The sequence below is a fragment of the Erwinia sp. V90_4 genome (assembly GCF_029967685.1).
GTDB lineage: Bacteria > Pseudomonadota > Gammaproteobacteria > Enterobacterales > Enterobacteriaceae > Erwinia > Erwinia aphidicola.
In genome coordinates this window covers 57,672-99,702 of record NZ_JASCAQ010000035.1, presented here as the reverse complement: position 1 = coordinate 99,702, position 42,031 = coordinate 57,672, and the positions used below count along the sequence as shown (strand labels likewise).

The 42,031-nt window shown below is 54.9% G+C and carries 45 protein-coding genes and 1 pseudogene (1 of these 46 running past the window's edge); 23 read left to right on the top strand and 23 right to left on the bottom strand.

Going from position 1 to position 42,031, the window contains the following annotated elements:
* Positions 1-179: 179 nt before the first annotated feature.
* Positions 180-563: a hypothetical protein gene (locus QLG07_RS05030; protein ID WP_282468634.1), complete on the bottom strand. Its 384-nt coding sequence runs from the start codon at positions 561-563 to the stop codon at positions 180-182.
* A gap of 162 nt (positions 564-725) precedes the next feature.
* Positions 726-1,439 (bottom strand): YoaK family protein, encoded by a 714-nt coding sequence (locus QLG07_RS05025; protein ID WP_282468633.1) that lies wholly within the window; start codon positions 1,437-1,439, stop codon positions 726-728.
* A 170-nt stretch (positions 1,440-1,609) separates the two neighbouring features.
* On the opposite strand from QLG07_RS05025, the gene QLG07_RS05020 reads away from it, so the two are divergent.
* Complete coding sequence (locus QLG07_RS05020) at positions 1,610-2,101, top strand: SOS response-associated peptidase family protein (protein WP_282468632.1); 492 nt, start codon at positions 1,610-1,612, stop codon at positions 2,099-2,101.
* Between the two features lie 408 nt (positions 2,102-2,509).
* On the opposite strand, the gene QLG07_RS05015 is transcribed toward QLG07_RS05020, so the two are convergent.
* The gene (locus QLG07_RS05015) at positions 2,510-3,040 is read right to left on the bottom strand and encodes a hypothetical protein (RefSeq protein ID WP_282468631.1); all 531 of its coding nucleotides are present in this window, start codon (positions 3,038-3,040) and stop codon (positions 2,510-2,512) included.
* 378 nt (positions 3,041-3,418) lie between these two features.
* Between QLG07_RS05015 and QLG07_RS05010 the strand changes: the two genes are divergently transcribed.
* The gene (locus QLG07_RS05010) at positions 3,419-3,784 is read left to right on the top strand and encodes a hypothetical protein (protein WP_282468630.1); all 366 of its coding nucleotides are present in this window, start codon (positions 3,419-3,421) and stop codon (positions 3,782-3,784) included.
* Between the two features lie 1,196 nt (positions 3,785-4,980).
* On the opposite strand, the gene icd is transcribed toward QLG07_RS05010, so the two are convergent.
* Positions 4,981-6,231, bottom strand: a complete 1,251-nt coding sequence (gene icd / locus QLG07_RS05005; protein ID WP_048916323.1) for an NADP-dependent isocitrate dehydrogenase — start codon at positions 6,229-6,231, stop codon at positions 4,981-4,983.
* A gap of 102 nt (positions 6,232-6,333) precedes the next feature.
* On the opposite strand from icd, the gene rluE reads away from it, so the two are divergent.
* The 8 genes from rluE to QLG07_RS04965 all read left to right on the top strand — a co-directional run bounded on the left by rluE (position 6,334) and on the right by QLG07_RS04965 (position 14,352).
* Positions 6,334-6,990 (top strand): 23S rRNA pseudouridine(2457) synthase RluE, encoded by a 657-nt coding sequence (rluE, locus tag QLG07_RS05000; protein ID WP_282468629.1) that lies wholly within the window; start codon positions 6,334-6,336, stop codon positions 6,988-6,990.
* A gap of 48 nt (positions 6,991-7,038) precedes the next feature.
* Positions 7,039-7,512 carry an NUDIX domain-containing protein gene (locus tag QLG07_RS04995; protein WP_282468628.1) on the top strand — a complete coding sequence of 158 codons (474 nt, stop codon included), beginning with the start codon at positions 7,039-7,041 and terminating at the stop codon, positions 7,510-7,512.
* A gap of 67 nt (positions 7,513-7,579) precedes the next feature.
* Positions 7,580-8,698 carry a tRNA 2-thiouridine(34) synthase MnmA gene (gene mnmA / locus QLG07_RS04990; RefSeq protein WP_282468627.1) on the top strand — a complete coding sequence of 373 codons (1,119 nt, stop codon included), beginning with the start codon at positions 7,580-7,582 and terminating at the stop codon, positions 8,696-8,698.
* A gap of 24 nt (positions 8,699-8,722) precedes the next feature.
* Entirely contained in the window at positions 8,723-9,367 is a 645-nt protein-coding gene (gene hflD, locus QLG07_RS04985) for a high frequency lysogenization protein HflD (protein WP_282468626.1), read from the top strand.
* 29 nt (positions 9,368-9,396) lie between these two features.
* Positions 9,397-10,767 (top strand): adenylosuccinate lyase, encoded by a 1,371-nt coding sequence (purB, locus tag QLG07_RS04980; protein WP_048916328.1) that lies wholly within the window; start codon positions 9,397-9,399, stop codon positions 10,765-10,767.
* 121 nt (positions 10,768-10,888) lie between these two features.
* The gene (gene phoP / locus QLG07_RS04975; protein WP_048916329.1) at positions 10,889-11,557 is read left to right on the top strand and encodes a two-component system response regulator PhoP; all 669 of its coding nucleotides are present in this window, start codon (positions 10,889-10,891) and stop codon (positions 11,555-11,557) included.
* Positions 11,558-13,021 carry a two-component system sensor histidine kinase PhoQ gene (gene phoQ, locus QLG07_RS04970; RefSeq protein WP_048916330.1) on the top strand — a complete coding sequence of 488 codons (1,464 nt, stop codon included), beginning with the start codon at positions 11,558-11,560 and terminating at the stop codon, positions 13,019-13,021. It abuts the gene before it with no gap.
* Between the two features lie 203 nt (positions 13,022-13,224).
* Entirely contained in the window at positions 13,225-14,352 is a 1,128-nt protein-coding gene (locus QLG07_RS04965; RefSeq protein WP_282468625.1) for a cupin domain-containing protein, read from the top strand.
* A gap of 701 nt (positions 14,353-15,053) precedes the next feature.
* On the opposite strand, the gene pepT is transcribed toward QLG07_RS04965, so the two are convergent.
* Both pepT and QLG07_RS04955 read right to left on the bottom strand, forming a co-directional pair.
* Positions 15,054-16,301, bottom strand: coding sequence for a peptidase T (pepT, locus tag QLG07_RS04960; protein WP_282468624.1), 1,248 nt, complete (start codon positions 16,299-16,301; stop codon positions 15,054-15,056).
* 90 nt (positions 16,302-16,391) lie between these two features.
* Positions 16,392-16,955 carry an XRE family transcriptional regulator gene (locus tag QLG07_RS04955; RefSeq protein ID WP_133623396.1) on the bottom strand — a complete coding sequence of 188 codons (564 nt, stop codon included), beginning with the start codon at positions 16,953-16,955 and terminating at the stop codon, positions 16,392-16,394.
* Between the two features lie 100 nt (positions 16,956-17,055).
* Between QLG07_RS04955 and QLG07_RS04950 the strand changes: the two genes are divergently transcribed.
* Complete coding sequence (locus tag QLG07_RS04950) at positions 17,056-18,228, top strand: benzoate/H(+) symporter BenE family transporter (RefSeq protein WP_187498667.1); 1,173 nt, start codon at positions 17,056-17,058, stop codon at positions 18,226-18,228.
* Here the strand turns inward: QLG07_RS04950 and cobB are convergent.
* The 5 genes from cobB to lolC form a co-directional block, all read right to left on the bottom strand.
* Positions 18,178-19,089 (bottom strand): Sir2 family NAD+-dependent deacetylase, encoded by a 912-nt coding sequence (gene cobB, locus QLG07_RS04945; RefSeq protein ID WP_133623394.1) that lies wholly within the window; start codon positions 19,087-19,089, stop codon positions 18,178-18,180. The genes QLG07_RS04950 and cobB overlap by 51 nt on opposite strands.
* 91 nt (positions 19,090-19,180) lie before the next feature.
* On the bottom strand, positions 19,181-20,107 hold the full coding sequence (gene nagK / locus QLG07_RS04940; protein ID WP_048916337.1) for an N-acetylglucosamine kinase: 927 nt from the start codon (positions 20,105-20,107) through the stop codon (positions 19,181-19,183).
* 61 nt (positions 20,108-20,168) lie between these two features.
* The gene (gene lolE / locus QLG07_RS04935; RefSeq protein ID WP_099754440.1) at positions 20,169-21,413 is read right to left on the bottom strand and encodes a lipoprotein-releasing ABC transporter permease subunit LolE; all 1,245 of its coding nucleotides are present in this window, start codon (positions 21,411-21,413) and stop codon (positions 20,169-20,171) included.
* Complete coding sequence (lolD, locus tag QLG07_RS04930; RefSeq protein ID WP_048916339.1) at positions 21,413-22,117, bottom strand: lipoprotein-releasing ABC transporter ATP-binding protein LolD; 705 nt, start codon at positions 22,115-22,117, stop codon at positions 21,413-21,415. Before lolD ends, lolE begins: the two co-directional genes overlap by 1 nt.
* A complete protein-coding gene (gene lolC / locus QLG07_RS04925) occupies positions 22,110-23,309 on the bottom strand; it encodes a lipoprotein-releasing ABC transporter permease subunit LolC (protein ID WP_133623392.1) in 1,200 nt (399 codons plus the stop codon). Before lolC ends, lolD begins: the two co-directional genes overlap by 8 nt.
* Positions 23,310-23,767: 458 nt before the next feature.
* Between lolC and QLG07_RS04920 the strand changes: the two genes are divergently transcribed.
* On the top strand, positions 23,768-25,162 hold the full coding sequence (locus QLG07_RS04920) for a sensor domain-containing diguanylate cyclase (RefSeq protein ID WP_282468623.1): 1,395 nt from the start codon (positions 23,768-23,770) through the stop codon (positions 25,160-25,162).
* Between the two features lie 51 nt (positions 25,163-25,213).
* Here QLG07_RS04920 and QLG07_RS04915 read toward each other — a convergent pair whose 3' ends face one another.
* The 6 genes from QLG07_RS04915 to QLG07_RS04890 all read right to left on the bottom strand — a co-directional run bounded on the left by QLG07_RS04915 (position 25,214) and on the right by QLG07_RS04890 (position 29,336).
* Positions 25,214-25,477 carry a hypothetical protein gene (locus QLG07_RS04915; RefSeq protein ID WP_048916342.1) on the bottom strand — a complete coding sequence of 88 codons (264 nt, stop codon included), beginning with the start codon at positions 25,475-25,477 and terminating at the stop codon, positions 25,214-25,216.
* 133 nt (positions 25,478-25,610) lie between these two features.
* Positions 25,611-27,359, bottom strand: coding sequence for an amylovoran biosynthesis protein AmsF (locus QLG07_RS04910; protein ID WP_048916343.1), 1,749 nt, complete (start codon positions 27,357-27,359; stop codon positions 25,611-25,613).
* A gap of 267 nt (positions 27,360-27,626) precedes the next feature.
* On the bottom strand, positions 27,627-27,926 hold the full coding sequence (locus tag QLG07_RS04905; RefSeq protein ID WP_099754437.1) for a hypothetical protein: 300 nt from the start codon (positions 27,924-27,926) through the stop codon (positions 27,627-27,629).
* The gene (locus QLG07_RS04900) at positions 27,923-28,270 is read right to left on the bottom strand and encodes a hypothetical protein (RefSeq protein ID WP_048916345.1); all 348 of its coding nucleotides are present in this window, start codon (positions 28,268-28,270) and stop codon (positions 27,923-27,925) included. Before QLG07_RS04900 ends, QLG07_RS04905 begins: the two co-directional genes overlap by 4 nt.
* Entirely contained in the window at positions 28,267-28,734 is a 468-nt protein-coding gene (locus QLG07_RS04895; protein WP_191150091.1) for a glycoside hydrolase family protein, read from the bottom strand. Before QLG07_RS04895 ends, QLG07_RS04900 begins: the two co-directional genes overlap by 4 nt.
* A gap of 230 nt (positions 28,735-28,964) precedes the next feature.
* Entirely contained in the window at positions 28,965-29,336 is a 372-nt protein-coding gene (locus tag QLG07_RS04890) for an antiterminator Q family protein (protein WP_133623387.1), read from the bottom strand.
* Positions 29,337-29,427: 91 nt separating this feature from the next.
* On the opposite strand from QLG07_RS04890, the gene QLG07_RS04885 reads away from it, so the two are divergent.
* From QLG07_RS04885 to QLG07_RS04875, 3 genes are all read left to right on the top strand, one after another.
* Complete coding sequence (locus QLG07_RS04885; protein WP_187497472.1) at positions 29,428-29,712, top strand: hypothetical protein; 285 nt, start codon at positions 29,428-29,430, stop codon at positions 29,710-29,712.
* 134 nt (positions 29,713-29,846) lie between these two features.
* Entirely contained in the window at positions 29,847-30,416 is a 570-nt protein-coding gene (locus QLG07_RS04880) for a LexA family transcriptional regulator (protein WP_224750533.1), read from the top strand.
* A 392-nt stretch (positions 30,417-30,808) separates the two neighbouring features.
* Positions 30,809-31,081, top strand: coding sequence for a hypothetical protein (locus tag QLG07_RS04875; RefSeq protein WP_133623384.1), 273 nt, complete (start codon positions 30,809-30,811; stop codon positions 31,079-31,081).
* 44 nt (positions 31,082-31,125) lie between these two features.
* Here QLG07_RS04875 and QLG07_RS04870 read toward each other — a convergent pair whose 3' ends face one another.
* From QLG07_RS04870 to QLG07_RS04860, 3 genes are all read right to left on the bottom strand, one after another.
* Entirely contained in the window at positions 31,126-31,284 is a 159-nt protein-coding gene (locus QLG07_RS04870) for a hypothetical protein (RefSeq protein ID WP_166643173.1), read from the bottom strand.
* Between the two features lie 261 nt (positions 31,285-31,545).
* Positions 31,546-32,502 carry a chemotaxis protein gene (locus QLG07_RS04865; protein WP_048916349.1) on the bottom strand — a complete coding sequence of 319 codons (957 nt, stop codon included), beginning with the start codon at positions 32,500-32,502 and terminating at the stop codon, positions 31,546-31,548.
* A gap of 349 nt (positions 32,503-32,851) precedes the next feature.
* A complete protein-coding gene (locus tag QLG07_RS04860; protein WP_180276764.1) occupies positions 32,852-32,989 on the bottom strand; it encodes a hypothetical protein in 138 nt (45 codons plus the stop codon).
* Positions 32,990-33,395: 406 nt separating this feature from the next.
* Here QLG07_RS04860 and QLG07_RS04855 point away from each other — a divergent pair, with 406 nt between their 5' ends.
* Complete coding sequence (locus QLG07_RS04855; RefSeq protein WP_133623383.1) at positions 33,396-33,716, top strand: hypothetical protein; 321 nt, start codon at positions 33,396-33,398, stop codon at positions 33,714-33,716.
* A gap of 139 nt (positions 33,717-33,855) precedes the next feature.
* Here the strand turns inward: QLG07_RS04855 and QLG07_RS04850 are convergent, their stop codons facing one another.
* Both QLG07_RS04850 and QLG07_RS04845 read right to left on the bottom strand, forming a co-directional pair.
* A complete protein-coding gene (locus QLG07_RS04850) occupies positions 33,856-34,020 on the bottom strand; it encodes a hypothetical protein (protein WP_282468622.1) in 165 nt (54 codons plus the stop codon).
* Positions 34,021-34,835: 815 nt separating this feature from the next.
* Positions 34,836-34,982 carry a hypothetical protein gene (locus QLG07_RS04845; RefSeq protein ID WP_282468621.1) on the bottom strand — a complete coding sequence of 49 codons (147 nt, stop codon included), beginning with the start codon at positions 34,980-34,982 and terminating at the stop codon, positions 34,836-34,838.
* A gap of 643 nt (positions 34,983-35,625) precedes the next feature.
* On the opposite strand from QLG07_RS04845, the pseudogene QLG07_RS04840 reads away from it, so the two are divergent.
* A pseudogene (locus QLG07_RS04840) lies at positions 35,626-35,790 on the top strand (site-specific integrase); the annotation flags it as partial.
* A 35-nt stretch (positions 35,791-35,825) separates the two neighbouring features.
* Here the strand turns inward: QLG07_RS04840 and fliE are convergent.
* The gene (gene fliE, locus QLG07_RS04835; protein ID WP_282468620.1) at positions 35,826-36,137 is read right to left on the bottom strand and encodes a flagellar hook-basal body complex protein FliE; all 312 of its coding nucleotides are present in this window, start codon (positions 36,135-36,137) and stop codon (positions 35,826-35,828) included.
* A 241-nt stretch (positions 36,138-36,378) separates the two neighbouring features.
* On the opposite strand from fliE, the gene fliF reads away from it, so the two are divergent.
* The 6 genes in view from fliF to QLG07_RS04805 are tightly spaced (at most 20 nt apart) and all read left to right on the top strand, a layout consistent with a single transcriptional unit that may run on beyond the window.
* On the top strand, positions 36,379-38,112 hold the full coding sequence (fliF, locus tag QLG07_RS04830) for a flagellar basal-body MS-ring/collar protein FliF (protein WP_048916352.1): 1,734 nt from the start codon (positions 36,379-36,381) through the stop codon (positions 38,110-38,112).
* The gene (gene fliG, locus QLG07_RS04825) at positions 38,109-39,101 is read left to right on the top strand and encodes a flagellar motor switch protein FliG (protein ID WP_048916353.1); all 993 of its coding nucleotides are present in this window, start codon (positions 38,109-38,111) and stop codon (positions 39,099-39,101) included. Before fliF ends, fliG begins: the two co-directional genes overlap by 4 nt.
* Positions 39,094-39,783, top strand: a complete 690-nt coding sequence (gene fliH / locus QLG07_RS04820; RefSeq protein WP_133623380.1) for a flagellar assembly protein FliH — start codon at positions 39,094-39,096, stop codon at positions 39,781-39,783. Before fliG ends, fliH begins: the two co-directional genes overlap by 8 nt.
* Entirely contained in the window at positions 39,783-41,144 is a 1,362-nt protein-coding gene (fliI, locus tag QLG07_RS04815; RefSeq protein WP_048916355.1) for a flagellar protein export ATPase FliI, read from the top strand. Before fliH ends, fliI begins: the two co-directional genes overlap by 1 nt.
* A 20-nt stretch (positions 41,145-41,164) precedes the next feature.
* Entirely contained in the window at positions 41,165-41,611 is a 447-nt protein-coding gene (gene fliJ, locus QLG07_RS04810) for a flagellar export protein FliJ (protein WP_282468619.1), read from the top strand.
* On the top strand, positions 41,608-42,031 hold the 5' end (the start) of the coding sequence (locus tag QLG07_RS04805; RefSeq protein ID WP_282468618.1) for a flagellar hook-length control protein FliK. The gene runs 878 nt beyond the window's last position; the window shows 424 of its 1,302 coding nt (coding positions 1-424); the start codon lies at positions 41,608-41,610; its stop codon lies off the right edge, out of view. The genes fliJ and QLG07_RS04805 overlap by 4 nt, the downstream gene beginning before the upstream one ends.

Sequence of the window (42,031 nt, the reverse complement as noted above, 5' to 3'; positions counted from 1 at the left end):
ACCAGTTACCAGTTACCAGTTACCAGTTACCAGTTACCAGTTACCAGTTACCAGTGGCGATTTTTCGTGTCTTCAGGTATTGGATTCAAGGGTAAAGTTGCCCTGAAGGGGGTTGGTGCTCAGTCGAACGAAAACTCACGTTATAAAAAGCCCCTTTAGGGGCATGAGAGCCAAACGGTTCAAAGGTGAACGTTGATTGATTCCCCTTCAAGTTTTTGCCAATCTTCTTGGTGCAGAATGATGTTTACTACGCGGCCATTGGCAAGGGTAAGCCTGTATTCTCTTTGACCATATAGCAATTTGTTCTCTTCTACCCGCACAAATTCGGTGATAGCAACCATCTTGTATCCGCACCAGATCGTGTTGTCTATTATCTTTGCAAACATATATACCTCCAGGAACGTTTGGTTTTCGAGCTGCTTACTGTAATAGCTGGCGCGGGCTTTAACAGCTTCCAGCACCTGCTCAACAATCGTATATTGCTTTTCCTCTATAGCGCTCTGTATATCAGCCGCTTCATACATACGCCCGGCCAGCGGGTCGCGAGGAAGAAATGCTCCCACTCGCCCTGAGTTGCGCGCCGAACAGATGCTCCCTGATTTCCGGGGGTGTTTTGAGAGTGTTCAATACCGGTTTTCTGCAGGTGTGCGCTGAAGCCTTCAGCATGTTTGAGAGGCACGCAGCCGTGCCAGGTTCTGACGATCATGGGCTATTCCTTTTTTTCATCAATCCTTATTCTTATGCAGCATGTTGTGCACTGCCAGCACAATCACACATATCCCTACAAATATCAGAAACCCATATCCCAGCAGATGGAACAGCCAGATACCCGCCACACCACCCAAGAGAAAGGCCCCTAACGTCGAGGCGTGCAGCCTGAGTCTTTCAAGATATAGCGGGGCATCTTTAGGGGATTCTTTTCGTCTGACCACATCAAATAACATGGCCAACTCTATACCGATATCCGTTGACGTCCCTGAAATATGCGTTGTTCTGACTCGTGCGTTGGATATTCGCGTCACCACGGCATTCTGTAATCCCATCAGAAAACTCAGGCTCAGGATAAGTACGACGCCTGCTGAAACAGGTTTTAGCCAGATTTCAACCATCCCCAGTACGACAAGGCCAATCCCCTCACAAATGATGTTCATGGCATAAACCGCGCGCATGTTTCTTCTGCGACCCGCATTGATCATAAAGGTAGAGACTGCTGAGCCGGCGATGAAGATACAGACAATTTCGAAAAAGAAAATGCCGGGTGCCAGGTTGGCTTTAGCAAGGTGATCCGATAGAGAAGAGACGTTACCGGTCATGTTGGCAGAGAAAAAGCCCACAACTTCAAAGGCTGCTGTGTTCAGGGCTCCGGCAACCGCAGCTAGCGTGCAGGCAAGTTTGGTATCTGCACTGTTGCTACGTAGATTTTCAGTACTAATTAACATTGAAGCAGCCGCGTTCAACTGAGGTCATCCTATGTTCCGCTCATTTCAAATCAGGAACAAGACCACAAATTAAAAAAGGAAAACGCTCCGGTTACCCGGTGTCTGCAGCTTTATGCCAGCCTGATTGTCATAGAACACTAAATTGAGCCGTTAAAGCCGGTAGCTTCACCATGGCTAAACACATTGCACTGTCCGATCAGCAGCTTTTGGATAGACTGGAGAAAAGTCCACAGCTACGCTTGGCTACATCGTTTTACAGCCTCGAACAGGCCGAACCTTTTAACAGGAGGTCCCCACTGTGCGGACGATTCACGCATTATCGAGCCACAGAAGAATTTCTCAATAAACTCACAGGCCATCATGATCAGAACATCATTTATGACTCTAAGCCTATCGCCCGTTACAATGTTGCTCAAGGCACTTGCATTCTGCTTCTTAACCAGCGAGACAATAAGCCGCATCTTGATCCCGTTCACTGGGGCTATGCACCAGGCTGGTGGGATAAACAGCCACCCATAAATGCGTGCGTTAATACAGCAGCCACCAGCCGGATGTTAATGCCGTTGTGGAATCATGGCCATGTGATCATTATAGTTTATGGCGAGTACGGGTGGAAGAAGCTGGAGGGTTCGAGGGAATCAGCCCTACTACATCTTCCTTAAAAGAATTCTCCTCTGTTCTTTAGTACTATCAGAAAGCACTGTCTAACTCTGGTAACGAAAAAAAGGCTTCCTAATCGTTACGGCTGAAAGCGATAAATCTCTCGCAGACATTCACAACCGGGGGCCATTGATGTTAAACACTGATTTGTTAGAGGACTGACTCAACCCCTTCACGAGCCTGAGATATTGCTCACGCTTCGTCGTGCCAGCAGAAGATTTTACCTGCCTCGCAGTCAACAAGGTTGTTGAAGACAAGGAAAACCAGAACGCTAATCTCATTGAATAAATTTAATATTTCACAAAAAAACCTTGACATTAAAACCATAACTTTATAGCGCACAACCTACTTTTAAGACACAAGAAATTGTCGAAATTTCTGCCAATCAATTTAATTTAATTTAATTTAATTTACTTCATTAGACCCGAAACAGTCCCAATCAAACCAATAATAAGACCTATATATGTTGCCAAGCTTATTAATAAATCATTTCTTTTCTTTCTTTTCAGATGAATGGTTATTTTCTCAGACAAATCATCAATAATCTTTGGCTCAGATGATTTTGATTTTGCTTCCACCAAAGGTTCAACTAATCCAATGGGAAGCTCACTGAAAGGTTTGTTAGTATTAAATTCTTTTATTAATCCATCTAGTCGGGGCTTAATAACAGCACGCTTTTCATCAGCGCCAAAGTCCAAATTTGATTTCAAATTTAGCAAAGCAGAATGGACATGTCTATCGCTCAAATTCAAATTTGACTGTAAGTTTTTAAAGTCCGAAAAACTCAAATCGTCATGACACAATCCTATTTCTAGTTTCTTTTTCAGTGTTCTTTTTGAAAGAGTATTAACTATATCTATAGAAAGGTAAATTAAGAAAACTAAAATAGCAACGACTAAGAAAACCAAAAAAGTTATAATAATCCATTCAGGAATAGCCATGATCACCTCTGAGATAGCTCAAGGCGACCATGTTATTTTAAAAAAAAAGAAAATGCTAGTCTAATCGGGTACTTCTTATTGAGTCCACAACCGTTATCGTATTCAAATGTCTTTCCATCTGATAAATCACCGTCAGCAGCGGGTGAATCCATAAAAAGATTTGTAAGTAATAGCACGTCAGGGTGTGGGCTTCAGTGGCACAGACGATGTTGTCAGCTGTACCCATGAAATCATCAATCACTGGTGAGAGCGAGTCATAAGGGCATAATAGTTTTACCTATACCAAGTCTGGTAGAAATCTGAGAGGATAGGTGTCGGTCACGCTTTAGGACAACACTCTGTCATACTTATACTCAAGTTTTTTTCTGAGGAAAAATAATGGATCTAAATCTGAAAAAAGAAATTTTTATGGTATGCAAGGATGTAAGAGATTATTTTGAAAGCAATCCTAGAATCCTTTACGGTTACCACCCGTCCTCCTTTCCCAAAGGATGGTGCGGTAGCGCATGTGAGCACCTTAGAAAAAGGCTTAAACAAGAACTGAACATCGACTGCATATCGAGATCAGGAAATATGTACGATAGCGACGCGTCAACTCGCAACAATCACGCGTGGCTTGAGCATGAAGGGTTTTATATCGACATAACCGCTGACCAATTTAATTTTGATGGCTATGACAACCCTCCAATAATGGTTACTTCAGATTCATCATTTCATTCGCAATTCAGCTTTGATTTGAAATAAATGTTTTTTCTATCATCATCAGGAATAATCTGTAAAACCCTTGTGATGCTTACTACACGGTCATCATCGGGTTTTACAATTGCCAAGCAGGCAAACACTCAAGCCTGCTATGCATTCGCGTTCTAGCTAGAGAAAGCAAGCTAGGAGCAGCACCTGTCTCTTTAAGGTTTTCAGGAAGTTCAGAAGTGAATATTTACATCCTTCAACCGATTCATAAATTCGATATCACCAATCATTAGTTTGCGGTAAACTATTACGGTACTTACCTCCTCTGTTTTAGCTTCACTCATTAGTTATTTACCTTTTCGGATTTTTTGGATATCTCGGATGCCTGCCAACTGGCCGTTGGCGAACTCTATTGTGGTGAGTAAGTGGGTCAATCCACAACCGCCTGGCAGTAAGTCAGAGGCTTTGCGAAAGCGCTGCCAGGACTGGCATTGTCAGTGATGCTGGAAGCGGCGTACATTGCATCGGCACGTAAATGATGCTCTAAGCCCAGCAGCCCTGTTAACGATATCAGAAAGAAGAAATGGGGCGCAGATATGCTCCTTCTTAGAATTTTTCGGTACTCAATATCTTTATCCTAAACCTTCCCACTTAGTATGATGTATATTGCAGTCACTCAGCTGCAATGTTGTTGAAGCGACTGAATTGGAATTTGGTGGCATCAGTTAAAATAACATCAGATTCGAAAATATTGGGGTGTATTATAAACGGCGCAGGGATAAAAACTCATGAAATCACAAAAAAATGATTATGATTATGATTATGATTATGATTATGATTATGATTATGATTATGATTATGAAAAATACTTATAAATATCATTTTCAACTGCGCAAGGTTTTCAAGACCTGCATTTATATTTATCAAGTCATTCCTTAAAAATAAATTTCTTTACCGATTAATCCATTATCAATAATTTTTTTCGGTTACACTACATATGTCATCCCTCCCTCAAAATAATATTATTCATGTAATAACTTTTTTACTCATAGCATCGAGCATATTTTTAATGCTATGTCGATAATTTATCAAAATATGATTTAAGATGATTTTGGCAAAAATGCATCGAGTATCACGCGAACGATCTTCACAGGTGCGCAATTTTGATGATTTATTTAATAAATCCCCGCTCCTGAGAAATAAAAACGGGAACCCGCAGGTTCCCGTCAGCACATCATCAGCAAGGCTGATTACATGTGTTTGATCATCGCGTCGCCAAACTCTGAAGATTTCAGCAGCTTAGCGCCATCCATCAGGCGCTCAAAGTCATAGGTCACGGTTTTGGCAGCAATTGCGCCTTCCATGCCTTTAACGATCAGGTCTGCGGCTTCGAACCACTCCATATGGCGCAGCATCATCTCTGCGGACAGGATAACGGAACCTGGGTTCACTTTATCCTGGCCTGCATACTTAGGTGCGGTGCCGTGGGTGGCTTCGAACAGTGCACATTCGTCACCGATGTTAGCACCCGGAGCAATACCGATACCGCCAACCTGCGCCGCCAGGGCATCAGAAATGTAGTCACCGTTCAGGTTCATACAGGCGATAACGTCATACTCGGCCGGGCGCAGCAGGATCTGCTGCAGGAATGCATCGGCGATCACGTCTTTAACCACGATCTCTTTGCCGGTGTTCGGGTTCTTGATTTTCATCCATGGGCCGCCATCGATCAGTTCGCCGCCGAACTCTTCTTTCGCCAACTGGTAACCCCAGTCTTTGAAAGCGCCTTCGGTGAACTTCATGATGTTGCCTTTGTGAACCAGGGTAACGGAATCACGGTCGTTAGTGATAGCGTATTCGATGGCAGCGCGAACCAGGCGTTTGGTGCCTGCTTCAGAGCACGGCTTCACGCCGATACCACACTGCTCAGGGAAGCGAATTTTCTTCACGCCCATCTCATCACGCAGGAACTTGATGACTTTATCTGCTTCCGCGCTACCCGCTTTCCATTCGATACCTGCATAGATATCTTCGGAGTTCTCGCGGAAAATAACCATGTCGGTCTCTTCCGGGCGTTTAACCGGGCTTGGTGTGCCGGTGTAGTAACGGACAGGACGCAGGCAGATGTACAGATCCAGCTGCTGACGCAGGGCAACGTTCAGGGAACGAATACCGCCGCCGACCGGGGTGGTCAGTGGGCCTTTGATGGCTACGCGATATTCTTTAATCAGTTCGAGAGTTTCTTCTGGCAGCCAAACATCCTGGCCATAAAGCTCTACCGATTTCTCACCGGTATAAATTTCCATCCAGGAAATCTTACGCTCACCGTTGTAAGCCTTCTGCACAGCGGCATCGACAACTTTAATCATCACTGGAGACACGTCAACGCCAATGCCATCACCTTCGATAAACGGGATGATTGGATTGTTTGGTACGTTGAGTTTTCCCTGGACCAGGGTGATTTTCTGACCTTCCGCCGGAACAACTACTTTGCTTTCCATTAACCTCTCCTATCGAGCGCTTTTTTGTTAATGATTTGTAAGATGCGCGTCAATACTACTTGAATATTGACTCCGCGCCAATCTTCTCGGGTTTGCGGTATAATGCGCCTATTGTTACCAAGTGCAAAGACTATGCGAAAAACTCCCGTTACGAATCACCGCCTTAAACGTTTCAGCCAGCGTAAAGCCGCACCGATCGTGGACAAAGGCCCGCGTACCGTGGTGCTGTTTAATAAGCCTTTTGACGTGCTGCCGCAGTTCACGGATGAAGCCGGGCGCGCCACGCTGAAGGATTATGTTCCGCTGCCGGGTATCTACGCCGCCGGGCGTCTTGACCGCGACAGCGAGGGGCTGATGGTGCTGACCAACGATGGCGTACTGCAGGCGAAGCTTACGCAGCCGGGTAAACGCACCGGGAAAATTTATTATGTTCAGGTGGAAGGCGACCCGCAGGAGAGCGACATTCAGCCACTGCGCACTGGCGTAAATCTGAAAGATGGCCCTACTCTACCTGCACAGGTAGAAAAAGTGGCCGCTCCGGAGTGGTTGTGGGATCGTCAACCGCCCATTCGTGAACGCAAGGCCATCCCGACCTGCTGGCTGAAAATCACCCTGTTTGAAGGGCGCAACCGCCAGGTACGCAGGATGACCGCACATATTGGCTTCCCGACTTTGCGTCTGATCCGCTATTCAATGGGGGCACTGCAACTCAACGGGCTGGCCCCCGGCGAATGGCGCGATATCAGCAGTGAAATCTGACGACTTCGCGTGTGACAACCCATGCGCTTTAACCTAATGGAGAGCACCATGTTTAAACCGCACGTAACCGTAGCCACCGTGGTCCAGGCCGAAGGGCTGTTTCTGGTGGTGGAGGAGCGGGTGCGCGGGCGTGCCACGCTGAATCAGCCTGCCGGGCATCTGGAAGCCGATGAAACACTGCTGCAGGCCGCCGTTCGCGAACTGTCCGAGGAGACCGGTATTGATGCCGTACCGCAGGCTTTCTTACTCCTGCACCAGTGGATAGCGCCGGATAACACCCCGTTTTTACGCTTCCTGTTCGCACTCGACCTGCCAAAAGCTGTGGAAACTTATCCGCAGGACCGCGATATCGACCGCTGCTGGTGGCTGCCGCCGGAGGAGATTATCACTTCGCGCAAGCTGCGTTCGCCGCTGGTGGCGGAAAGCCTGCAGATTTACCTGAGCGCCCCGCGCTACCCGCTGGAGATCCTCAGCGCCTTCCAGTGGCCATTTAGCGAGAGTGCGCTGATCGCCGACGCATGATAGAATGCGCCGCAATTTTATCAGAGTCGCCTTTAACGACTCCTTAAAACTTAAAGTCGGGTAATTCATGTCAAACAGCTCTAATAGCCAAAAAAAAGTGATCGTCGGGATGTCCGGCGGTGTTGACTCCTCCGTTTCCGCCTGGCTGCTGATGCAGCAGGGCTATCAGGTTGAAGGCCTGTTTATGAAAAACTGGGAGGAGGACGATGGCGAAGAGTACTGCACGGCGGCGGAAGATTTAGCCGACGCGCAGGCAGTCTGTGACAAACTCGGGATTTATCTGCACACGGTCAACTTTGCCGCCGAATACTGGGACAACGTGTTCGAGCACTTCCTGGCGGAGTACAAAGCTGGCCGCACGCCAAATCCGGATATTCTCTGCAACAAAGAGATCAAGTTTAAAGCCTTCCTCGAATTTGCCGCCGAAGACCTGGGTGCCGACTATATCGCTACCGGTCACTACGTGCGCCGCGCGGATGTGGACGGCAAAAGCCGCCTGCTGCGCGGTCTTGACGGCAACAAAGACCAGAGTTACTTCCTCTACACCCTCGGCCATGAGCAGATTGCACAAAGTCTGTTCCCGGTGGGTGAATTAGAGAAACCCGAAGTGCGCCGCATTGCCGAGCAGCTGGAGCTGGTGACCGCGAAGAAGAAAGATTCAACCGGTATCTGCTTTATCGGCGAGCGCAAATTTACCGAGTTCCTCGGGCGCTATCTTCCCGCGCAGCCAGGGCCGATTGTTTCCACAGATGGCGATACCGTAGGCCAGCATCAGGGGCTGATGTATCATACGCTCGGCCAGCGTAAAGGGCTGGGCATCGGCGGCACTAAAGACGGCAATGAAGAGCCGTGGTACGTGGTCGATAAAGACGTCGCCGGCAATACGCTGGTGGTGGCGCAGGGCCACGATCACCCGCGCCTGATGTCGGTGGGCCTGATTGCCCAACAGCTGCACTGGGTTGACCGCGAAGTGCTGAGCGCCCCGCTGCGCTGCATGGTGAAAACCCGCTATCGCCAGGAAGATATCCCCTGCACCGTGACCCCGATTGATGCAGACCGCATTGAAGTGCGTTTTGACCAGCCGGTTGCCGCAGTGACGCCAGGCCAGTCAGCGGTATTTTATCTCGATGAAGTTTGCCTTGGTGGCGGCATTATCGAACAGCGCCTGCCGCTGGTAAACGCGTAATTCGGTCCGCATACAGGAGTAAACGTGGCGAAGAACTATTATGATATTACTCTGGCGCTGGCGGGCATCTGCCAGTCAGCTCACCTGGTGCAACAGCTGGCGCATCAGGGCCAGTGCCCGCCGGACGCGCTGAAAATCACGCTGAACAGCCTGCTGGACCTCAATCCGTCCTCCACGCTGGCGGTGTACGGTGACAATGAAGCCAATTTGCAGTTTGGCCTGGAAACCCTGATTGCGGTGCTGAACAGCAACAGCCGCCAGGGCCTGGGCGCCGAGCTGACGCGTTATACCCTGAGCATGATGGTGCTGGAGCGTAAGCTCAACGCCAGTAAAAGCGCGCTAAATGAGCTTTCAACCCGCATCGCCCAGCTCGATCGTCAGCTGGCGCACTACGGTCTGGAGTCCGATACCCTGCTGAGCGCCATGGCCGCAATTTATGTCGACGTAATCAGCCCGCTCGGCCCGCGCATTCAGGTCACCGGTTCTCCGGCGGTTCTGCAAAATGCCCAGGTGCAGAGTAAAGTTCGAGCCTCACTGCTGGCGGGTATCCGCGCAGCAGTGCTGTGGCAGCAGGTCGGCGGTGGCCGCCTGCAGCTGATGTTCTCCCGTAACCGCTTAGTCAACGAGGCGAAAGCGATTCTGGCCCGCATCAACGGGACCCCAACCTGATTTTATTAAACCGATCTGGAGCAGCAACAATGGAATTATCCTCTCTGACCGCCGTCTCACCTGTTGATGGTCGTTATGGCGACAAAGTCAGCCCACTGCGTAGTATTTTCAGCGAATTTGGCCTGCTGAAATTCCGCGTTGAGGTTGAAGTTCGCTGGTTACAGAAACTGGCCGAAACCGCTGTGATCAAGGAAGTTCCTGCATTTGACGCCGACGCAAACGCTTTCCTTGATGCCATTGTCAGCAATTTCAGCGAAGCTGACGCTGCGCGCATTAAAACCATCGAGCGCACCACCAATCACGATGTGAAAGCCGTCGAATACTTCCTGAAAGAGAAAGTTGAAGCCGTCCCTGCCCTGCACGCGGTATCTGAATTTATTCACTTCGCCTGTACCTCTGAAGATATCAATAACCTGTCGCACGCGCTGATGCTGGAAACCGCTCGCCGTGAGGTGATTGTGCCTTACTGGAACAAAATCATCGCCGCAGTGAAAGACCTGGCGGTGCAGTACCGGGATATTCCGCTGCTGTCACGTACCCACGGCCAGCCAGCCACCCCGTCCACGCTGGGCAAAGAGATGGCGAACGTCGCTTACCGCTTCGAACGCCAGCTGCGCCAGCTGGAACGCATCGAAATGCTGGGTAAAATTAACGGTGCTGTCGGTAACTATAACGCCCACATTGCGGCCTATCCGGAAGTGGACTGGCATCAGCTGAGCGAAGAGTTCGTCACTTCCCTGGGCATTACCTGGAACCCGTACACCACGCAGATCGAACCGCATGACTATATCGCCGAGCTGTTTGACTGCATGGCGCGCTTTAACACCATCCTGATCGATTTCGATCGCGACGTCTGGGGCTACATTGCGCTGAACCACTTCAAGCAGAAAACCATTGCCGGTGAAATCGGTTCTTCTACCATGCCGCACAAGGTTAACCCCATCGACTTCGAAAACTCAGAAGGTAACCTGGGCCTGGCGAACGCGGTGATGCAGCATCTGGCAAGCAAACTGCCGGTATCCCGCTGGCAGCGCGACCTGACCGACTCCACCGTGCTGCGCAACCTTGGCGTGGGCGTGGGCTATGCGCTGATTGCATACCAGGCAACGCTGAAAGGCATCTCTAAGCTGGAAGTGAACCGCGACCGCCTGCTGGACGAGCTGGACCACAACTGGGAAGTACTGGCCGAGCCAATCCAGACCGTCATGCGCCGTTACGGCATCGAGAAGCCTTATGAGAAGCTGAAAGAGCTGACCCGCGGCAAGCGTGTCGATGCGGAAGGCATGAAGGTGTTTATCGACGGTCTGGCGCTGCCGGAAGAAGAGAAAACCCGCCTGAAAGCGATGACGCCAGCGAACTACATTGGCCGTGCTGTGCAGATGGTTGACGACCTGAAGTAACCCCTCCCCACGCGGGCTGGCGCTAGTCAGCCCGTGTTAAGCTGCTGTTTATCTGCTTCCTCCTATACTCAAGGCAGTTTATGCTGTCGACTCCGGCAGTTCTTTGTTTAAGGATTAGATTATGCGTGTGTTAGTTGTGGAAGATAATCCACTGCTGCGTCATCATCTTGCGGTTCAGCTGCGTGAGATGGGTCATCAGGTGGACGCCGCCGAGGGCGCGAAAGAAGCTGACTATTTTCTCAATGAGCACACTCCGGATATCACGCTGGTCGACCTCGGCCTGCCTGATGAAGACGGCATGGCGATGATCCGCCGCTGGCGCAGCCAGGAAGTGCGTCAGCCGATTCTGGTGCTGACCGCGCGCGACGGCTGGCAGGCAAAGGTCGAAGCGCTGGAAGCCGGTGCCGATGACTACGTCACTAAACCGTTCCATATCGAAGAAGTGGTGGCGCGCATGCAGGCGCTGATGCGCCGCAATAGCGGGCTGGCCTCACAGATTATTACCCTGCACCCTTTCCAGGTGGATCTCTCGCGCCGCGAGCTGACCATCAACGACAACCACATTAAGCTGACCGCCTTTGAGTACACCATCATCGAAACCCTGATCCGCAATGCCGGAAAAGTGGTGAGTAAAGATTCGCTGATGCTGCAGCTCTACCCCGATGCTGAACTGCGCGAAAGCCACACCATCGACGTACTGATGGGGCGCCTGCGCAAAAAAATGCAGGCGGAGCATCCGCTGGAAGTGATCACCACGGTGCGCGGTCAGGGCTACCGCTTCGACCTGTAAATGCGCTTTAGCTGGCGCCGAAGAAAACCGCTCTCGCTGCGGGTCCGTTTCCTGCTTGCTACCGCTGCGGTAGTGTTAACCATGTCTCTCTCCTACGGCATGGTTGCCGTGGTGGGCTATGTCGTTAGCTTTGATAAGAATACCTACCGCGTTCTGCGCAGCGAAAGTAACCTGTTTTTTACCCTTGCTCAGTGGCAGGACAATAAGCTCAGTATCGTGCAGCCGGAGCGGATGAGCCTCAATTTTCCGGCGCTGGTGTTTATCTATGACGATCGCGGCAACCTGCTGTGGCAGCAGCGCGACGTGCCGGATATCCGCAGCAAAATCCGCCGTGAATGGCTGAATAAATCTGACTTTTACGAAATCGATACCAATAACCACACAAGCCGCGAAGTGCTCGGCAATGACCGTGATGCGCAGAATAAGCTGACCGCCTATGACGACGACGGGGATGACACCTTTACGCACTCGGTGGCGGTTAACCGCTATGAAGCCACGACTACCCTGCCGGAACTGACCATTGTGGTGGTCGACTCAATCCCGCAGGAGCTTCAGCACTCGGACGTGGTCTGGTCGTGGTTCAGCTATGTACTGCTGGCCAACCTGCTGCTGATTATTCCGCTGCTGTGGCTGGCGGCGCACTGGAGCCTGCGCCCGATTGGCGCGCTGGCGGGCCAGGTGCGCGAACTGGAGAGCGGCAGCCGTGAAACGCTCGATCCCGCGCCGCCGCAGGAGCTGAAAGGGCTGGTGCGCAACCTGAATATGCTGCTGGATAACGAACGTCAGCGCCATACCCGCTATCGCACGACGCTGAGCGATCTGACCCACAGCCTGAAAACGCCGCTGGCGGTATTGCAGACCACGCTGCGTTCACTGCGCGGTGGGCAAAACCTGTCGGTGGAGCAGGCTGAGCCAATTATGCTGGAGCAGATCAGCCGTATCTCGCAGCAGATTGGCTATTATCTGCACCGCGCCAGCATGCAGGCGGATCACCACGCGCTGAAGCGCGATCTGCACTCCGTCCCTGCCCTGCTCGACAGCCTCTGCTCCGCGCTGAACAAGGTTTATCAGCGCAAAGGCGTGGTGCTGACGCTGGATATCTCTCCCGAGCTGATTTTCGTCGGTGAACAGAACGACTTTATGGAAGTGATGGGCAACGTGCTGGATAACGCCTGTAAATACTGCCTGGAGTTTGTGGAGATAACCGCCCGTCAGACCGACAACTCACTCCACCTGATTGTTGAGGACGATGGCCCCGGCATCCCGGAAAATAAACGCGATCTGGTGTTTATTCGCGGCCAGCGCGCCGACACCCTGCGCCCCGGCCAGGGGCTGGGCCTTTCGCTGGCACGTGATATTCTGGAACAGTACGCCGGTGATATCATCGCCAGCGCCAGCCCGTTGGGTGGCGCCCGCATGGAGGTGATCTTCGAGCGCCAGGAACCCCTGCACAAGCACGAGTGACAGATTTCTGCGCGAGGGTATACAGCGACTGCCGCGCACTGTTATACCCGTCATACTTCAAGCTGCATCTTTGTTGGCAGCGTTCATTCACCCGAATCACTTACTGGAGTAAGCTCATCGGGACTCATTCTCTTGCCGCCTCGATGCAACTCGAATTATTTTGGGTATATAATCGTTTCACTTTCGCGTTTCAGGAAATCATCATGGATTATCAGCTCGATCTCAACTGGCCCGACTTTATTCAGCGCTACTGGCAGAAACGCCCGGTAGTGCTGAAACGCGGCTTTAAAAACTTCGTTGACCCGATCTCCCCGGATGAACTGGCCGGCCTGGCGATGGAAAACGAAGTCGACAGCCGACTGGTCAGCCACCAGGATGGAAAATGGCAGGTCGATCACGGCCCGTTCGAGAGCTATGACCATCTTGGCGAGAACAACTGGTCGCTGCTGGTACAGGCGGTCGATCACTGGCATGAAGCGTCTGCCGCGCTGATGCACCCCTTCCGCATAATCCCCGACTGGCGCATGGACGATCTGATGATCTCCTTCTCGGTGCCGGGCGGCGGCGTGGGGCCGCATTTCGACCAGTATGACGTATTTATCATTCAGGGCACCGGCCGTCGTCGCTGGCGCGTGGGTGAAAAAACCGAACTGAAACAGCACTGTCCACATCCCGACCTGCTGCAGGTGGAGCCGTTCGAGGCGATCATTGATGAAGAGCTGGAGCCGGGCGATATTCTCTATATTCCGCCAGGGTTCCCGCATGAGGGCTATTCGCTGGAAAATGCGATTAACTACTCGGTGGGATTCCGTGCGCCAAGCGGGCGTGAGCTGATCAGCGGCTTTGCCGACTACGTGCTGGCCCGCGAACTGGGCAGCCGCCGCTTCAGCGACCCGGACGTGCAGCCACGCGAGCATCACGCCGAAATTCTGCCCGCGGAGCTGGCGGGCATTCGCGCCATGATGCTGGAAGTGATTGACCAGCCGCAGCACTTTAATCAGTGGTTCGGCGAGTTTATCTCCCAGTCGCGTCACGAACTGGACATCGCGCCGCCGGAGCCGCCATATCAGCCGGATGAGATTTACGATGCGCTTCAGCAGGGCGATAAACTGTCACGCCTGGGCGGTCTGCGCGTGGTGTCGATCGGTGAAGCGGTGTTTATCAACGGTGAGCAGGTGGAATCCCCGCACCGCGCTGCCCTCACTGCGCTGGCCAATCAGCTGACGCTCGGCCAGGAACAGCTTGGTGATGCGCTCGACGATCCGTCATTCCTCGCGCAGCTTGCCGCGTTGGTGAACAGCGGCTACTGGTATTTCCCCGAGGAAGAGTAAACCTTTGCGGGGCGGCCCCTCTTTTCCGGTCCGCCCGCAGGTCCCGCCGTTAGCACGGGGCGACCGAAACAAAAGGTCGCCCCCTACGAAACCTTGCCCACGTAGGGGCTGACCCTCTTTTTCGCTCAGCCCGCAGGTCCCGCCGTTGGCACGGGGCGACCGAAACAAAAGGTCGCCCCCTACGAAATCTTGCCGTCGTAGGGGCTGACCCTCTTTTTCGCTCAGCCCGCAGGTCCCGCCGTTGGCACGGGGCGACCGAAACAAAAGGTCGCCCCCTACGAAACCTTGCCCACGTAGGGGCTGACCCTCTTTTTCGCTCAGCCCGCAGGTCCCGCCGTTGGCACGGGGCGACCGAAACAAAAGGTCGCCCCCTACGAAATCTTGCCGTCGTAGGGGCTGACCCTCTTTTTCGCTCAGCCCGCAGGTCCCGCCGTTGGCACGGGGCGACCGAAACAAAAGGTCGTCCCCTACGAAATCTTGCCGTCGTAGGGGCGGCCCCTCTTTTCCGGTCCGCCCGCAGGTCCCACCGTTGACACGGGGCGACCGGAACAAAAGGTCGCCCCCTACGAAACCTTGCCGTCGTAGGGGCGGCCCCTCTTTTCCGGTCCGCCCGCAGGTCCCGCCGTTAGCACGGGGCGACCAAAACAAAAGGTCGTCCCCTACGAAATCTTGCCCTCGTAGGGGCTGACCCTCTTTTTCGGTCAGCCCGCAGACCCTGCCGTTTTCGCCTGTTCCGCCGCCAGCGCCGCAATGCGCACAATCACCTGTACAGCCCGCGCCATATTATCCAGCGAGGCAAATTCATGCCGGCCGTGATAGTTGTAGCCGCCGGTAAACAGGTTCGGGCATGGCAAGCCCATAAATGACAGCTGCGCGCCATCGGTGCCGCCGCGGATCGGCTTCACCTTCGGGGTAATATCGCAGTCGCGCATCGCCTGCAGCGCCAGCTCGATACTCTGCGGGCAGGCTTCCACCTTTTCACGCATATTGTAATAGCTGTCCTCGACCAGCAGCTCAATCCCCGCCGCGGCAGGCAGCGTCTGTTCCAGCCGTGCGGCGATTTCCGCCAGCAGCTGCTTACGCTGGCTGAAGCCGCTGCGCGAGAAGTCACGCACAATGTAGTGCAGCTCGGCACGATCGACCGCGCCCTTGATCCCGTGCAGATGGTAGAAGCCTTCGTAACCGGCGGTTTTCTCCGGCACCTCATCTTCCGGCAGCTCACGGTGGAAACGCATCGCCACGTCCAGCGCGTTAACCATTACCCCTTTTGCAGTTCCGGGATGCACATTATTGCCGGTGATCTTTACCGTCACCGAGGCCGCATTAAAGTTCTCGTACTCGAACTCGCCCATGCCACCGCCGTCAACGGTATAGGCCCAGTCAGCGCCGAATGCCGCCACGTCAAAGTTGTGAATGCCTTTACCAATCTCTTCATCCGGGGTAAACGCTACGCGCACTTCACCATGCTCAACGCCGCCCTGCGTTAAGTGCGCCAGCGCGGTCATGATCTCGGCAATACCGGCTTTATCATCAGCGCCAAGCAGGGTTTTGCCATCGGTGGTGATCAAGGTATGGCCGATTAGCTCGTGCAGCACCGGGAACATCACCGGGGAGAGGGTCTCATCGCCAATGCCGAGCGCGATATCGCCCCCGCGGTAGTTTTCAATCACCTGCGGATTGACGTTTTTGGCGGTAAAATCCGGCGAGGTATCCATATGCGAGATAAACCCGATCGCCGGCGTAGGCCAGCTGACGTTGGACGGCAGCGTCGCCATGACAATACCCTGCTTGCTGCAGCGGATATCCTGCATGCCAAGCGCTCTCAGCTCTTCACACAGTATCTGCGCCAGACGTAGCTGCCCCTCGGAGCTGGGTATCTGACGCACGTTAACTTTTGATTGCGACTCCACGGATACATAGTTTAAGAAGCGATTGAGTAAATTGTTCATCTGTCGTCCCTCTGAATGCCAGCGTTTATTATGGGTAGCCGTACCAGGGCAAATATTGTTTCAAATCACTTTGCGTCGGTGAACGCGTGACTAACGCCGGGGATAATGAATCAGATCATGAAAACGCACTTTTTCATTACCCACATTATGGTAGCTGTGCACGCAGTCGGCCTGAAAGCGCAGCGCCTCCCCCCTGCCCAGCCGCTGAACCTGACCATCAACCACCAGTTCCAGCGCCCCTTCCAGCACAATAACATGTTCTATCACGCCCTTCTCATGGGCGGCGGATTCACTCAGCGCGCCGGGTGCCAGTTCAATCACCAGCATCTCGAAGCGTAGCTCAGCATCGAAAGGAAACAGTGAAACGATCTGCATCCCGTTCCCCGCCGGTGAATAGCCCGGCAGAAGGGATTCACGGCGCGGAGCGCGATCATCATCGGCGGCGACCGGTTCAATAAACAGAGAGAATGGCAGATTAAAACCGGTGGCGATTTTCCATAGCGTGGCGATGGTCGGGCTGGACTCGGCGCGTTCAATCTGCCCGAGCATCGCCTTACTCACCCCAGTGATCTGAGCCGCATGGCTCAGACTCCAGCCGCGCAGCGTACGCTGCTGCTTTAGCGTGTTGGCCAGATAATGTTGCAGAGCGTCCACGATGTTCCTCCCGCGATCTTTTGCCGAGTATAGCCGCTTGTACGTTATAACGCACGGTGCTACCTTGTGCGTTATAACGTACAACCTGCGGAAACCGTATATGCGCCCTCCACTCACGCTCAGCCATCTGACCTTTCCCGCGATTGTTGCCGGGTTCGTCGCCGTACTGGTGGGCTACACCAGCTCCGCGGCCATTATCTTTCAGGCCGCCGCTGCCGCCGGGGCCAGCCCCCTGCAAATTGGTGGCTGGCTGACCATGCTCGGGCTGGGGATGGGCGCCACATCGCTTGGGCTGTCGCTGTGGTATCGCACTCCGGTGCTCACCGCCTGGTCAACCCCCGGGGCTGCGCTGCTGGTGACCAGCCTGCCCGGCACGCCGCTGAATGAAGCGATAGGGGTATTTATTTTTGCCTCCGCGCTGATCCTGATCTGCGGCGTAACGGGGCTGTTTGCGCGCGTGATGAACGCAATTCCGCAGGCGATCTCGGCGGCAATGCTGGCCGGTATTTTGCTGCGCTTCGGCATGGATGCCTTTGGCGCTCTGCAGGTTAACTTCGCGCTCAGCGGCAGCATGTGCCTGGTCTACCTGCTGGCAAGAAGGCTGCTGCCGCGTTATGCCATCATCCTGACGCTGCTGGCCGGGCTGCTGGTGGCGGCCATTCAGGGCAATATCCACGTTATGCCGGGGCAAAGCAGGGTTATGCCACAGTTTATTGCGCCACACTTCAGTCTCTCCAGCCTGCTCGGCATCGGTATTCCGTTCTTTGTGGTGACGATGGCTTCGCAGAATGCGCCCGGCATCGCCACGCTGAAAGCGCACGGCTATACGCTGCCGGTGTCGCCGCTGATCGCCTGGACCGGGCTGACCGCCCTGCTACTGGCGCCGTTTGGCGGTTTCACTGTCTGTATCGCCGCGATTACTGCCGCAATCTGCATGGGGCCGGAGGTGCACAGTGACCCGCAGCGGCGCTACTGGGCGGCGGCGGCGGCCGGGGTGTTTTATCTGCTGGCGGGGGTATTTGGTGGGGCGATTGGCGGGTTATTTACCGCGCTGCCGCAGGCGATGATCCACACCATCGCCGGGCTGGCGCTGTTGGGGACCCTTGCCGCCAGCCTGCAGCGGGCGCTCAGCGATGAGAAACAGCGCGATGCAGCGGCGATCGCCTTTTTGATCACCGCTTCCGGCGTTACGCTGCTGGGCGTGGGCGCCGCGTTCTGGGGATTAATCGGCGGAGTTATCGCCCATCTGATCCTGACGCAGGCCAAACGCTGACGGCGCATCGGGACCTTTGCGCGCATCAGGCCTGGCGATGTTTTCCAGCAGATCGTGCACCCACTCCGGCACCACTTCGCTGGCCAGGCCATACTGCTTCTCTTCAAACTCGCTGCCAACCTGGCTTGGCTCCAGGTTGAGCTCAACGGTGTGCGCGCCCTGCAGCCTGGCCTCATGGACAAAACCGGCCGCCGGATAGACGTGGCCGGAGGTACCGATAGCCACAAAGTAATCAGCCTGCGCCAGCGCCTGATAGATCTCATCCATCTGCAACGGCATCTCGCCAAACCACACCACGTGCGGTCGCAGCACCGACGGGAACTGGCAGCAGTGGCAGCGATCGTCCGGCTTAACGTCTTCGGTCCAGTGCAGGACCTGCCCACTGCTGACACATCGCACTTTCAGCAGTTCGCCATGCATGTGGATCACGTTGCGGTTACCGGCACGCTCGTGCAGGTTGTCGATGTTCTGCGTGACCAGCAGGAAATGGTCACCAAGCGCGGCTTCCAGCTCGGCCAGCGCCAGGTGCGCAGCGTTAGGCTGGATCGCCGGCTGCTGCAGCTGCTGGCGGCGCAGATTATAGAACTGCTGCACCCGTTCAGGGTTGCGGGCGAAGCCTTCGGGCGTGGCGACATCTTCGACCTTGTGCTCTTCCCACAGGCCATCGGCAGCGCGGAAGGTCTGAATGCCGGACTCGGCAGAGATGCCAGCCCCGGTCAGTACCACCACGCGCGGCAGCGGATGACGGGCTATTTCGATATTACGGTCGCGTTCGAAAATGCGCTGACGAAAACGCTGATGTACCTGGCGTCGGGTCTTCTTGTAGCGTGCCAGCCTTAAGCGGCGACGAGGTGTACGCATAACCAAATCCTCTAATCCTTAGAATCTGTCCCATCAGGCTATTTTACTTGCCGTTTTGAACCTGAGCAGTGCTCAAAATTGTCTGCGACAATTACGCCTGTTGGGACAGGTTCTTAATGTGCAGGAATGCGGCACCGCGCATTCCGCCTGCGTCTCCATGACGTGCCTTTGCAAAGCGCGGGGGCCTGGCAACCGGTAACAGATGTGGCGTTACCCGCTGCGCAAGGTCGTCATACAGCGCATCGAAATTGGACAAACCTCCGCCCAGCACTACCAGCTGGGGGTCGAGCAGCGTCAGGATGTTGCCCAGACAGACTGCCAGCAGGTCACGATAACGTTCGACGTGTGCCAGCGCGGAAGTATCTCCCTGATAATACCGGGTGATTATCTCAGGCGCACTGAGAGTCTGCTGATAAAAGTGCTGCCACAGCCATGAAAATCCTGTTCCTGAGAGATAGCCCTCAATACAGCCTTTTTTTCCACAGCCGCAGGTCAGCAGGGGGATATCACGGCCCAGCACCTCCAGCGCATCGACCGGCAGGCGCATATGTCCCAGCTCCCCGACCACGTAATTGCGCCCGGTGACCGGTTTGCCGTCAACGATCAACCCACCGCCGACGCCGGTGCCGAGGATGATCCCCAGCACCACCGGGTAGCGCTGAAATTCATCATCCCAGGCTTCCGACAGCGCAAAACAGTTGGCATCGTTATCAATGCGTACCTCACGATTCAGGCGCTGGCTAAGATCGGCACACAGCGTGCGTCCGCGTGCCGCCGGAATATTGGCGGTGAACAGCGTGCCGTCATCCGGCACCGGCAGCCCCGGCACGCCCAGCCCGACGCTGCCCTGCAGCCCGCAAAACGCATCGGCCTCAAGCGTTAACTGCTCCAGCAGCGCCAGCAGCTGCGGATAATCATTCTGCGGCGTGGCAACGCGCTGCTGCCAGACCAGCTGGCGCTGAGCGTTATACACTCCAAGGGCGATTTTGCTGCCGCCAATATCAAAGCCGTAATACATGCTCCCCCCGCGATGATTAACCGCTGCCTCTACTGTCCACTGTACTTATTGACCGCTGTACTTATTGACCACTTAGCACGCGCGCCGGGTCGATGCGGCTGGCGCGGCGTGCCGGATACCAGCTGGCGATCAGGCTCAGCAGCAGGGAGGTCACCAGCACAATGCCAACGTCACCCCAGTGCAGCTCGGAGGGCAGGAAGTCGATAAAGTAGATATCCCCAGAAAGGAAATGATAGCCAGTCAGCGCTTCAATCGCATGAATGATCGGTGTCAGATTGAGAGCGGCCAGCACGCCAACCACCACTCCGCTGACGCTGCCCACCAGCCCGGCCAGCAGGCCGTACCAGACAAAGATGGCGCGGATTAAGCCATCTTTAGCCCCGAGGGTGCGCAGCACGGCAATGTCGCCGCTCTTATCTTTCACTGCCATCACCAGCGTAGAGACAATATTGAAGCAGGCCACGCCGATCACCAGCACCATCGCCAGGTACATAATGGCGCGGATCATCTGAATGTCGCGGTACATATAGCCGTAGGTGCCAATCCAGCTGCGGATATAGACGGTCGCGTGGGTGACTTCGCCCGCCGCCCGCACCACGCTCATCGCGCTAAAGGGATCGGTGGCCTTCAGGGCAATCCCGGTGACGCTGTCGCCCATGCTCAGCAGCTGCTGCGCATCGGCCAGCGGCACCAGCGCCAGACTGTGGTCGAGCATGCCGCTCAGCTTGAGGATGCCGGCCACCTGCAGGCGCACCCGCTTCGGCTGCAGCAGCTTATGCCCGGCGTCGCTGTTGGGGATCATGATCGTCAGCCAGTCGCCCTGCTTAACCTTCAGGCTATCGGCAACGCCCTGCCCCAGCAGGATCTGCTGCTTGCCTGCGGCGAAGCTGGCCCAGGCATTATTCTGCACGTAGGAGGGCAGCGCGCTGAGCTGGCTCTCCTGCTGCGGGTCAACGCCCTTCACCTGCACGGCTTCCAGCTTGCTGCCGCTCTCGATCAGACCGGTAAAATTGATATAGGGTGCGGCGGCGGCCACGCCCGGCACCTGGCGGATCTTCGGCAACATCGCCTGCCAGCCGGCAAACGGCTGATCCTGCGGTTCAATCTCGCCGTGCGGCACCACCGCCAAAATACGGTTGTTCAGCTCGCGCTCGAAGCCGTTCATCGCACTCAGCCCGACAATCAGTACCGCCACGCCGAGCGCGATACCGACGGTGGAGATCACCGAGATCAGCGAAACCATGCCGCCGCGGCGACGGCCGCGGCTAAAGCGCAGGCCGAGCAGTAAAGAGAGAGAGCCGGCCATCAGAGGCTACCTGCCAGTTGCACCTGGTCGCTCAGCACGCCGTCGCGCATCTCCATCTGGCGCTGCATGCGTTTTGCCAGGCTCAGGTCGTGCGTCACCACCAGGAAAGCGGTGCCCTGAGTCTGGTTCAGCTCACCCAGCAGCTCAAAAATGGCATTGGCATTGCGTGCATCGAGGTTACCGGTCGGTTCATCCGCCAGCACCAGGCGCGGGCTGTTGACCAGCGCCCGGGCGATAGCCACGCGCTGACGCTCGCCGCCGGAGAGCTCTGCCGGGCGGTGCGCAGCACGATGATCCAGGCCAACCGCTTTCAGCATCGCCAGCGCCTTCGCCTGCGCCCCGGCCTTCGCCGTTTTGCCAATCAGCAGCGGCATCGCGACGTTTTCCAGCGCGCTAAAGTCCGGCAGCAGGTGGTGGAACTGGTAGATAAAGCCAAGCTCGCGGTTGCGCAGCTCGGCCTTGGCCGCTGACGACATGGCGTTCAGCGATTTGCCGTCAAACACCACCTCACCGGAGGTTGGGGTATCCAGCCCGCCCAGCAGGTGCATCAGGGTACTTTTACCGGACCCGGAGCTGCCGACAATCGCCATCATTTCACCCGGCTTCACGCTGAAGGATACGTTGCGCAGGACATCGGTCTGCACGCTGCCTTCCTGATAGCGTTTACACAGGTTGTCGCACTGCAACAGGATGTTGTTACTCATAACGTAAAGCCTCAGCGGGTTGAACGGCGGCCGCGCGCCAGGAAGGGTAAAGCGTGGACAGCAGCGCCACCACAATCGCCGTAACGGTGATGGTGGCAACCTGCGTCAGAGAGATATCGACCGGAAGCGCGGCGCCATCAAGGAAGGCACCGATAACCGGCATTAAATTATTTAGCTGGCTGGCCAGCAGTACGCCCAGCAGCGCGCCCAGCACCGCGCCCACCACTCCGGCGGTCGCACCCTGCACCATAAACACGGCGACAATCTGGCGGCGCGTCAGCCCCTGGGTTTGCAGGATAGCCACTTCACCCTGCTTCTCCATAATCATCAGGCCAAGCGAGGTGACGATATTAAAAGCGGCAACGGCGACGATCAGGCTGAGCAGCAGCCCCATCATATTTTTCTCCATCTTCACGGCCTGGAACAGTTCGCCCTTGCGCTCGCGCCAGTCTTTCCACACCAGCCCTTTCGCCAGCGGCTGCTGGCTGATGGTGTCGACCTGCAGCGGCTTATCCAGCCACAGACGCCAGCCGGTGATATTGCCTGCCGGGTAACGCATCAGGCGCGACGCATCCTGCTGGTTGACCAAAATCTGGTAGCCGTCGACATCGCTGTTAGCGGCAAAGGTGCCGATCACGGTAAACAGACGCTGGCTGGGAATGCGGCCCATCGGGGTGAACTGGCTGGCGGATGGCACCATCAGGCGGATTTTATCGCCGCGCTGCACGCCCAGCTGATGCGCCAGCTGCTCGCCGACGATGGTATTGTACTGGCCCGACTGCAGCTGCTGCTGACGCACGTTATAGAGATACGGTGCCAGCGGGTCCGGCTCATCGGGGTTAATCCCCAGCATAACGCCAACGCCCACGCTGGCGGCGCTTTGCATCACCACTTCCCCAGTGGAAAGCGGCGTAATGCGGCTGACGCCGGAGAGATGCAGGCTGCTGGCAGGGGTCTGCTGCGGGTTAATGGAGCCGCTGTCGCGGGTAATTAACGCCTGCGGCATCAGCCCGAGGGTGTTTTTTTCCAGCTCGTGCTCAAGCCCGTTCATTACGGAAAGCACGGTAACCAGCGCCATCACGCCCAGCGTAATGCCAATGGCAGAGAGCCAGGAGACAAACCGGCCGAAGCGGTCTGAGGCGCGCCCGCGCATATAGCGCAGGCCGATAAATAAGGCGACAGGTTGATACATGACATCCGTCTTTTAATGGCCGAAACAATTGCTGGGGATAATAAAGGTTAGTCCGGCGTTATGGAACCACTAAGCCTCTGACTGCGCGCATTGTTTTGTCAATTACTGAAACATTTCAGCGCCGTGGGTTACTGTACCAGGAATTCTCCCAAACCTTCTGATGCCCGACTTTTTTATTCGATCGCGCCGTTTAATTGCGTTATATGTGGCACCTCATAACGGAACCAGCCATCCAGCGCATTCATTTAGCTTAACTTTAGCCGCTCACGCAGCGCATATCACTGGCTCCAAAGGCACCAGGATTAATCTTAAGAAATTGCTTTCAGCAGGGTTGTCGCGTATGTTGTGTGCGCATAAAATTACGCCAGCCCTCAGATCGCAGTCTGTTGTCAACCTGAAGCCAGCCCTTAAATTCGACCGTCCATAAGCGATCCGTTTTAACCGTCCTGAGCCTAAAGATGCCAAAGTATAAAAATAATGTTAATCGGGCAGTCATCCTCTTTGTCCTCGCTATGCTGCTGTCGATTATCGGCCTTGAGGCGCGTAACCTCGGTTCGTTGTCACTTTTCTGGCCGGGCAACGCGATACTGCTTGGGCTGCTCATTCGCTTTCCTTCGCTGGACAAACGCAGCACGCTGCTCACGCTCTTTTTGGGTATGCTCAGCGCGGACATACTGTACGGCACGCCCCCGATTATTGCTGTTGGCCTTGATGGGGCAAATATTCTCTTTATTGCCTGCGCGCGCTGGATACTGCTGACCAACCACTTTACCCGCGGTTACCCCCGCCGCCTGCAGGCGCTGCTGCACGTTTTCCCGGCCTCACTGTTCGGTGCCGCCGGCTGTGCGCTGGTCGGTGCGATTGTCAGCGAGCGCTACTTTGAGGATGAGCTGTTTAAGGCCTGGTTCTCATGGTTCTCCGAGCAGATGTCGACCTCCATCCTGCTGCTGCCGCTGGTCATCAGCCTGCCGCGCCGCGATGAGCTGGCTCAGTTGGCCAGCGCCCTGCGTGAATGCACCGTGCTGCCGCTGGTTGCGCTGATTGCCACCACTCTGGCCGGTACCTGGGTTGGCGGCGGCGGCAGCATGCTGTTTCCCCTGCCCGCGCTGCTGTGGTGCGCCATCAGCTACCCGCTGTTTATCACCTGCTTCCTGACGATGATCACCGGAATTAGCGAGATCATCCTGGTGGCGGGCAACGTGCTTAATATTCAGGGCAAGGACGATCTGTTCCGCATCGATTCTCTCTCTTCTGCCCGCCTCGGCGTGGCGGCCATGCTGATCAGCCCGCTGATTGTGGCACTGAGCAGCACCTCCAATAAAAAGCTGGTCGCGCGCATCACTAAGCGCGCCGACTATGACTTTTTAACCGGCGCCCTGACGCGCAGCGGGCTCTCCTCAAAACTTGAAACGCTGGTGACACCCCGCAATCGCCCGCACGGCTTTTTCGGTGCGGCGTTTGTGATCGATATCGACCGCTTTAAAAATATCAACGACACCTACGGCCACGCCGCCGGGGATTTTGTGCTGGCGAAAACCGTTGAGTGCATCCGCCAGTCACTGCAGCAGACCGCGCTGGTGAGCCGGATGGGTGGTGAAGAGTTTCTGGTATTAATTGAAGGGATTTCTCAGCCGCGCGCGTTTCTGCTGGCGAATCGCCTGCGCCACAGCATTGAACAAAACAGCATTATGCTGAACGGCAACGATCTGAGCGTGACAGTAAGTATTGGGATTAGCACGGTCAACCTGAAGAACGTCAACAGCCTGGATGAGTCAATCAAACAGGCTGATGAACAGTTGTATCTTGCGAAGAGTAGCGGGCGAAATCAGGTTCGCCCGGAGTTTGTTCTGTAGGGGCCAGGTTTGCCCGGCCCGCTATCACTTAGCGCGGATTCACCCGCTGCATCAGGCTTCGTTTTCGATGCGGTTAGCTTCGATTTCGAAGTCCTGGATGGCGGCGTCTAACGCCTCCAGCAAAGTCCCCTGCTGGTTCAGCAGCTGGTTAATCTTTTCCGCAGCTGACGGATCTTTGTACTCGCCCTCATCAAAGGCCAGCCACTGGCTGGAGAGGGTCTCAGTATTGGTCTGCGCGTAATGGCGCATCTCTTTTAGCTGTGAAGTCACGTCGCGTAAGTGTTCAGTCTGCGTTTTGCTTTCGATCTCACTCATGGATATTTCCTTTCATAGTTAAAAGATGACTACATAAATCGGACCGAAGCGGTGCCAGAAAGTTCACAACAAATTTCCATAAATTCCAAAAAAAGCAAAAAAAAGGCCGGGTAGCCCGGCCTTAACTCTCTGATTAATAATAAGCAATTTTACGATCCGTGCCGTTGATATTAACGGTGATATATCCGGCTGCGGTGGTGGTGGTAGGCGCCGTCGCCGGGGTGGTTGCCAGCGTCAGCACCCCTTTCTCGTTGGCCCCTACGCCTGCCAGCCCGTTGTGCATGCTCATGCGTGCCGCGGGCGTGTTGGTGCCGATGGTGGTGATATCGGTGGTCTCCGTTAAGTCCGGGGTAAACAGTGAGCACTCGCCGGACTCAAAGCGCGTTGGCCCGGTGGATTTCAGGTTAAACATGGTATCGCCGCTGGCGGCCTTCAGCTTCACCCAGATCTCCGTGGTGGTCACGCCGATGCGGTTATACTTGATATCCAGCACTGCCGGGGTGCCATGATGACGAATATCCGCATAAATCGCCGTGGCGCAGCGCGAGATGCCGAGATAACTGGAGCAGGAGGAGACCGACGTGACCGGGCTACCCGCCGTGCCGGTTACCGCATCGCTGGAGACTTTGCCAATCATCTCAATAATCCACTGCTGATTCTCTTTCGGCATAAACACCTTGCCGAGCTTGTACCATTTGTCGGCGCTGGAGGTATTGGTAATTTTGTAGCCGGTATACCAGCCGGCCCGCATCGAACCGGTCATCAGCGTGCCGAAACTCTCCTCGCGCCGCCATCCCGCCTCATAGCCGGACAGCCAGCGTGTGGTGCTGGTGCCCTGACTGAGCGATGCCCCAGCCTGCAGATTGAGCTGGCGCAGCTGCACTCTGGCATGGTCGAGGATCAGCGGGCTGGAGCAATCCTCAAGGCTCAGGGCATCTATCAGCCACTGACCATTATTAAGGTCGCCCGGCGCGCGGGTATGCTCAATCCATACGTTGCGCAGTACCCCCTGCGTGACGCGCGGCATCATCAGCGTGGCATCGCCATAGCCGTACTGGAAATTGGCATTCGACAGTTCAATGGCCGTTGAGTGGTCCCATACGCCCTTCACAGTATCCGACCAGCCGACGTCAAATACCCGGCCGTAGGTGTTAATGGTGTAGATTTGGTCGAACTTACTGTCGAGCGTATCCAGCAGTTTGAATATCGTGCCACCGTTGTTCTGGCCGCGGAAGCAGCTGATCAGAACAATTTCCCCCGCCACGGTGGTGTTTTCAAAAAACGGCTGCTGATTGGAACACATGGCGGAGGTGATCACGCTTTTATTGGCGCTGACATCCGCACTCGCCTGCCCGTTCCAGCTGATCCCCTTGATGGCCGTGCGCCGCGCCTGCACTTTAAATACCGGGCTGGTCGATTTGTCAGAGATAATCGTCGTGCGCGGAATGCCGCCCTGCGGATTGCTATCGCCGTACAGGTAGAAGAACGGCAGTTCGCTGGCCGAAAGGTCAATGGGATTGATCAGGAACTTGCCGCCCGGAAAACGGACCCCGAGATCCTTACAGCTGCTGCTACAGGTCTGCGCCCAGCTCATCATCAGCTTAAATGCCCCACTGTCATCGGTATAGCCATCGCCTTTGGCGCCGAAGTGCAGGATATTGACCTCGTCGTAGTCGTTAATTACACGCTTCCAGTAAAAGCCGCTGCCGACCGCCACCGTTCCGCTATCATCGGCAGGAAGCGTGGTCGTGACAAATCCGACAAAATTACCGCCGCCGCGGAAGGTGGAGTCTTTATCGTAATAACGTTTGAGCAGGGCAATATCGCCAGATTTAGCCGGCGCGGTAGTACGTAATTCAGCAAATGAGTTAACTTCAATCATAATAACCTCCTGGCGGCGCGCACGGGCAGACCGCCTTATTAAGGGTAAATTAGCAGAATGAGCGGGGAGAGAAAGATAACTAAATTCCTGTCACCTCCTGGCAGATAATTAAATCCGCGGTTCTATTTTTTATTACCACAAAGCGAAACCCACAGATCGTTATGGGTATTAATCTGCCTGACGGTTCTGATATCCATCAGCTGGGCATCCTGGTTGTGGGTATATATCGGCGAAAATAACGTACAGCTTGCGTCGGAAATCACTTCGTTATTTATCGTCGGCGTGGAATGGCGACTGCTGCATCCTGCGGCGAGCGTCACCGTCAGTAACAGCAGCATTGTCTGCTTGAACACGTTTTGCCTCCTGACTGTTAGCGGCCTGTTGTTTAGCAACGGCCGAGATTTGCTGCGCACTCTTTTGCGCGGCGGCAATATCGGATGTCGCGCGCTGCTGGCTCTTGCCGACCTGCCTGCCGCCAAACCATGCGGCAACAAAAGCCGCCACCACGGCGCCAATGGCCAACAGCCCACTCCAGCCGCCGCTGACCAGCGAAAGTAGCGTGCTCATACTTTGCCTCCTGCGAGGGTATCACGCTGTTTAGAGAGGTTTTTCTGGCGGATAAACTGCGCCATCACCGCCATCGCCACCATAAATGCGCCGATCATGCCGAGGAAGTTATGCGGCAGCCACGATTTCACATCCTCAGGCAGCGTACTCCAGGCGCTGAGCGCCGAGTCAGGAAATGACTGCACCCAGGCACTGAGCGCGGAGCCAGCCGAGGCCAGCCACACCGACCAGGTCTTAAACAGCAGGCGGGCGTGATTTACCACCACAACTTTGCCGCAATGCACAAACAGCAGCACCGCCAGCGCCAGCATCGCTACCAGCAGAATAAATAAGGTGAATTTCATAGAACCTCCTGATAACTGGCATAAGTGCCGCTGCGCATCATCTCTGCCTGCCGCTGCGCGCGCTTCGGCGTCTGGCGCGCCCACAGGCTGGCGAGCATCGCCTCTGCGGCTCCGCTGAAGTTACCGTTGGCAATCATCAGCAGGGTATTTTTAAAGGCCGCCAGCCCGTCCACCCCCAGCTGGTAAGCCATGCTGTAAAGCACATCGCTGCGCGGAGGATTACACTGGCGCAGCGCGGCCAGCATCGCCGGGCGCTGCTTCATTTCAGCCATTTTGCTGTTAAGCATGAGCTGCATCCAGACATCGCCGACGGTGCGCGGCAGCGTGAAGGTGTAATTTTCCAGCGCCGCCCCTTTCGGACCGATCTTAATTCCGCAGCCAACGGTGGGATATCCCTCGCTATCGCGATAGGGCTGCTCTTTATATCCCTCTTCGAATACCAAAATCTGAATAATATTGCTCATCGTTCACCTCGCTTCCAACCAATAAAAAAAGGCCGCCTCAGCAACCTTATTCACCATTCAATCTGATTTTTCACTTTCACAACCGTGGCCCGACCATTTCAATAGCGCCGGGAGTTTCCCCTGATGCCGCCAATCCGACATTAACAGTCTGGATCATAAATTGCGTACGCAATCCAGAAAGTGAAATTAATTTAATTCCCTGCTGATTAATGATTAATAAATATAAGAAATCAGATCGTCTCTTCGCACTCTAATTCACACTCCAGCGCGCTTAATACGCCTGCAATAAACCCTTCGGCGGTCTGAATCTGTTTGCGGATAGTGCCGTCCGCGCAGCGGCGGCGGCGGGCGATGGCGCGCAGGGAGATCTGCCAAAGATAGTGAGCAACCAGAATGTCGTGCTGCTCGGGATGATTCTTTTTCAGGCGGCTGATGCAGGCGTCGAGGATCATACCGTCATTGTCGCTACAGCTCGGGCGTTGCCCCGGGCGGGAATGCACCAACCCCCGGAACCCGGCAGCCACTGACGAATAGCCCAGACCGCGTTCACCCGTTGCCGCCCAGCCCCCCCAACGCTCCAGTAAATTTTTCATATCGCGCATGATGTGCCCCTTTTGTCAGCTGCAACCTGCCGCCAGATATCATCATCCGGCAGCAGAGACTCATTTAACACGGCGTCAGCGCGGCTGAAGGATGACTGCCACGGTGACGCAGGAGTGGCAGACGATGCTGCCAGGGAGTTTGCCAGCGATTAGGCTGGACGGCCTGATTGATAAAGAGCGGGTAATCGTTGAGCGGCACGCATCCGGCAGTGCGCTACGGCGTGGCGGCACCATCCTGCAGGTACTCTGGTTTATACTGGCACTGAAAGTCGGCGATAAACTCGTCTCTTCAGCACCACAGCGAACCAGACTCGGCAACGGCAGCGGTACGCTGGGTTATGCGCCCGGAAAGCCGTTAACGACGCGCATTCAATAACTATGGTTATAGCAAAAGCGTCATTAATAGCAAATAGTATTACCACAGTTAATAGCAAAGCGTGTTTGACGAAAAATACGCATCGCTATAAATTCTGGTATATGAAACCGAATACACTCGCCTGGCGATTGAACATGGCTATGACCATGATGGGAATTACACAGGGTGCTTTAGCAAAAGCATCGGGCGTCTCACAGCCAACAATCTGGCGGCTGACAAAGGGAGAAGCAGAAGGCTCGCGCAAGCTGGTGGACATCGCCAGAGCGCTTGATATCAGCGTTGAGTGGCTGGCAAGTGGTGCTGGCGAGATGCGCGGCGGTCACGCCGGCAGCCCAATTGATAAAGTTAAAGCTGGCACTACCGTTGCCCTGTGGGACAGCAACGGTAAAACCAGCGAGCAGGTCAGTACGCCTACCGGCGTCAAGGCGCGCAAGAGCTGGCGTGCTTACATCCTCGACCGCAACAGCGGCTGTGCGGAGGCCAGCGCAGGTAGCATCGTGATTATCGATACCGAGGTACCAGCAGAATCTGGAGATCTCGTTATGGCCAGGATGAACTCACGCATCTCGGTTTACCGTTTTCTCGAAGGCCCCTCCAACGGTTTTTTAACCGTCGATGACCCGCGTTTACCCGCCGTTGAACTGTCGGAAGATGTGCAGTTAATCGGCGTCGCTATCTTTCTTATCCGCGACTTACGTCGGTAGTCGCTGACCTCCTGCTCCGGCAGGAGTGTCTCTTCGTAGTGACCGCCAGACACCCTGAATAATACAGAAACCATCAGTTTTTCCTCGCGGTGACCCATCAGCGCCCTCTCATCATGACCCTGACAGTGTTGTACAATCGATATAACTGAATAGATTAGTAAAGCTTTTGGAATCTTTGGGTTTTAATTTTCAAAAAATGACAATAAAAATATTAAAAATCAACTATTTCAACAAAATAACTCGATAACTTAAGTTATTTAATCAATAACATTTGATATTGATAATAACTATGGCTATCGTTTTTAGAGGCGGGATTCATCAGAAGCCTTAAGCTAAGGATTTCAGGTGAGCTCAGTTATCAATGGCTCTTACTCTTCTCAGCGGAGGTCAACATGGCGACAATTATCTGGAAAAGTGCAGCGCCGTCAGGAACCTGCCGCAGTCGTTATAAAGCACGACGCGCTGCGGCCGTGGCGCAACGCCGGCGCGACAAGCTGCTGCTGCGTAAAATTAGCCAGCTGCTGGACCCGCAGGCGGGGATGGGGATCGGTGGGGGGATGCGTCAGGCTTTTTCTGCGGCGCGCGCCTGCCAGCAGTGCGGTCTGCCGCGCCAGCTGGAGTCGCGGTATTGTTCATTCTGTCAGCCGCAAGCCGGCGGTAATTAGCCTGAGAAATGAAAACAGGCCGCACCGGGCGGCCTGTCAGGCAGTTAATCGTCTGTGCGATCGTCATCTTCAAGTAAAGATTCAATAAACGTCCGTTGTGCGGGTGTTAACACCCAGTGATCCAGCGCTCCAGGCACCTTTTCGTCCCCGGACTCTGCACTGCCAGGTAATTCAGCAGGTGTTTTTTTATCGTCGTTGTCCATAATATCTTATCAATGAACACAGGCCAGCAAGCGAATCCAGCCCGAAACGGCATGCTTTGCATCTGGCATTTGTTCGAAACCCTCACCAACCCCAGCTCGCCTCCCCTCATTCTGCTAATGACGATTTCATTTTAGGATCTTTCCAGCTTGTGATAAGTGAATAATTCTGATGTGTGCTGTCGCACAGGGAATAGCACGCCGTCGCCAGGGTGACAGCGGCGTCAGAGGGAGCGGCAGGCGCGGAGTCCTGCCGCTGAAGGCTTACTCCACGGCGTCTTCCAGCACCTGGTGGATCACCGCCGAGAGCTGATTGATTTCGAATTTCGCCACATAGCCATTGGCTCCGACCTTGCGCACATGGTCTTCGTTGGCGCTGCCGGACAGCGAAGAGTGGATCACTACCGGGATATTTTTCAGGTTCAGATCGCTTTTGATATTGCGCGTCAGGGTAAAACCATCCATTTCTGGCATTTCCAGATCGGTGAGAACCAGTCCAATCTTATCGTGAATCGAGTGCCCTTCGGCCTGCGCTTCCTGGTGCATCTGCTTAATCTTGTTCCATGCTTCCAGTCCGGTAGTGTGCATCAGCGCCGGGATGCCCATCGCCTTCAGGCCCTGCTCCAGCATCTGACGCGCCACCTTCGAATCTTCCGCCACGATAGCCACCGCACCCGGCTTCATCTTGAAGGATTTAATCTGTATATCGCCCTCTTTAACTTCGCGCACCGAAGGGATCACGTCATGCAGGATCTGCTCCACGTCGAGCACCATCGCCATGGTGCTGTTGTTATCGAGGCAGGCAATACTGGTGATATTGCGGGTGCTGACGCCCGACTCAGCCGCATGGACCTGGCTCCAGTCAAGGCGCACGATATCTTCCACCGACTCGACGGCGAAGGCCTGGGTGCTGCGCGCATACTCAGTGACCAGCAGCAGATTAAGGCCAGTTGCCGGGGTGCAGCCCGCCACGGCAGGTAAATCGATAACCGGGATCAGCTGACCGCGAATGTTGGCCATCCCCAGCAGCGGCGACTTCATCCCCGCCGCTTTGGTGATGTTGGTCATCGGCACGATTTCGCGCAGCTTAAACACGTTAATGCCGAATAATTCAGGCTTGTCTTCCTGATGAGCAGACCCCAGACGGAATAACAAAAGTTCGAACTTGTTCGATAATGCGAGATTCGCTCTCTCATCAATCTCTTTCTGAAAATTATCCATCTCTACCTCAGGTTATTATTCGTTGTTGTTGGCTTATTGGGTGCTCTGCGTGCATAGAGAGTGCACGCACTGTTCGCTATAACAACTTATCGGCAGTTCTGGAAAAAAGTGCAGGAAAGTTTTTTGCGCACTCGTCACAAGATCACATTATCCGACCCAAAAGGCACTTTGGCGCTGAAGGCGGGGGGAATACGGTGAGGCATCACCTCAGCTCTGACAGTGAAGCAACCCCTGATGTGATAAGGAACGTTACTGAGACGGCTATGTGCCGGAGGGTAAGCGGGTTGAAGTAAAGGGTGATCCCTGGCGAATTTTGATAATTTTGCGTACAACTACTTTATTATTTTTTTCAGTGCGTTGGGTAAGGCCAGTGTGGGTCCCATCCTAGTGCTGACCAGGCCCCGGTCGCGACCATCCAGGCCAGTAGAGCCACAAACACCACAATCAATGACACTTCCATCAAGCGTACAACTTTAGCCTTTCTCATCGATTAATCCTCATGAAATACAGGGTGAACGCGCCATATAACCCTAGAATGTTACCGGTAAAGTCACAATAGAAAAGGGGCTTATTTCGCGTTGAAAATGTTAAGTTTCATTTCTATAAATAAGACCTGAATATCATTTTCGCTTAAACGGAGGGCAGGATTTGACTACAGTGGGAAGGTCAGTCCATTAGACAGGTATCGACATATCATCATTAGGTTATCTGGCAGGTGTTCCCTGGCCGAGGCCAGTTTGATAATTTCAGAACCCTTCAATCCACTAAAAATTAAATGCTGAAAATCCAATGTGATAGATAGGCTTCGAGTGACTTAAAGCTTCCAGTTTACGCAGTGTTTAATTCCAAATCGTAATATAGCAGCCAACAAAACATATAAGGGATTTTGTCACATGAAAACTTCAATCATTGCTACCACTATTTTAATCGGTTCTTTTCTGACCGGATGCTCTGTGCAAAATGATAAAACACAGTTTCAAGGCCTGGGGTTAACCTATCAGTCAGATATCAAAAAGCTTGATAATGGAGACTACCTCACGGAGGTTGAAGCGGCTCCTGCTGCAGGCCGCATACAAGGTGCTGTTGGCACTGCAAATAAAAAAGCTTCTGACTTTTGCCGGGTTCAAAACAAATCAATGAAAGAGGTCAAAACGGATATCGATACACACTTGCTGGTTAATGGCGTGGCTCGCCTGACTTTCAAATGCGTCTAAATATCGCCAAGCTTCATTGCTTTTGATAAGACCTGGAGAGCCATGGTGAAGGTGGCTCTCTAACACCACATAAAGCACAACGGCTAAATAAGCCCAGCGTTTCATCCAGAGATAAGTCACATTGCCACAGCAGACCTGATTAGGCTCTGTTGCTGCAAACTGGCGTTCCAGATAATTGGGAAAAGTTGAGAGCCTCTTTATCCGTATGTGAGGATGTGGCCGTCACGAGGGCTGCTATGGTGATGGCAATAAAAAAAACCGCCGAAGCGGTTTTTTTCTCATTCATTTTTCGTTCGAGTTTCACGAACTCTTCAGCAGGTTATCCTGTAAATGCGGCTAGCCTCCAGTACTGACGAAGCAGTTTCTTTAACGCTATACACCAGAGTCGTTTTCTCACAAGATTTATTGCCCATAGATGTACCCTCCCTGCAGATTGAATCTGCGAATAAACTAATGAATTCTGCAACGATGAAAGAAAAGATAAACGAGGTTAAGCCGCCGTGCATTCCTAACATGCCTGTCATCATCAGTCTCAGGAGGCAACCGCTGAGAGACGCTATGCGTTTCGACTACGACTAATTTACTTAAATCCTAGACATTATCAAGCCCACCAAAAGATGAGCTTTGATTTCAAAGGGATCGAATTCGGTTTTGTTTGAAGGCATTACGGTGCGCGGAGGTTCACTACGGGCATAAAAATCCCGGACTTTCTCGAGGCTTGGTTAGTGTTATGTTTCGATTACTTTTGCTATCGTCTGCTTTTCGAGTGACACTTAGGATCAATATGAAGACTTTAGTTTTTGCCTGCGCCCTGCTACTTACTGGCTGTAATACTAAATGGTCATGGGTGCCTGTCCTTCCTGTAATCAGTTCCGACCACTGCCCGCCGGGCAAGGGGCCAGTAGGGACTAATCAGGATTGCCGTTAACTCATTTCAAACACTGCTCTCTGGGTGTGGAATCCCAAAAAAAGCCAGAACGTCGACAGGCTCTTTTTTCATTAATCTTGCTGATTGCTCTCAGCTTGCCGTTGCACTCGTCTAGAGAGTCGAGCAACTTAAAATTGAGAAGCACGCTGTCGCCGTATGGCATTCCCTTGGGGACATTAGGAACCGCGCATTCACTTAGCAGGCTGGCGGGAATCGGCAGGTACGGAGTCTTTACCGTTGCGTACTGAATCTGCCTGTACGCGCAGCTTGCCAGTAACGTCGTCAGGCATAACAACAACGCTGCACGTATTGCCACGGAGTGCGTCTTTGATTTTCATCCTGCACCCCTGCTGTTTCATTTCTGCGGCGGCCCGGCGCTTTACCTCAGTCGTGCAATTACGTTCTGCTCACCGACGCGGTGAGCCAGGTTCTTTAGGGAGGTAGGGATGGATTGCATGAGGAGACAGAATGTCGCCAGCAAAGAAAAATGGGCTGAGGTCGATGGCGCAACGCTACCGGGCAGCGCTTGAAGCAATACCTAAGGCAGGACAACAGCCGAGAAAGACCGCATCACCACCCTTCTGTTAGACAAATTAACTGAACAAATAACTGCCCTGCCGCCTAGTCAGTTCCGGCCAAGAGACTGGCTGGCTTATTACGTGCGCATGGTGGAGAAGGAAACTCGCAATGTCACTCGATTTAACAGATACGAGACGCGCAGCCGACCTCGCCTGTGGCATCACCCTTCCTGATGGAACGTGATACAAAGTACTTGCCATACCCGGCATGGATAAGCTGATAAACACTCAGTTCACTAACGACCCACTAAACGTCACCACAGCAAAAGCAAAAAGATGGCTGATCTCCTTGAGCCATCGACAGCTCCTGATGGTTGGTGCAATGGCAGCGACAGAGCGCGCCACGCAAAAATGAAATGTTATCTGGTCGAGTTCTTACGCACCTGTAACGGTTTTCGTAGCCAGTAACCCAAACTTTATCACATCGCAAATGGGCCACGCAGATGCACAGATGGTCTACCAGGTTTATGGGGCGTGGATGGCTGAAAACGATGATGCGCAATTGAGCCTGATGAACTCAAAACTTAATGACTTTGCCCCACTACTGCCCCACACTTACACCGGATAGCTTTATAATCCATACTATTTAGTAACTTAACTAATCTAAACCTGCATATTCATAATGTCAGTGTAAGCGCTGACCAGCTTGTTACGCACCTGAATACCCATCTGCATCGAGACGCTGGATTTTTGCAGGTCAACCATAACGTCGTTCAGCGACACCCCTTCTTTGCCCATCTCAAAATCCTGCGCCTGGGTGCGCGCCGAGGTTTGCGTTTCGCTGATCTTGTTCAGCGCCGCCTTCAGCTCTGCGCCGAAATCTGCCTGAGAAGTGCTGTCTGTGTTTTTACCGCCTGCCTGCAGAGCTGCTGTCTGCATGGCCTGCATCACGCTTTCAATACCCTGAATCGCCATGTTTTCTCCCAAATGGATGCTGAAGTGACTACCGACGCCGAGTAACTTAACACCGATGTCAATAAGACAAAGCCTCTAATTAGAAGTAAAAAACACAGCTTATCCGGCCATCGAATTTCCCATTTAAGAAAATAATGGCACTCCATTAAGGTGGAAATTTTTTAAGCCAGCGCATCAGGGAGTCAGTTTTGTTACGACACTACACGCAACAGTCCGGTCAACTGTCAGGCAGGAAGAAGTCATGAATGCAACTGTCACGCAGGATAATCCAGAGAAGAAGGGTCTGAACGACCTGTTCGCTCGCCTACGCGCTAATCCTCGCATCCCTCTTATTGTGGCTGCGGCGGCCGTTGTGGCCGTCATTATTGCGATGGTGCTGTGGGCGAAGCAGCCGGATTATCGCGTTCTTTATAACAACCTCAGCAATGAGGATGGCGGCGCCATCGTCACCCAGCTGACCCAGATGAACGTACCCTATAAGTTCGACGATCAGGGTGGCGCGTTACTGGTTCCGGCAGCCCAAGTGCATGAACTGCGCCTGCGCCTCGCTTCACAGGGTCTGCCAAAAGGCGGCGCTGTGGGCTTTGAACTGCTGGATAAAGAGAAGTTCGGCATCAGCCAGTTCAGCGAGCAGGTTAACTACCAGCGTGCGCTGGAAGGCGAGCTGGCACGCACGATTGAAACTCTCGGCCCGGTGAAAGGCGCGCGCGTGCATCTGGCTATGCCGAAACCGACGCTGTTCGTGCGCGAGCAGAAAGCCCCGTCCGCCTCCGTGACGCTGGCTCTGCAGCCAGGCCGCGCGCTGGATGAAGGCCAGATCAATGCCGTAGTGCATATGGTCTCCAGCAGCGTCGCCGGTATGCCACCCGGCAACGTGACCGTTGTCGATCAGGCTGGCCGTCTGCTGACGCAGAACGACCCGACCGGCCGTGACCTCAACGATACCCAGCTGAAATATGCCAGCGATGTTGAAGCCCGCTATCAGCAGCGCATTGAAGCTATCCTTGGCCCAATTGTCGGCAATGGCAATGTCCATGCCCAGGTCACCGCGCAGATTGACTTCAACAGTCGCGAGCAGACCGACGAGCAGTACAAACCGAACAGCAATCCTGACCAGCAGGCTATCCGCTCTCGCCAGACCAGCGACAGTGAGCAGCTGGGTGGCCAGTATCCTGGCGGCGTGCCGGGCGCGCTCTCCAACCAGCCCGCTCCGGCTAACGCGGGTCCGGTCACCACGCCAAATAACAATGCCAACGGGGCTAACGGTGCCAACGGGGCGAACGGCCAGGCGGCCAACAATGCGGCGACCAATGCCGCCACCACGACTGCGCAGAAAGCGGTACCGTCGAACACCCGCAGCGACAACACCACCAACTACGAAGTCAACCGCACCATCCTGCACACCAAGATGAATGTCGGTGAAGTGCAGCGCCTGTCGGTGGCCGTGGTGGTGAACTACCGCGCCGATGCCGCAGGCAAACCGATTGCATTGAATGATGCTCAGCTGAAGCAGATTGAAAACCTGACCCGAGAGGCGATGGGCTATTCGGAACAGCGTGGTGACAGCCTGAACGTCGTCAACTCACCGTTTACCGAGAACGATGATGTTGGTGCCGAGCTGCCATTCTGGAAACAGCCAGGCTTTATTGACCAGATGTTTGAAGCAGGCCGCTGGTTACTGGTGCTGATTGTTGCCTTCATCCTGTACCGCAAGCTGGTGCGCCCGCAGCTACGCCGCAAGGCCGAGCAGGAGAAAGCCGCTGCCGAAGCCGCCGTGGCTGCCGCCCAGACCCGTGCCCAGGATGATGATCAAGGGGTCTCCGTCAAGCTGTCGAAAGATGAGCTTGATCAGGAACGTAAATCTCAGCACCGCATGAGTGCTGAGGTCATGAGCCAGCGAATTCGCGAAATGTCAGAAAATGACCCACGCGTGGTGGCTCTGGTTATTCGCCAGTGGATGAAGGACGAACTATGAGTCTCACCGGTACTGAAAAAAGCGCCATCCTGATGATGACCATTGGCGAAGATCGCGCTGCCGAAGTGTTTAAGCACCTCGACACCCGCGAAGTGCAGCATCTGAGCTCGGCGATCTCGAATATGCGCCAGGTGTCGCACAAGCAGCTGACCGACGTGCTGCGCGAGTTTGAGATCGATGCCGAACAGTATGCGGCGCTGAGCCTCAACTCCAACGACTATCTGCGCTCCGTGCTGATTAAAGCGCTGGGCGAAGAGCGTGCCTCTACCCTGCTGGAAGATATTCTCGAAACCCGCGAGACCACCAGCGGCATGGATACGCTGAACTTTATGGAACCGCAGGCGGCTGCCGACCTGATCCGCGACGAACATCCGCAGATCATCGCCACCATCCTGGTGCACTTGAAGCGCGGCCAGGCGGCCGATATCCTTGCTCAGTTCGACGAGCGTCTGCGTCACGATGTCATGCTGCGTATCGCCACCTTTGGCGGCGTGCAGCCGGCAGCGCTGGCGGAGTTGACCGAAGTGCTCAATGGCCTGCTGGATGGTCAGAACCTCAAGCGGGCGAAGATGGGCGGTGTGCGTACTGCGGCCGAGATTATCAACCTGATGAAAACTCAGCAGGAAGAAGCGGTTATCGAAGCGGTGCGCGAGTTCGACGGCGAACTGGCACAGAAAATCATCGACGAGATGTTCCTGTTCGAAAACCTCGTCGAAGTGGACGACCGCAGTATCCAGCGCCTGTTGCAGGAAGTGGAGTCCGAGTCGCTGCTGGTGGCGCTGAAGGGTTCCGAACAGCCGCTGCGCGAGAAGTTCCTGAAAAACATGTCGCAGCGTGCGGCCGATATTCTGCGCGACGATCTCGCCAACCGTGGTCCGATGCGTATGTCTGCAGTTGAGACCGAACAGAAAGCGATTCTGTTGATCGTTCGTCGTCTGGCCGAAAGCGGCGAGATGGTGATTGGCGGTGGCGAGGAAACCTATGTCTGATCATTCCTCCCTGCCGTGGCAGCGCTGGCAGCCTAACGATCTGGCACAGCGCGATCGGCCGCTGATTGAAGAGCTGACGATCCCGGAAGTGACGGAAGAGCCTGCCGACGATCGGCAGTTCCAGCTGGAGCAGCTTCAGGCTCAGGTGCGCAATGAAGCACAGGGTCTGGGCTATACCGAAGGTCAGCAGCGCGGCTTTGCCGAAGGCCAGAAAAGCGGTTATGACGCCGGTTTTCAGCAGGGGCTGGCGGAAGCTCAGCAGCAGCAGGCACCGTTACAGGCGCGCATGCAGCAGCTGGTTTCCGAATTCCACCACACGCTGGAAGCGCTCGACAGCGTCATCGCCTCGCGCCTGATGCAGCTGGCGCTGGAAGCCGCACGCCAGGTGATTGGCCAGGCACCGCACGTTGACGGCACCGCCCTGCTGCGCCAGATCCAGGGGATGCTGCAGCAAGAGCCGATGTTCAGCGGCAAACCCACGCTGCGCGTCCACCCGGACGATCTGCCGCGGGTGGAAACCACGCTCGGCGCTACGCTGAGCCTGCACGGCTGGCGTCTGCTCGGCGACAGCACCATTCACCCGGGCGGCTGCAAAGTCAGCGCCGAGGATGGCGACCTGGATGCCAGCATCGCCACCCGCTGGCATGAACTCTGCCGTCTGGCCGCACCGGGAGAACTGTAATGACCACTCGCCTGTCGCGCTGGCTTGGCGCACTCGACAACTTTGAACAGCGTCTGGCCCAGGTGCCCGAGGTACGTCGCTATGGCCGGCTGGTGCGTGCCACCGGGCTGGTGCTGGAAGCGACCGGCCTGCAGCTGCCGCTGGGTGCGACCTGCGTGATTGAACGTCATGACAGCCAGGGCATTGGCGAAGTCGAGAGTGAAGTGGTCGGCTTTAACGGCCAGAAACTGCTGCTGATGCCGCTGGAAGAAGTAGAAGGCATCATTCCCGGCGCGCGCGTTTATGCCCGCGTGGCAGGTGATAACCAGCACAGCGGCAAACAGCTGATGCTCGGGCCAGAACTGCTGGGGCGCGTGCTCGACGGCAGCGGTCGCCCGCTGGACGGCCTGCCTGCACCGGAAACCGGCTATCGCGCCCCGCTGATCACGCCGCCGTTTAACCCTTTACAGCGCACGCCGATCACCGACGTGCTGGATACCGGCGTGCGGGCGATTAACGCTCTGCTTACCGTCGGTCGCGGCCAGCGTATGGGGCTGTTCGCGGGTTCCGGCGTTGGTAAAAGCGTGCTGCTCGGCATGATGGCGCGCTACACCAAGGCGGACGTCATCGTGGTCGGGCTGATTGGCGAACGTGGCCGCGAAGTCAAAGACTTTATCGAAAACATTCTCGGCACCGAAGGCCGTGCGCGGGCGGTGGTGATTGCCGCCCCGGCGGATGTCTCTCCTTTATTACGTATGCAGGGTGCTTCTTACGCCACGCGCATTGCCGAAGACTTCCGCGACCGTGGCCAGCACGTGCTGCTGATCATGGATTCCCTGACGCGTTACGCCATGGCCCAGCGTGAAATAGCGCTGGCGATCGGGGAGCCGCCGGCCACCAAAGGCTATCCGCCTTCCGTGTTTGCCAAGCTGCCCGCGCTGGTCGAGCGCGCCGGTAACGGCATCGACGGCGGTGGTTCGATTACCGCCTTCTATACCGTTCTGACCGAAGGGGACGATCAGCAGGACCCGATCGCCGACTCCGCGCGCGCCATTCTCGATGGCCACATTGTGCTGTCGCGCCGCCTGGCAGAATCCGGCCACTACCCGGCTATTGATATTGAAGCCTCGATCAGCCGCGTCATGGCACACCTGATCGATGAGACGCACTACGCCCGCGTGCGCCAGTTTAAACAGCTGCTTTCCAGCTACCAGCGCAACCGCGATCTGGTCAGCGTGGGGGCGTATGCCGCCGGGACCGACCCGACGCTGGATAAAGCGATCAAACTCTACCCAGAGCTGGAGGCCTTCCTGCAGCAGGGGATGTTTGAGCGCAGTACGTTTGATGATGCCAGCCTGCATCTGCAGGCGATCTTTGGTTAAGTCTGAACAGCGGAGAACTTATGGCTAAGACAGCTTCCCCGATCGAGACCCTGCGCGATCTGGCACATAAAGATGTGGAAAAAGCCGCCATCCAGTTAGGCGACGTACGCCGGGCGCAAAAGCAGGCAGATGATCAGCTGACAATGCTGCTCAACTACCAGGACGAATACCGCAGGAATCTCAACACCACCATGAGCGAAGGGATTGCCAGCACGCGCTGGTACAACTACCACCAGTTTATTCAGACGCTGGAAAAGGCGATTGAACAGCATCGCGCCCAGCTGATGCACTGGAACACCCGGGTGGAAAATGCCCTGCGCTTCTGGCGCGACAAACAGCAGCGGCTGCACGCCTATGAAACGCTTCAGGCGCGGGCGCTGGCAACCGCACTCTTACAGGAAAACCGTCTCGATCAGAAACGGATGGACGAATTTGCCCAACGGGCATCATTGAGGAAAGGCGAATGATTACCTTACCAACCGCAGTGGCGACCACCAGCGCCAGTAGCAAAACCGGTGCGGCTGCCACCACCCCTGACAGCACGCTGGACGCGACTCCCGGCGGCGACAGCGCCGCCAGCGGTGAAAATTTGCCGCAGGGGTTTCTCACTCTGCTGGGGAACCGACTGCTATCGCTGGCGCAGCAGGGTGCCAGCGCCGCCCCTCAGGATGACACGGCGCAAAATGTTACCGCCGATGGGAAAGCACCGGCAAAAACCAGCATCAGCGATCTGCTGGCCGCGCTGGATAAGCCCGAGACGCTGACCGCGCTGCTGCAACCGCAAAAAGCCAGCACGGAAAAAAGCCCGGACAGCGAGGAGAAAGCCGCGCCGGTGGAGCTGAGCAGCAGCGATTTGCAGGCGTTACAGGCGCTGTACGCCATGCTGC

What these genes read in the sequence shown, in the direction of transcription:
- QLG07_RS05025 (WP_282468633.1), bottom strand. Translation starts at nt 1,439, where the DNA reads ATGTTAATTAGTACTGAAAATCTACGTAGCAACAGTGCAGATACCAAA.
- QLG07_RS05020 (WP_282468632.1), top strand. Translation starts at nt 1,610, where the DNA reads ATGGCTAAACACATTGCACTGTCCGATCAGCAGCTTTTGGATAGACTG.
- QLG07_RS05015 (WP_282468631.1), bottom strand. Translation starts at nt 3,040, where the DNA reads ATGGCTATTCCTGAATGGATTATTATAACTTTTTTGGTTTTCTTAGTC.
- QLG07_RS05010 (WP_282468630.1), top strand. Translation starts at nt 3,419, where the DNA reads ATGGATCTAAATCTGAAAAAAGAAATTTTTATGGTATGCAAGGATGTA.
- icd (WP_048916323.1), bottom strand. Translation starts at nt 6,231, where the DNA reads ATGGAAAGCAAAGTAGTTGTTCCGGCGGAAGGTCAGAAAATCACCCTG.
- rluE (WP_282468629.1), top strand. Translation starts at nt 6,334, where the DNA reads ATGCGCCTATTGTTACCAAGTGCAAAGACTATGCGAAAAACTCCCGTT.
- QLG07_RS04995 (WP_282468628.1), top strand. Translation starts at nt 7,039, where the DNA reads ATGTTTAAACCGCACGTAACCGTAGCCACCGTGGTCCAGGCCGAAGGG.
- mnmA (WP_282468627.1), top strand. Translation starts at nt 7,580, where the DNA reads ATGTCAAACAGCTCTAATAGCCAAAAAAAAGTGATCGTCGGGATGTCC.
- purB (WP_048916328.1), top strand. Translation starts at nt 9,397, where the DNA reads ATGGAATTATCCTCTCTGACCGCCGTCTCACCTGTTGATGGTCGTTAT.
- phoP (WP_048916329.1), top strand. Translation starts at nt 10,889, where the DNA reads ATGCGTGTGTTAGTTGTGGAAGATAATCCACTGCTGCGTCATCATCTT.
- phoQ (WP_048916330.1), top strand. Translation starts at nt 11,558, where the DNA reads ATGCGCTTTAGCTGGCGCCGAAGAAAACCGCTCTCGCTGCGGGTCCGT.
- QLG07_RS04965 (WP_282468625.1), top strand. Translation starts at nt 13,225, where the DNA reads ATGGATTATCAGCTCGATCTCAACTGGCCCGACTTTATTCAGCGCTAC.
- pepT (WP_282468624.1), bottom strand. Translation starts at nt 16,301, where the DNA reads ATGAACAATTTACTCAATCGCTTCTTAAACTATGTATCCGTGGAGTCG.
- QLG07_RS04950 (WP_187498667.1), top strand. Translation starts at nt 17,056, where the DNA reads ATGCGCCCTCCACTCACGCTCAGCCATCTGACCTTTCCCGCGATTGTT.
- cobB (WP_133623394.1), bottom strand. Translation starts at nt 19,089, where the DNA reads ATGCGTACACCTCGTCGCCGCTTAAGGCTGGCACGCTACAAGAAGACC.
- nagK (WP_048916337.1), bottom strand. Translation starts at nt 20,107, where the DNA reads ATGTATTACGGCTTTGATATTGGCGGCAGCAAAATCGCCCTTGGAGTG.
- lolE (WP_099754440.1), bottom strand. Translation starts at nt 21,413, where the DNA reads ATGGCCGGCTCTCTCTCTTTACTGCTCGGCCTGCGCTTTAGCCGCGGC.
- lolD (WP_048916339.1), bottom strand. Translation starts at nt 22,117, where the DNA reads ATGAGTAACAACATCCTGTTGCAGTGCGACAACCTGTGTAAACGCTAT.
- lolC (WP_133623392.1), bottom strand. Translation starts at nt 23,309, where the DNA reads ATGTATCAACCTGTCGCCTTATTTATCGGCCTGCGCTATATGCGCGGG.
- QLG07_RS04920 (WP_282468623.1), top strand. Translation starts at nt 23,768, where the DNA reads ATGCCAAAGTATAAAAATAATGTTAATCGGGCAGTCATCCTCTTTGTC.
- QLG07_RS04915 (WP_048916342.1), bottom strand. Translation starts at nt 25,477, where the DNA reads ATGAGTGAGATCGAAAGCAAAACGCAGACTGAACACTTACGCGACGTG.
- QLG07_RS04910 (WP_048916343.1), bottom strand. Translation starts at nt 27,359, where the DNA reads ATGATTGAAGTTAACTCATTTGCTGAATTACGTACTACCGCGCCGGCT.
- QLG07_RS04905 (WP_099754437.1), bottom strand. Translation starts at nt 27,926, where the DNA reads ATGAGCACGCTACTTTCGCTGGTCAGCGGCGGCTGGAGTGGGCTGTTG.
- QLG07_RS04900 (WP_048916345.1), bottom strand. Translation starts at nt 28,270, where the DNA reads ATGAAATTCACCTTATTTATTCTGCTGGTAGCGATGCTGGCGCTGGCG.
- QLG07_RS04895 (WP_191150091.1), bottom strand. Translation starts at nt 28,734, where the DNA reads ATGAGCAATATTATTCAGATTTTGGTATTCGAAGAGGGATATAAAGAG.
- QLG07_RS04890 (WP_133623387.1), bottom strand. Translation starts at nt 29,336, where the DNA reads ATGCGCGATATGAAAAATTTACTGGAGCGTTGGGGGGGCTGGGCGGCA.
- QLG07_RS04885 (WP_187497472.1), top strand. Translation starts at nt 29,428, where the DNA reads ATGACTGCCACGGTGACGCAGGAGTGGCAGACGATGCTGCCAGGGAGT.
- QLG07_RS04880 (WP_224750533.1), top strand. Translation starts at nt 29,847, where the DNA reads ATGGCTATGACCATGATGGGAATTACACAGGGTGCTTTAGCAAAAGCA.
- QLG07_RS04875 (WP_133623384.1), top strand. Translation starts at nt 30,809, where the DNA reads ATGGCGACAATTATCTGGAAAAGTGCAGCGCCGTCAGGAACCTGCCGC.
- QLG07_RS04870 (WP_166643173.1), bottom strand. Translation starts at nt 31,284, where the DNA reads ATGGACAACGACGATAAAAAAACACCTGCTGAATTACCTGGCAGTGCA.
- QLG07_RS04865 (WP_048916349.1), bottom strand. Translation starts at nt 32,502, where the DNA reads ATGGATAATTTTCAGAAAGAGATTGATGAGAGAGCGAATCTCGCATTA.
- QLG07_RS04860 (WP_180276764.1), bottom strand. Translation starts at nt 32,989, where the DNA reads ATGAGAAAGGCTAAAGTTGTACGCTTGATGGAAGTGTCATTGATTGTG.
- QLG07_RS04855 (WP_133623383.1), top strand. Translation starts at nt 33,396, where the DNA reads ATGAAAACTTCAATCATTGCTACCACTATTTTAATCGGTTCTTTTCTG.
- QLG07_RS04845 (WP_282468621.1), bottom strand. Translation starts at nt 34,982, where the DNA reads ATGAAAATCAAAGACGCACTCCGTGGCAATACGTGCAGCGTTGTTGTT.
- fliE (WP_282468620.1), bottom strand. Translation starts at nt 36,137, where the DNA reads ATGGCGATTCAGGGTATTGAAAGCGTGATGCAGGCCATGCAGACAGCA.
- fliF (WP_048916352.1), top strand. Translation starts at nt 36,379, where the DNA reads ATGAATGCAACTGTCACGCAGGATAATCCAGAGAAGAAGGGTCTGAAC.
- fliG (WP_048916353.1), top strand. Translation starts at nt 38,109, where the DNA reads ATGAGTCTCACCGGTACTGAAAAAAGCGCCATCCTGATGATGACCATT.
- fliH (WP_133623380.1), top strand. Translation starts at nt 39,094, where the DNA reads ATGTCTGATCATTCCTCCCTGCCGTGGCAGCGCTGGCAGCCTAACGAT.
- fliI (WP_048916355.1), top strand. Translation starts at nt 39,783, where the DNA reads ATGACCACTCGCCTGTCGCGCTGGCTTGGCGCACTCGACAACTTTGAA.
- fliJ (WP_282468619.1), top strand. Translation starts at nt 41,165, where the DNA reads ATGGCTAAGACAGCTTCCCCGATCGAGACCCTGCGCGATCTGGCACAT.